Source organism: Streptomyces sp. NPDC093018 (assembly GCF_040684035.1).
GTDB lineage: Bacteria > Actinomycetota > Actinomycetes > Streptomycetales > Streptomycetaceae > Streptomyces > Streptomyces murinus.
The window spans coordinates 1-57671 of record NZ_JBFBFF010000010.1; the positions used below are offsets into that span (position 1 = coordinate 1).

The following is a 57671-nucleotide window of genomic DNA, read 5'->3' on the forward strand; positions in this document are numbered from 1 at the left end:
TCCGCACGCCGGGGCCCCCCCCCCGCCGGCGCCCCGGCCCCCTGCCCCCCCCCCCCCCCCCCAATACGCCGGCCCGCGTCCCCCCCTGCCCCCGACCGACCGGGGAACTCGGGCACGGCGCCCACTCGTTGACACGGCACCAGACTCCCGGAACACCGGCACCCCCTCGCGGGCCCACCACCACCGGGAATCCCGACCCCGCCGTTCCCACGCCCTGTGACGTGTGGCACCATGCAGGCCACACCCCCCGGCACAGCCCTCACAGGAGACACTTCCTCGTGCAGCAATCCGCCGTTCCGGAGCTCGCTCACACCCACACCCGCCCCATCCACTGGCTCGCCACAGCCACCGCCGTGGCCGGCGTCGTGGCGCTCTCCTCCCTGGTCCATCCCGGACCGGCCACCGCCGCCCAGCCCGCCAAGGGCACCCAAGCGGCCCCCGCGCCCAGCACCGCCGCCGCACCCCCCGCCACCACCGGCGTCACCTTCCCGCTCGACTGCGGACCCGAGAAAGCCATCGTCGTCAAAAAAGCCACCGGCGACCTCGACGGCGACGGCCGGCCCGAAACCGCCGCCGTCGTCCACTGCGACAGCGCCATGGGCACCCCGCCCGACGGCGTCTACGTCCTCACCCGCGCCGCCGACGGCCACACCCCCCGCGTCGTCGCCACCCTCGTCGACCCCAAGGACCGGCTCACCGTCACCGACTTGGCCCTGCACACCGGCACCGTCAGCGCCACCCTGCTCGGCTACTCCTCCGACGCCGTACCGCGCTGCTGCCCGGACACGAAAACCCCGGCCGCATGGCACTGGAACGGCAAAGCCTTCCTGCGCACCACCCCGGCCGGGGCCCACAGCGTCTGAACGACGCCACATCCGGAAAACGCGGCTCAATCCGCGTCCGGACCATAAACCTCCACCCTGTCCAAAACCCTGCGCACATGGATGCACTCACCAGGACACTCCCTGGCCGAATCCACCACATCCGTGAGCAACGGCAACGGCACCGGCGTCACCGCCCCCGCCTCCTGGAGCAGCTCGTCGTCCGCGCCCTTCACATAGGCCAGACCGTCGATGTCCAGCTCGAACACCTCCGGGGCGTACTGGACACAGATCCCATCGCCGGTACACAGGTCCTGGTCGATCCACACCTCCAGCGCCTCACCGGCCGGAGCCTCCTGCTGCACGGTCACCTCTCCTGACATCGGTACGCCGCACCCCCGGCACAGCACACACCGACCGGGACCACACCAGCGGCAGTCGAACACGCCCGACCCTACCCCCGCGCCCGGAACCGGCCACCTCCGCCCACCAACGGGTTTCCACCCCCACCGGCTCGGGTACGAGCGCTCGACCAGCAACAGGACGCCCCACCCCCCGGACACACACTTCCAGCCACGCCCACCATGACACCGCCAGACCACACCGTCGCTCTACGTGATGACCGTACGAGCGGCCCCCGGCCTGCCCAAGAACCCGCCCACCCGGCCCGGAGCCGACAACTCCGGCCACTCCCGAAGGGATTCGACCACGCCAACCAAGGAACAAGCCGCTTCCCCATCACGTTGAGTGGGTATCCCCTCCGTGCGAGGGAGTGCGCACCGGGTGACCGACGACACACCTTGACAGTCATTGTGATCTAGGGGTTTCAATCGACACCCACCCAGGTAGGGTCTGGAAGCGTCCAGCTCCCCTTGGAGGAGGTGAGGACCGTGGCAGCCCACGACGACGACATGAACCGCGGCATCCGCCCGGGACGCGGGTCCGACGACCCGGCCGGGCAGATCGCCTACCTTGAGCAGGAGATCGCCGTCCTGCGACGCAAGCTCGCCGACTCTCCGCGACACACGAGGATTCTCGAAGAGCGGATCGTCGAGCTGCAGACAAACCTGGCCGGCGTGTCCGCCCAGAACGAACGACTGGCCAACACCCTCCGCGAGGCCCGCGACCAGATCGTGGCCCTCAAGGAAGAAGTCGACCGGCTCGCCCAGCCGCCGGCCGGCTTCGGAGTCTTCCTGCAAGCCAACGAGGACGGCACCGCCGACATCTTCACCGGCGGCCGCAAACTCCGCGTGAACGTCAGCCCCAGCGTCGACCTCGACGACATGCGGCGCGGCCAGGAAGTCATGCTCAACGAAGCGCTCAACGTGGTCGAGGCCATGGCCTACGAGCGCGTCGGCGACATCGTCACCCTCAAGGAGATCCTCGAGGACGGCGAACGCGCCCTCGTCCTCGGACACACCGACGAAGAACGAGTGGTCCGCCTCGCCGAACCCCTCCTCGACGTCACCATCCGACCCGGCGACGCCCTGCTGCTCGAACCCCGCTCCGGATACGTCTACGAAGTCGTCCCCAAGAGCGAGGTCGAGGAACTCGTCCTCGAAGAAGTCCCCGACATCGGCTACGAAGCCATCGGCGGCCTCGGCAACCAGATCGAAGCCATCCGCGACGCCGTCGAACTTCCCTACCTCTACCCCGACCTCTTCAAGGAGCACGAGCTGCGCCCGCCCAAGGGCGTCCTGCTCTACGGCCCCCCCGGCTGCGGCAAGACACTCATCGCCAAGGCCGTCGCCAACTCCCTCGCCAAGAAGGTCGCCGAAGTCACCGGCCAAGCCTCCGGCAAGAGCTTCTTCCTCAACATCAAGGGCCCCGAGCTCCTCAACAAGTACGTCGGCGAAACCGAACGCCAGATCCGCCTCGTCTTCCAGCGAGCCCGCGAGAAGGCCAGCGAAGGAACCCCCGTCATCGTCTTCTTCGACGAGATGGAATCCCTCTTCCGCACCCGCGGCTCCGGCGTCAGCTCCGACGTCGAGAACACCATCGTCCCCCAGCTCCTCGCCGAGATCGACGGCGTCGAAGGCCTCCAGAACGTGGTCGTCATCGGCGCGTCCAACCGCGAGGACATGATCGACCCCGCCATCCTGCGCCCCGGCCGCCTCGACGTGAAGATCAAGATCGAGCGTCCCGACGCCGAGGCCGCCAAGGACATCTTCGGCAAGTACCTCACCGAGCGACTCCCGCTCCACACGGACGACCTCGGCGAGCACAGCGGCGACAAGAACGCCACGGTCCAAGCCATGATCCAGACCGCGGTCGAGCAGATGTACGCCGAATCCGAGGAAAACCGCTTCCTGGAAGTCACCTATGCCAACGGAGACAAGGAAGTCCTCTACTTCAAGGACTTCAACTCCGGCGCCATGATCGAGAACATCGTCGGCCGCGCCAAGAAAATGGCGATCAAGGACTTCCTCGAAAAGACCCAGAAGGGCCTCCGCGTCTCCCATCTCCTCCAAGCCTGCGTGGACGAGTTCAAGGAGAACGAAGACCTGCCCAACACCACCAATCCCGACGACTGGGCCCGCATCTCCGGAAAGAAGGGCGAACGGATCGTCTACATCCGCACCCTCATCACCGGAAAGCAGGGCGCGGACACCGGACGCTCCATCGACACGGTGGCCAACACCGGTCAGTACCTGTAAAAGCGGGGCGGCTGCGGGTGCCCACGACGGGTACCCGCAGCCGACTGTTTTTCTGGCCACGACCGGAGCAGGCAATGACGCAAATGATCTCCCCACCAGCGCAAAGGCGTTCTAGGCTCTTTCCTACCGCCGAGTCGCGCAGTGCGGGCACGGGCACCGCACACGCACCGGAGCGCCAGCGGTACGTGAGCGGCACCCATCACCGAGGGCGCCGCCGGGCAAGGAGGGCCGCATGACCGTACGGCGAGTAATGGGCATCGAGACGGAGTACGGCATCTCCGTACCCGGCCATCCCAACGCCAATGCCATGCTCACCTCGTCCCAGATCGTCAACGCCTACGCGGCGGCGATGCACCGGGCCCGCCGGGCCCGCTGGGACTTCGAGGAGGAGAACCCGCTGCGCGACGCGCGAGGCTTCGACCTCGCCCGGGAGACCGCCGACTCCAGCCAGCTCACCGACGAGGACATCGGCCTCGCCAACGTGATCCTCACCAACGGCGCGCGGCTCTACGTCGACCACGCCCACCCCGAATACAGCGCCCCCGAGGTCACCAACCCCCGCGACGCCGTCCTGTGGGACAAGGCCGGCGAACGCATCATGGCCGAGGCCGCCGAACGAGCCGCCCAGCTCCCCGGCGCCCAGCCCATCCACCTCTACAAGAACAACACCGACAACAAGGGCGCCTCCTACGGCACCCACGAGAACTACCTCATGCGGCGCGAGACCCCGTTCTCGGACATCGTGCGCCATCTGACGCCCTTCTTCGTCTCCCGCCAGGTCTTCGCCGGCGCCGGCCGCGTCGGGATCGGCCAGGACGGCCACGAACACGGCTTCCAGCTCAGCCAGCGCGCCGACTACTTCGAGGTCGAGGTCGGCCTGGAGACCACCCTCAAGCGCCCCATCATCAACACCCGCGACGAACCGCACGCGGACGCCGAGAAGTACCGCCGCCTGCATGTGATCATCGGCGACGCCAACCTCTCGGAGATCTCCACCTACCTCAAACTCGGCACCACCTCCCTCGTCCTCGCCATGATCGAGGACGGCTTCATCGCGGTCGACCTGGCCGTGGACCAGCCGGTCCGCACCCTCCACCAGGTCTCCCACGACCCCGGCCTCAAGCGCCTGGTCACCCTCCGCAGCGGCCGCACGCTCACCGCCGTACAGCTCCAGATGGAGTACTACGAGCTGGCCCGCAAATACGTCGAGGAACGCCACGGAGCCGACGCCGACGACCAGACCAAGGACATCCTCAGCCGCTGGGAGGACACTCTCACCCGGCTGGAGAACGACCCCATGAGCCTCGCCGGCGAACTGGACTGGGTCGCCAAGCGCGAACTCATGGAGGGCTACCGCAACCGCGACGGCCTCGACTGGGACGCCGCCCGGCTCCACCTGGTCGACCTCCAGTACGCCGACGTACGGGCCGAGAAGGGCCTGTACAACCGCCTGGTGGCCCGCGGCCGGATGAAGCGCCTGCTGGACGAGTCCGAGGTCGAGCGGGCGCGCACCAAGCCGCCGGAGGACACCCGGGCGTACTTCCGCGGCCGCTGCCTGGAGCAGTACGCCGACGACGTCGCCGCGGCCAGCTGGGACTCGGTCATCTTCGATCTCCCCGGGCGGGACTCCCTCCAGCGCGTTCCAACCCTGGAACCGCTACGCGGAACGCGAAATCACGTCAAGGAGCTGCTGGACCGCTGCCGTACCGCGGAAGACCTGGTCAGGGTGCTTTCGGGCGGGTGAGCGGGGCCAGGGGGGTACTCGGTGCGGTCCGTGACGGCGGGTGGAAATCCCGCCGCCCGGGAATCATCGAGATGGCCCCCGTACGTTGCACCAACTGCGGGGCCGATGTCGGACCCGGCTTGTAGGGTCTGATCATCACCGATCGGCAGGCTAACTGAGCGGGGTGAGGGTTATGGCAACCAAGGACACCGGCGGCGGCCAGCAGAAGGCCACACGGTCCACCGAAGAGGTCGAGGAGCAGGCGCAGGACGCCCAGTCCTCCGAGGACCTCAAGGAACGACAGGAGAAGCTGTCGGACGACGTGGACTCCGTCCTGGACGAAATCGATGATGTGCTCGAGGAGAATGCCGAGGACTTCGTGCGCTCCTTCGTTCAGAAGGGTGGAGAGTAGGTTTCACCTTTGAATCGAAGGGTCTTCGGGGGATGGGGTTGGAAAGCGAAAATGGCGTGAAGCGTTGCCCGCGGTGCGAGCAGTACCGGCCGCGGGCAGCGTTCGCGCGGAACAAGGCGCTGCAGGACGGGCTTCAGTGCTACTGCCGAGAATGCGCTTCTGAGTACCATCAGGCCCGCCAGCTGGCCAAGGGGAAGAACGTCCGTCCTCGGGTGGTGGCGCCTGAAGGGCACAAGTTCTGTCGTAGCTGCGAAGAAATCAAGCCGCACACTGAGTGGCATCGCAACGCAAGCGCGTCCGACGGTCTCTCGACGAGCTGCAAGGCCTGTCGGGCGGTGAAGGGGCGCGCGGATCATCTGAGGCGTCAGTACGGCCTCACCGAAGCCGAGCGTGACGCGATGGTCGCCTCCCAGCGGGGCTTGTGCGTGATCTGTTTGAGGGCTCCGGCCGCGCATGTGGATCACTGTCACAAGACGGGTAGGGTCCGTGGCGTACTGTGCTTCAACTGCAATTCGGCCATCGGCAAGTTGGGAGACGATCCCGACGCCGTACGCCGGGCCGCCGCCTATCTGGAAGGAAACTCGTGGAAGCCAATACTCGTGGCACCGGGCGTCTACCAGCTGCCTTCCTGACGCCCGGGTCCTCCTCCTTCATGGACTTCCTCGCCGGGCACCAGCCGGAGATGCTCCCCGGGAACCGGCAGCTGCCCCCGACGCAGGGGGTGATCGAGGCTCCGCACGGCACCACCATCGTGGCGGTGACCTTCCCCGGTGGCGTGGTGCTCGCCGGTGACCGCAGGGCGACCATGGGCAATGTGATCGCGCAGCGGGACATCGAGAAGGTGTTCCCGGCGGACGAGTACTCCGCGGTCGGCATCGCCGGCACCGCCGGTCTCGCCGTGGAGATGGTGAAGCTCTTCCAGCTGGAGCTGGAGCACTTCGAGAAGGTCGAGGGTGCCCAGCTGTCCCTGGAGGGCAAGGCCAACCGGCTGTCGACGATGATCCGTTCCAACCTCGGCATGGCCATGCAGGGCCTGGCCGTGGTGCCCCTGTTCGCCGGGTACGACGTGGACCGGGTCAAGGGCCGGATCTTCTCGTACGACGTGACGGGCGGCCGTTCCGAGGAGCACCACTTCGCGGCGACGGGTTCCGGCTCGGTCTTCGCCCGGGGCGCGATGAAGAAGCTGTTCCGTGACGACCTGACGGAGGAGCAGGCCACCACGCTGGTGGTGCAGGCCCTCTATGACGCGGCTGACGACGACTCGGCGACCGGTGGTCCCGATGTCGCCCGCCGGATCTACCCGATCATCACCGTGATCACCGAGGACGGTTTCCGCCGGCTCACCGGGGAAGAGGCCTCCGAGATCTCCCGTTCGGTGCTCCAGCGGCGCCTGGAGGAGCCGGACGGTCCCAAGGCCGCGCTGCTCTGAGCGCGCCCGGTTCTTGACAAGGTGATCACAGTGACCATGACAGAAAGGGACGGATAACCGGTGTCGACGCCGTTCTATGTCTCACCTCAGCAGGCGATGGCCGACCGGGCGGAGTACGCCCGCAAGGGCATCGCTCGTGGCCGCAGCCTGGTGGTCATGCAGTACGCCGACGGCATCGTGTTCGTCGGTGAGAACCCGTCCCGCGCGCTGCACAAGTTCAGCGAGATCTACGACCGGATCGGCTTCGCGGCGGCCGGTAAGTACAACGAGTACGAGAATCTGCGCATCGGTGGTGTCCGTTACGCCGATCTGCGTGGTTACACCTATGACCGGGACGATGTGACGGCCCGCGGTCTGGCCAATGTGTACGCCCAGACGCTGGGCACCATCTTCTCCTCGGCGGCCGAGAAGCCGTACGAGGTGGAGCTGGTGGTGGCCGAGGTGGGGGAGACCCCGGAGGGCGACCAGATCTACCGGCTGCCGCATGACGGTTCCATCGTGGACGAGCACGGTTCGGTCGCGGTGGGTGGCAATGCGGAGCAGATCAGCAACTTCCTGGACCAGCGGCACCGGGACGGGATGAGTCTGGCCGAGGCGCTGAAGCTGGCGGTGCAGGCGCTGTCGCGGGACACGAACGGCGGCGAGCGGGAGATTCCGGCGGAGCGTCTCGAGGTCGCGGTGCTGGACCGTACGCGTCCGCAGAAGCGGAAGTTCAAGCGGATCGTGGGCCGGCAGCTGGCGCGGCTGCTGGAGGCGGACGGCGCGGCCGCGGTCGCGGACGGCTCGGAGGAGTCCGACGACGCGGAGTAGTGCGCCGCCTTCCTGGTCCTGAAGTGCCCCGGCCGTCTCGGCCGGGGCACTTCGCGTTCAGTCCTGGGGGGCCCGTGGGGGCGCGGTGGAGCCGCGTACGACGAGGTGGACGGGGATGTCGCCGCCGTGGGGTTCCTGGCCTTCCAGGACGGCGAGGAGGGCGTGCATGCCGCGTTCGCCGAAGAGTTCGGCGTCGAGGTGGACGGTGGTGAGTTCGGGGTCGAGGGCGGTGGCGAGGGCGAGGTCGTCGAGGCCGGTGACGGAGAGGTCGTCGGGGATGCGCAGGCCGAGGCGGCGGGCGGCCTTGTAGGCGCCGGCGGCGAGTTTGTCGTCGTCGCAGACGATGGCGGTGGGGCGGGGTCCGGGGGTGGTGAGGGCGGCTTCGGTGGCGGTGCGGGCGCCTTCGATGGAGATGGGTGCGCGGGCGGTGCTCAGTTCGGTGCCGGGGGTGGTGGCGAGGCGGGTGGTGAGTTCGCGGGCGCGGGCCTCGAAGGTCCAGGAGGGTACGTCGGCGGCGAGGTGCAGGATGCGGCGGTGGCCGAGGCCGAGGAGGTGGTCGGCGACCTGGCGGATGCCGTCGGCGATGTCGAGGTTGACGGTGGCGGCGCCGGGGCTTGCGGTGGGGTCGCTGTCGAGCATGACGAGGGGGAGGCGGTCGCCGCGGATGGCGGTGAGGGCGTCGGCGGCCATGGAGGAGGCGAGGACGCCGTCGAGGGCGGCCTGGGCGGAGGCGAAGGGGTCGCGGGCCGGGCCGATGCCTTCGGGGGAGGGGTAGAGGACGACGCCGAAGCCGTGCTGGGCGGCGACGCGGGCGGCGCCGGTGTAGACGCCGGCGAAGAACTCGGTGGTGAGGGCGGGGACGACGAGCAGGACGGTGCGGGTGCGGCCGAGGCGGAGGTTGCGGGCGGCGAGGTTGGGCCGGTAGTCGAGGGCGCGGGCGGCCTCGCGGACGCGTTCGGCGGTGGCCTCGGAGACGCGGCCGCGCCATTTGTCGCCGAGGACGAGGGAGACGGCGGCCTGGGAGACGCCGGCCGCGTGGGCCACGTCGCGGCTGGTGGGTCGCGTGCTGCTGCGTGCCACGGGTGGGCCTGCTCCTTCGCCTGGACGCCTGAACAGCGCACATGGTACGTATGAGAGCGGAAGTTATACGTAACACTTGGGGCGTCGAGGCGCCCGGTGCGAGCCACGGGAGGCGCCGCGAGATGGCCACGGGTTATCTGGAGATACTCCGGGCGCGGCATGCGCTGCGGCTGCTGACGGGCACGTTGGTGGGCCGGTTGCCCAATGCGACGGCGGCGATCGCCCTGGTGCTGTTCGTGCGGGCGTCGGGCGGTACGTACAGCCTGGCGGGCGCGCTGGCGGCGGTGTACGGCGTCGCGAACGCGGTGGGGCAGCCGGTGCTGGGCCGGCTGGTGGATCTGTACGGGCAGCCGCGGGTGCAGTTGCCCGCGGCGGTGCTGGCGGCGCTGTCGATGACGGTGTTCGCGTTCGTGGGCACCGATCCGCTGCCGCTGGCGTATGCGGCGGTGGCGGCCTCGGGGCTGTGCGCGCCGCCGCTGGAGGGCGGGCTGCGGGCGCTGTGGCCGTCGGTGCTGCGGGGTGAGGAGCAGGTGCACTCGGCGTATGCGATGGACGCGGTGGCGCAGGAGGTCATGTTCACGGTGGGGCCGCTGCTGGTGACGGTGTGCGCGGCGGTGTGGGACGCGCGGGCGGCGCTGCTGGTGCTGAATGTGCTGGGGGTGCTGGGCGCGCTGTCGGTGGTGGTGTCGGCGCCGTCTCGGGCGTGGCGCTCGGCGCCGCGGGAGGCGCACTGGCTGGGGGCGTTGCGTTCGCCGGGGCTGCTGGTGCTGCTGGGGGCGTTCCTGTTCGTGGGGATGGCGCTGGGTTCGATCACGGTGGCGTCGGTGTCGTACGCGGACGGTCATGGTGGGGACGCGGTGTACGGCTGGTTGATGGCGGGTCTCGGGCTGGGTGCCCTGGCGGGTGGTTCGGTGTACGGGGCGCGGCAGTGGGCGGGGGTGCCGGAGCGGCGACTGCGGGTGCTGGTGGCGCTTTTGGCGGTGTGTTATCTGCCGTTGATGCTGATGCCGGGTGCGGTGGCGATGGTGTTGCTGTCGGTGGTGTCGGGGGTGTTCCTGGCGCCGTGCATCGCGTGTGCGTTCATCCTGGTGGACCGGCATGCGCCGCGGGGCACGGTCACGGAGGCGTTCTCGTGGCTGGTGACGACGTTCACGGTGGGTGCGTCGGTGGGTACGGGCCTTGCGGGGCCGGTGGTCCAGGCCGGTGGCACGGTGTGGGGATTCGCGGTGCCGGGTGCGGCGGGGGCGGTGTCGTTGCTGGTGTTGCTGGCGACGGGGCGGGTCCTCGCAGCTCCTGTGCGGGGGGCGGTGGTTGCGGCTTCATCGGAAAATGATCCAAATCGTGCTGTCGAACCCCGTTTCAGCTCAACGGATCGGGCGTAATGTTCCCTCATGGACCGCCGCATTTTCGGGCTGGAGAACGAGTACGGCGTCACGTGCACGTTCAGGGGACAGCGCCGCCTGTCGCCTGACGAGGTGGCGCGGTACCTCTTCCGCCGTGTCGTGTCATGGGGCCGCAGTAGCAATGTCTTTCTGCGGAACGGCGCCCGGCTGTATCTCGACGTGGGCTCACATCCGGAATACGCGACACCCGAGTGTGACAATGTGATCGAACTGGTCACCCACGACAAGGCCGGCGAGCGCATTCTCGAAGGACTCCTGGTGGACGCGGAACGACGCCTGCACGAGGAGGGAATCGCGGGCGACGTCTACCTGTTCAAGAACAACACCGATTCGGCGGGTAACTCGTACGGCTGCCATGAGAACTATCTGGTGGCGCGGCACGGCGAGTTCTCCCGGCTCGCGGACATTCTGATCCCGTTCCTGGTCACACGGCAGTTGCTGTGCGGCGCGGGCAAGGTGCTGCAGACTCCGCGGGGTGCCGTGTACTGCGTGAGTCAGCGTGCCGAGCACATCTGGGAGGGCGTGTCGTCGGCGACGACGCGTTCCAGGCCGATCATCAACACCCGTGACGAGCCGCACGCGGACGCGGAGCGCTACCGCCGGCTGCATGTCATCGTGGGCGACTCGAACATGTCGGAGACGACGATGCTGCTGAAGGTCGGGGCGACCGACCTGGTGCTGCGGATGATCGAGGCGGGCACGGTGATGCGGGATCTGACCCTGGAGAACCCGATCCGGGCGATCCGTGAGGTCAGTCATGACATCACGGGGCGGCGCAAGGTGCGTCTGGCCAGTGGCCGGGAGGCGTCGGCGCTGGAGGTGCAGCGCGAGTACTTCGACAAGGCGGTGGACTTCTGCGACCGCCGCGGGATCCGTACGGGCACGGTCGAGCGGGTCCTGGAGCTGTGGGGCCGCACGCTGGACGCGATCGAGTCGGAGGAGCTGGACCGGATCGAGACCGAGATCGACTGGGTGATGAAGTACAAGCTCATCGAGCGGTACCGGGCCAAGCACAATATGACGATGTCGCATCCGCGGGTCGCGCAGATAGACCTCGCGTATCACGACATCCACCGTCGGCGCGGGTTGTACTACCTGCTGGAGAAGAAGGGTCAGGCGGCGCGGATCTGCGATGACGTGCGGATCTTCGAGGGCAAGTCGGTTCCGCCGCAGACGACTCGGGCGCGGCTGCGTGGTGACTTCATCCGGCGGGCGCAGGAGCAGCGCAGGGACTTCACGGTGGACTGGGTGCATCTGAAGCTCAATGACCAGGCGCAGCGCACCGTGTTGTGCAAGGACCCGTTCCGTTCGGTGGACGACCGGGTGGAGAAGCTGATCGCCGGAATGTAGCGATCGGGCTGGTTGTGGTGGGTGTGGCGTTGCGGTGGTGGTGTGCCGCAATGCCACACGCGCGTCGTGCGTTTCGTGTGCGGCGCCCGTGTCGGTCGTAGAGTTGCGCGCACGCCATCCGCAAGACCGACCGATTACGAGGCTCTTCCGTGCGCCGACGTTCGCTTCTTCTCGCCACCGTTCCCGCTGGACTGGTCACGCTCGCCGGGTGTGGCGGCAAGTCCGGTTCGAGTCAGGCCGGTGCGTCTCCGTCGCCCTCGGCGCCGAGTGCGCCGCCGCCCAAGATCGTGGACGGTCCGCTGCCGGCGATCACGGCGGGGACGCGGTTCGGTGAGAAGCCGACGGTGGCGAAGGGCTCGGGTGCGCCGTCGAAGAATCTGGCGGTGCGTACGGCGATCCCGGGTACGGGTCGTACGGTCGCGGAGAACGACTTCGTCCAGGCGAACTACCTGGGTCAGATCTGGGACACCGGCAAGGTGTTCGACAATTCGTACGACCGGCATGCGCCGCTGGTGATGCAGTTGGCGCAGGGCAGTCTGATCGACGGCTGGCGGTACGGTCTGGTCGGGAAGAAGACGGGCAGCCGGGTGGAGATCGCGGTGCCGCCGACCTGGGGTTATGGCAAGGCGGGCAATCCGCAGGCGGGGATCAAGGGGACGGACACGCTGGTGTTCGTCGTCGATGTGATCGATTCGTTCAACTCGAAGAGTTCGGCGCGTGGCAGGGTCGTTCCGCAGAACGATCCGGCGCTGCCGAAGGTCGCCACGGTCACCAATGGCACGGTTCCGGTGGTGAAGGTCCCGCACACGGACGCGCCGGACAAGCTGGTGTCCACGTATGTGCTGGAGGGTGATGGTCCGGAGCTGAAGGCGGATCAGACGGTGCTGTGCCAGTTCCAGGGGCTGGTGTGGGAGGGCGGCAAGACGTTCCAGCGGACGTACGGTTCGGGGCGGTTGAGCCAGTTCTCGCTGTCGCAGATGCAGGAGACGGTCAAGGGTCTGGCGCAGGGGCTGGTCGGCAAGAAGGTGGGCAGCCGGGTGCTGGTGGTGGTGCCGCCGCAGCTGGGGTACGGCGACACTCCGCCGAGCGGCAGCCCGGTCGGCAAGGGGGCGACGCTGGTGTTCACGGTGGACATCCTGGCCGCGATGTAGGGGGTGTCCGTGTAGGGCGGTGGGGGTGCGGGGATGAAAGACTGTCCGTGTTTCGTGTCGTACCTACGCAGGAGCTTTTGACGTGAACATCGAGAAGCCCGAGATCGACTTCCCCGAGGGCGAGGCCCCGAAGGACCTTGAGATCAAGGACATCTGGGAGGGTGACGGGCCGGTCGCGCAGGCGGGTCAGAATGTGACCGTGCACTACGTCGGTGTCGCCTTCAGCACCGGTGAGGAGTTCGACGCCAGCTGGAACCGTGGCACCCCGTTCCGCTTCCCGCTGGGTGGCGGCCGCGTCATCGCGGGCTGGGACCGCGGTGTGCAGGGCATGAAGGTCGGCGGCCGTCGTCGGCTGACCATTCCGGCCCACCTCGCCTACGGTGACCAGAGCCCGACCCCGGCGATCAAGCCGGGCGAGACGCTGATCTTCGTGGTGGACCTGCTCGCGGTCTGAGCCGTACCCGAGCCATCGGCCGTTTCCGACCGGATCCGACCGTCTGGGGCCCATGCCTGTCCGGGCATGGGCCCTCGGCTTTTGTCCCCGCGCCCGGGAGCGGTACGGTCGACGGTCGGAAGCACAAAACAGAAGGCGAAGGGCGTCGATGGCCATTGCCAAGGCCGAGCGGCTGATGAACCTCGCGCTGTGTCTGCTCGGCGCACGGCGGCCGCTGAGCAAGCGCGAGCTGCGCGACTCGATCGAGGCATACGTCGAGGCCGCGAGGCCGGACAGGGGTGTGGCCGCGCGGTCCGAAAAGGGTGCCGCCGGCAGCGACGACTCCTTCAACCGGATGTTCGAGCGGGACAAGGACGATCTGCGCGAGCTGGGTCTGGTGATCGAGACCGTCGAGAACCTCGACGGCGAGGTCGGCTATCTCGCCCGCCGTGACAGCAACCGGCTGCCGCCCATCACCCTGGATGCCGAGGAGGCCGCCGCCCTGGGCCTGGCCGCCAAGGTCTGGCAGCAGGCCCGGCTCGCCGGTGCCGCCAGTGGCGCCCTGCAGAAGCTGCGCGCCGCCGGGCTGCCCGAGGAGGTCGACCCGTACGAGGGGCATGCCGCGCTGGAGCCGCGCATTCCGGTGCACGAGGCCGCCTTCGAGCCGCTGATGCTGGCCTGCCGCGACCGCCGCCCGGTCCTGTTCGACTACCGCAAGGCCTCCGCCGCCCACCCCGAGCCCCGGCATGTCGAGCCGTGGGCGCTGGAGTGCTGGCGCGGCCACTGGTATCTGGCCGGCTTCGACCGGGGCCGGGGCGCGGAGCGTGTCTTCCGGCTGTCCCGGATCACCGGCAAGGTCCGCTCGCGCGGTACGGGCTTCACCGCGCCGGTGCCCGATGTGGTGACCGTGCGGGAGACGGTGGCGGGCTGGGCCGGTGAGACGGCGGATCGTTCGGCGCTGATCCGGCTGCGGTCCGGCGCCGGGTACCCGCTGCGGGCGAAGGCCGCGAAGGTGCGGGAACTCGGGGACGGCTGGGACGAGTTGGAGATTCCGTACGGCCATGGTCTGGATGCCTGGCTGGTGGAGTTCGGGCCCGATGTGGTGGTCGTGGAGCCGGCCGAGCTGCGGGCCGATGTGGTGGACCGGCTGCGCGCCGTGGCCAAGGGCTGAGGGGGAGCAGGACTGTGGCAGGCAAACCGGCCAGGGCCGTCAGCGCCATCGACCAGACCCGGCGGATGCTCTCCCTGGTGACGTATCTGCGGGAGCGGCCCGGCGCCCGGATCGCGGATGTGGCCCGCGCCTTCGGGATCACCGAGGACGAGCTGGTCGCCGATCTCGATCTGCTGCCGATGTGCGGGACCAGTTTCCGTGGCGGCGATCTGCTGGACATCGACACCGACGGCGAGCGCATCTGGTGGCACAACCCGGCCGCGCTCGGTGAGGAGGCCGCGGAGCCGCTGCGGCTGGCCGCCGACGAGGCCACCGCGTTGCTGGTGGCCGCCCGTGCCGTCGCCACCCTGCCGGGGCTGCGCGAGGGCGACCGGCAGGCGCTGCTGCGGGCCACCGCCAAGGTGGAGACCGCGGCCGGGGAGGCCGCGGGCGCCAGTTCCCGGCTGTCGGTGACCTTCGAATCGGAGGGCGGTGTCTTCGCGGACGTGGACCGCGCCATCTCCGAGCGGCGCCGGCTGTGGATCCGCTACTACTCTCCGGCCCGCGACGAGGTCACCGAGCGGGAGATCGACCCGATCCGCCTGGTCAGCGTCGGTCACACCTATGTCGAGGCGTGGTGCCGCCGCTCCGAGGCCCGGCGCACGTTCCGGCTCGACCGGGTCGCCGAGATCCGCATCCTGGACGAGCCGTCCGCGCCGCCCGAGGTGGAGCTGCGCGATCTGTCCGAGGCGCTGGTCCAGCCGGCCGCGGAGGACCCCGAGGTGGTCGTCGAGGTCGGGCCCGGTGGCCGCTGGGTCGCCGAGTACTACCCGCACGACAGCGCCGAGGAGCTCTCCGACGGCGGGCTGCGCATCACCCTGCGCACTCCCGAGCCGGCCTCCCTGCGCCGCCTGGCGCTGCGCCTGGGCCGGGACGGCCGGATCGTCTCCCCGCCCGAGCTGGCGGACAGCGCCCGCCGTGCGGCCGCGGAGGCGCTGGCGGCGTACGACGTCCCGCACGGACCGGCGCCGGAAGCCGCCGGGGCGCGCGGATGAGCCGCCGGGCGGCGGGTCCCGTCCGCTCCTTAGGGCCTGTCCGCTGTGCGCGGCCGGGGCGGTCGGCAGGCGGGCGCCCGGCGGATCGGCTCCTGGGCCGGCTGATGGGCCGGTCGACGGCTCGGCCGGTGGGCCGGGCGGCGGTTCGATCGGCGGGCTGGGCGGCGGTTCGATCGGTGGGTCGACCGGCTGTTCGGCCAGTGGTTCGACCGGCGGAAGAGGAGTGACGGCTGTGAACGAGTCCGCGGTGTCCGAGGTGTCCGAGGCGAGCGGGATGACGGTGGCGACCGCGTTCGCGGGGATGCGGGGCGTGGCCCCCGTGGTGTTCCGGGCCGGCTGCCCGGACTGCCGGGGCCGCTTCGAGCTGTCCGCGAGCGAGCTGCGCCTGGCCATCGGCGCCAGCGACCGGACCACGTTCTACTCCTTCACCTGCCCCGACTGCGGCGCAGCGGTCCGCAAGCCGGCCGGGGAGCGCATCGTGGAACTGCTCACGGACGGCGGGGTGCGGACCCTGCGGCTCCACTCGGCGGTGTAGCCGGCCGCCGCCCTGGGTGCGGCCGGGTGCGGGGCGGGCCGCCGGACGGTCTAGGCTCGGCGTCATGTTCTGGCCGATGTTCGCGGTAGCCATGGGGTTCCTGGGCCTCGCCGTCCTGGGAGTCCTCGCCGTCCGGGTGTTCGTGGAGGCGCGGCGCCTGGGGCGACAGGTCGCGGACTCAGCGCAGCGCATCAACCGGGCGGCCGAGGACCTGGAACGGTCGGCGGTGAGCGCGGTCCGGGCGGTGGACGCCCTGTGATGTCGTCTTGTGATGCGCTTTGGGTCACTTCGCCCTGTCACCCTGGCGCTTCGGCCAGGTACGCTGCTGGTCGCGGCCCGGAGATCGAGGCGCGGTCCGCAGAGCTGGAGTACGCACGGGGTGTGTCCCACGTTCACCCCCGGGCGATACGATCGCTGCCGGCACGATGGTCGGACACCTGTCCGATCAGTCGGACAAGCCGTCGCCCCGCCTCAGTGAGAAGGTGAAGACTTATGTTCCGCAACGCACTTGAGCCGTGGCACCTGGTGCTTCTGGTGCTGGTCATCGTCCTCGTGTTCGGTTCCAAGAAGCTCCCGGACATGGCTCGTTCCCTCGGCAAGTCCGCTCGCATTCTGAAGAGCGAGGCCAAGGCGATGAAGGACGACGGCGGCAAGCAGAACGCCACCGCGGCCCAGTCCGCCGAGGAGCCGGCTCCCGCGCAGCGCACGATCCAGGCCGCGCCCGGCGATGTGACCAGCTCCCGCCCGGTCAACGAGCCGACCGACTCCACCCAGCGCTGACGCGAGGACCGGGGGTCCCGGTCCGCTGCACGAGATGAGGATGTGGGTTGCCCAAGTCCGCCCGCACGGAGAGGGACCCCGAGGGGCGCATGCCGCTCGGGGATCACTTGCGTGAGCTGCGCAACCGGCTCACCAAGGGTGTCCTGGCGATCGTCGTCGTCACGATCGTCTCCGCCTTCTTCTACAAGGACATCATCGACATCATCACCGCGCCGCTGCTGCGTTCGGTGGGTTGCCACCAGTCCTTCGGTGAGCTGTCGCAGGCCAGCAAGGACACCCACTGCGCGCACATCACGATCGGTGACCTGCTGGGCCCGTTCACGCTGGCCCTGAAGGCGTCGCTGACCGCCGGTGTGGTGCTGGCCTCCCCGGTCTGGCTCTACCAGCTGTGGGCGTTCGTCGCGCCCGGTCTGCACCGCCACGAGAAGAAGTACGCGTACGCGTTCGTCGGCTTCGGCGTGCCGCTGTTCCTCAGCGGCGGCTTCCTCGCGTACCACGTGCTGCCCATCACGGCGAAGGTGATGATCGACCTCACCCCGTCCGGGGTGGAGAACCTGCTGTCGCTGGACAAGCTGCTCGACCTGGTCACGCGCATGGTGGTGGTCTTCGGTCTCGCCTTCGAGATGCCGCTGCTGCTGGTCATGCTCAACCTGACGGGCATCCTGTCGGGGAAGCGCATGCTCGGCTGGTGGCGTGCCATGGTCGTCGGTATCGCCGCCTTCGCGGCGGTGGCCACGCCCGGCGCGGACCCGATGTCGATGCTGGCGCTGGCGGCGCCGATCTGGGCGCTGTTCTTCATCGCGGTGGCCTTCTCGCTGGTCAACGACCGGCGCCGGGCCCGCCGCGCGGACGACGGACTGTCGGACGACGAGGCCTCGGAGCTGGACCTCACGCCCGAGGCGGTCGGCGAGGTGGAGTCCGTGAGCGCGAGCTCCGCCCCCGAGCTGCCGGGCAAGGACCACGTCAACGGCTACGACGATGTGACCTGACCCACATAGTGGACGAGGCGTACCGCCCCCGGCCCGGGTTCTCCCGGGCCGGGGGCGTTTCTCTGCTCAGCGCACGTTCGGGATAATGATCGTCCGGTTGTCGGTGGGGCCCGGTACGCTCGAAAGCACGATGACAGAGGATCTCTCACCGGCCGAGCGGTACGCTGCGTCCCGCAAGAGGGCAGCCGAGCAGGCCACCGCGCTCGCGTCCTTCCGCGAGATGTACGACTTCGGCCTCGACCCCTTCCAGATCGAGGCCTGCCAGGCACTCGAAGCCGGCAAGGGCGTGCTGGTCGCCGCCCCCACCGGCTCGGGCAAGACGATCGTGGGCGAGTTCGCCGTCCACCTCGCCCTGCTCCAGGGCAAGAAGTGCTTCTACACGACACCCATCAAGGCGCTGTCGAACCAGAAGTACGCCGACCTGTGCCGCCGCTACGGCGCCGACAAGGTCGGCCTGCTCACCGGCGACAACAGCGTGAACTCCGAGGCGCCGGTGGTCGTGATGACCACCGAGGTGCTTCGGAACATGCTGTACGCGGGCTCCCAGACCCTGCTGGGCCTCGGCCATGTGGTCATGGACGAGGTGCACTACCTCTCCGACCGCTTCCGCGGCGCCGTGTGGGAGGAGGTGATCATCCATCTGCCCGCCTCCGTGACCCTGGTCTCGCTGTCGGCGACCGTGTCGAACGCGGAGGAGTTCGGCGACTGGCTGGACACCGTCCGCGGCGACACCGAGGTGATCGTCTCCGAGCACCGGCCCGTGCCGCTGTTCCAGCATGTGCTGGCCGGGCGGCGGATGTACGACCTGTTCGAGGAGGGCGAGGGCCACAAGAAGGCCGTCAACCCCGACCTGGTGCGCCTCGCGCGCATGGAGGCGACCCGGCCGTCGTACCAGGACCGCCGCCGGGGACGGTCGATGCGGGAGGCCGACCGGGAGCGGGAGCGCCGGCAGCGGTCACGGGTGTGGACGCCGGGCCGGCCCGAGGTCATCGAGCGCCTGGACGCCGAGGGCCTGCTGCCGGCCATCACCTTCATCTTCAGCCGCGCCGGCTGCGAGGCCGCCGTACAGCAGTGCCTGTACGCGGGGCTTCGGCTGAACGACGAGGAGGCGCGGGAGCAGGTCCGGGCCCTGGTCGAGGAGCGCACCGCCCATATCGTCCCGGAGGATCTGCACGTCCTCGGGTACTACGAGTGGCTGGAGGGCCTGGAGCGGGGCATCGCCGCCCACCATGCGGGCATGCTGCCGACCTTCAAGGAGGTCGTGGAGGAACTGTTCGTGCGCGGCCTGGTCAAGGCCGTGTTCGCGACCGAGACCCTCGCGCTCGGCATCAACATGCCCGCCCGCTCGGTGGTGCTGGAGAAGCTCGTCAAGTGGAACGGCGAGCAGCACGCCGACATCACGCCGGGCGAGTACACCCAGCTGACGGGCCGTGCGGGCCGGCGCGGCATCGATGTCGAGGGCCATGCGGTGGTGCTCTGGCAGCGCGCCATGAGCCCCGAGCACCTGGCCGGTCTCGCGGGCACCCGTACGTATCCGCTGCGCTCCAGCTTCCGGCCGTCGTACAACATGGCGGTCAATCTGGTCGAGCAGTTCGGGCGGCACCGCTCGCGCGAGCTGCTGGAGACGTCGTTCGCGCAGTTCCAGGCGGACCGTTCGGTGGTCGGGATCTCCCGGCAGGTGCAGCGCAACGAGGAGGGTCTGGCCGGTTACCAGGCCTCCATGACCTGCCATCTCGGCGACTTCGAGGAGTACGCGCGGCTGCGGCGCGAGCTGAAGGACCGGGAGACGGAGCTGGCCCGGCAGGGCGCCCATCAGCGGCGGGCCGAGGCGGCCACGTCGCTGGAGAAGCTCAGGCCGGGCGATGTCATCCATGTGCCCACCGGCAAGTACGCGGGGCTCGCCCTGGTGCTGGACCCGGGTCTGCCCGCCGGCCGTTCGAACGGACATCGCGGCTTCGACCACCAGGACGGCCCGCGCCCGCTGGTGCTGACGGCCGAGCGGCAGGTCAAGCGGCTGGCGTCGATGGACTTCCCGGTGCCGGTGGAGCCGCTGGACCGGATGCGGATCCCGAAGACGTTCAACCCGCGCTCTCCGCAGTCCCGCCGGGACCTGGCGTCCGCGCTGCGCTCCAAGGCCGGGCACATCCCGCCCGAGCGGGCCCGCAAGAAGCGCTCCCAGGCCGCCGACGACCGGGAGATCGCCCGGCTGCGCACCGCCCTGCGCGCGCACCCCTGCCATGGCTGCGACGACCGGGAGGACCACGCCCGCTGGGCCGAGCGCTACCACCGGCTGCTGCGCGACACCTCGCAGCTGGAGCGCCGGATCGAGGGCCGTACGAACACCATCGCGCGGACCTTCGACCGGATCGTCGCCCTGCTGACCGAGCTGGACTATCTGCGGGGCAATGAGGTCACCGAGCACGGGCGGCGGCTCGCCCGGCTCTACGGCGAACTGGACCTGCTGGCCAGCGAATGCCTGCGCGAGGGCGTCTGGGAGGGCCTCGCGCCCGCCGAACTCGCCGCCTGCGTCTCGGCGTTGGTGTACGAGGCACGGCTCAGCGACGACGCCATGGCGCCCAAGGTGCCCTCCGGCAAGGCGAAGGCCGCGCTGGGGGAGATGGTGCGGATCTGGGGCCGGCTGGACGGTCTGGAGGAGGACTTCCGGATCAGCCAGACCGAGGGCGTGGGCCAGCGCGAGCCCGATCTCGGTTTCGCCTGGGCCGCCTATATGTGGGCGTCGGGCAAGGGCCTGGACGAAGTGCTGCGCGAGGCGGAGATGCCCGCGGGCGACTTCGTGCGCTGGTGCAAGCAGGTGATCGATGTGCTGGGGCAGATCTCCGCGGCGGCGCCCCGCGAGGACTCGACCGTGGCCAAGGCCGCGCGCAAGGCCGTCGACCAGCTGCTGCGGGGCGTGGTGGCCTACTCGTCGGTGGGCTGACCGGCATCTCGGCGACGACCGGCTCATCCTTCGGGGTGGGCCGGTTTTCGTATGCCCGTACGCACTGACCGAACGTGTTCGAACAGAAGCTCAGCGTGCAAATGGAGCCGAGCGTACTCCTGGTGCCGGGGGGATTTCAGGCGGTCGCTGAATATGACACGGCGATGATCCGGTCGGACTAAGCTCGCCCGCGGCGCACCAAGTTGAGGTAATTCGCGCGCCTGTTCCCAAACATGCCGAAGATCCGGTCTGTGCCATGAATCTTCCCCCCGAAAACTCTCCCGACACCCAGCCGATCCGTCCCAGAAGGCATCCATGGTGAGTGTTCCGAAGCCGCCCGGTCGCCGGGAACGTCCCTACGCCCGCGTCCTGTTGCCGCCCGCCATAGTGATGGCCGTGGCGAGCGCGGTCGCCGTCGTCCTGGTGCCGCAGCCGGCGCGGGTCGCCGTCGGCCTGTGCGGGGCCCTCGCCGTGCTGCTCGTCCTGGTCACCGGCGCCGAGGCCGCCCGGCGCGGCCGGCTGCTCCGCGAGGAGCAGGCCGCGCACGCCCACGACACGGCCTCCCTGGAGGAGCGGCTCGCCGAGCACGAGGCGCTGATCCACCGGTTCGCCAATGACATCCTGCCGTGGGGCTTCGCCCGGCTCTCACGCGGCGAGATGCTCCGCGACGTCCTCGCGAACGTCTACGACGCCGACCCCGACCTGCGCGTCCTGCCCGACGTCTACCGCGAGATGACCCGGGTCGCGCTGCGCGGCGCCGACCACGAGATCACCATGCGGATCGCCACCGAGCGCTCCTTCGTCAGCATCGCCCGCCGCGTCCAGGCCATCGTGCACCAACAGGCCGTGGAACTGCGGGAGATGGAGGAGGACCACGGCCGCAACCCCGAGGTCTTCGACGATCTGCTGCGCCTTGACCACGGCAGCTCGCTGATCGGCCGGCTCGCCGACACCATCGGTGTCCTCGGCGGCGGCCGCCCCGGCCGCCAGTGGCCCCTGCCGGTGTCCCTCTACAGCACCCTGCGCGGCGCCATGTCCCGGATCCTGGACTACCACCGCATCCACCTGGCGTCGATCTGCAACATCAACATCAAGGGCACCGCGGTCGAACCGGTCATCCACGCCGCGGCCGAACTCTTCGACAACGCCACCCGCTACTCGCCACCCACCACCAAGGTGCATGTCACCGCCGTGGAGGTGCAGACGGGCATCGTCATCGAGATCGAGGACGCCGGGGTCAGCCTCAACGAGGAGTCCCGGATCCGCATCGAGAAGATGATCGAGGACGCCAAGAACGGCGACGACGCGCACAACCTCGGCGACAACCCGCGCCTCGGCCTCGCCGTCGTCGGACGGCTGTGCAAGCAGTTCGACATGGAGGTCTCGCTGCGCACCTCCGCGTACGGCGGGCTGCGCGCGATCCTCATCGTGCCGCGCGTGATGACCACCACCGAGCCCGGTGTCGGCGTCGCCCACGGCATCGGCGCGACCGGCATCCCGATGCCCGAACTCGGTGCCGTCGAGGGCCCCAAGCGCCGGCCCAAGAAGCGCCGCCCCACCAGCCCCAAGATCCCCGCCGGGATCTCCATGGAGGACGACGTCCCCGAGGTCACCGAGTGGACGGCGGGCGGGCTGCCGCAGCGCCGCAGCCGGGTGAAGGTCCCGCTGAGCCAGCGCTGGGCCGAGGAGGCCGCCATCGAGCGGGCCGAACGCGAGGGCCGTCCCACCATCTGGTCCCAGACCCGCCAGGAACCCGAACCCGAGCCGGAAGTGGACCCCGAGCGCCAGAAGCTCATCGAACGCCCGCCGGGCATGTGGATCGACGACTTCTTCGACGGACTGCGCAAGGGCATGCCCGAGGGGGCCACCGCCCCCGAGCTGACCGACTTCACGCTCAACCCCACCAAGTACCTGCACCTGATCGATGACTCGGCCGCCCCCACCGAGGCCGACGACGAGGGGACCGTCCAGTGATCCAGCAGCGAGGCAACTTCGACTGGATGCTCAAGCAGCTCAACGACGGAGTGCCGGGCATCGAGATGATCGTGGTGCTCTCCTCCGACGGCCTGCGCATCGCCCGCTACGGCGGCGATCCCGACGCCGCCGACCGGGTGGCCGCCGCCTGCGCGGGGGTGCAGAGCCTGGCCGGCGCCATCATCCAGGAGATCCCCGGCGCCGGTGAGATGAAGGTCGTCGTCGTGGAGATCGAGGGCGGCTACTTCTATCTGATGAACGCGGGCGCCAACGCCTACCTCGCCGTGCTCGCCGACGTCACCTGCGAACCGGGCCGGATGAGCGGCATGATGCGCGACCTCGTCGTGCGGATCGGCGCCCACCTCACCAGTCCGCCCCGGCGGGACGGGCAGACCGTATGACCCCTCCACGACGACAACGGCGCCAGCCGAACCCGCCGAGCCCGCCGTCACCCTCCCCGTCCTCACCGCGGTTACGGCCGCCCCCGTACGCCGATGCACCGGACGGCCGTACCCCGCACGCCGATACGACGGACCGCCGTACCCCGCACCACGCGACGGACGGCCGGGCCCCGCACGGCACCGCGGACGGGCCGCACGCGCACGGCACCCCGGACGGCCAGCCCCCGCCCCGCAACCCCGAGCGGCTCTACGCCGTCACCGGGACCGCCGACGGAGGCCGCGCCGAACTCGACCTGGTGACCCTGATCGTGGCCCGCCGGACCCCGCCGCCCGGCGCCTCGCCGGAGCACACGGCGGTGCTCGACCTGTGCGCCGCCCCGCTGTCCCTGGCCGAGCTTTCGGCCTATCTCGCCCTGCCGTTCAGCGCGATGACCGTACTGATCACGGAGATGATCACGGCCGAACTGGTGCAGGCGCGCGCCCCGGCCACCCGCCGCACGGCCCCCGACCGTTCCCTCCTCGAAGCGGTGATGCATGGACTTCAAAGGCTCTGACACGATCCCCGGACCGCGCACCGCGGACCAATTGCCGCACACGGCCCAGGCCGCGGTGAAGATCGTGATCGTGGGCGGCTTCGGCGTCGGCAAGACCACCATGGTCGGCTCCGTCAGCGAGATCAAACCGCTGACCACCGAGGAGACCATGACCCAGGCCGGCATCGGGATCGACGACAACTACGGGTCCGAGTCCAAGACCGCCACCACCGTCGCCATGGACTTCGGCCGGATCAGCATCACCGACAAACTGGTGCTCTATCTGTTCGGCACCCCCGGCCAGGAGCGCTTCTGGTTCCTGTGGAACGGCCTGTTCGAGGGCGCGCTCGGCGCGGTCGTACTCGTCGACACCCGGCGCCTGGAGGTCAGCTTCGACGTCATGGGCCGCCTGGAGGAACGCGGCGTGCCCTTCGTGGTCGCCGTCAACTCCTTCCCGGACGCGCCCCGTTACCCCGTCGAGGAACTGCGCACCGCGCTCGATCTGACCCCCGAGATCCCGATCATCGACTGCGATGTGCGCCGCCGGGCCTCCAGCAAGGACGTGCTGCTCACCCTGATGCGGTTCCTGCACTCGCTCGCCCTCTCCGGCGCCCTCACCTGACCCACCCGCACTCCTTCTCCGTTCCGGAGCGATCACTGTGACGCCTGAACACCAGCCGCCGACCGGCACCTCGGCCACCGATACCCACGACCCCCTGTTCGGCCCGCCGCCCGGCTGCCCCGCGCATGGGCTCGGCCCCGGGGGACTGCACCGCCTCTACGGCGCGGGCGCGGAGGACCTCGACGACCTCTACGAACGGCTGCGCGAGCAGTACGGCCCGGTCGCCCCCGTACTGCTGCACGACGACGTACCGATGTGGGTGGTGCTCGGGCACGCCGAGAACCTCCAGGTGGTGCGCAGCCCCTCGCAGTACACCCGCGACAGCCGCATCTGGGCCCCGCTCCTGGACGGCCGGGTCAAACAGGACCACCCGCTGATGCCGCACATCGCATGGCAGCCCATCTGCTCCCATGTCGAGGGCGACGAACATCTGCGGCTGCGCAACGCGGTCACCTCCGCCATGGCCACCATCGACCACCGCAGCGTCCGCCGGCACATCGGCGGCCACACCCAGCACCTGGTCAACAGCTTCTGCGAGCGCGGCCGCGCCGACCTCGTCGCCCAGTTCGCCGAGCATCTGCCGATGGCGGTGCTGTGCGAGATCCTCGGCATGCCCGAGGAGTACAACGACCGGATGGTGCAGGCCGCCCGGGACGCCCTCAAGGGCACCGAGACCGCCATCCAGAGCCACGCCTACGTCATGGACGCGCTGAACCGGCTCACCCTGCGCCGCCGCGCCCGGCCCGAGGACGACTTCACCAGCCACCTCGTCATGCACGAGGCGAAGCTCAGCGACGACGAGGTCCGCGAACACCTGCGGCTCGTCCTGTTCGCCGCCTACGAGGCCACCGCCAACCTGCTCGCCAACGCGCTGCGCATGGTCCTGACCGAACCCGGGTTCCGGGCCCGGCTCAACGGCGGGCAGATGACCGTACCGGAGGCGATCGAGCAGTCCCTGTGGGACGAGCCGCCCTTCAGCACCGTCTTCGGCTACTACGCCAAGCAGGACACCGAGCTGGGCGGGCAGCGCATCACCAAGGGCGACGGGATCCTGTTCGCGCCCGCGCCGGGCAACATCGATCCGCGGGTACGGCCCGACCTGGCCGCGAGCATGCAGGGCAACCGCTCCCACCTCGCCTTCGGCGGCGGCCCGCACGAGTGCCCGGGGCAGGACATCGGGCGCGCCATCGCCGACGTCGGCGTCGACGCCCTGCTGACCCGGCTGCCGGACGTCCAACTGGCCTGTGCCGAGGACGATCTGCGCTGGCGCTCCTCCATCGCCTCCCGGCATCTGGTGTCGCTGCCGGTGCGGTTCGAACCCAAGCCGCAGCAGGACGCCGACATGCCGCCCCGCGCCTACGCGGGCCCCGGCCTGCCCGCCGATCTGCGGCTGCCCGCCCAGCGCCGGGAGTCGCAAGGCGCGGCGCTCCCCGCGGCCGTACCGCCGCCCCGGCCCGCGCCGGTGCCGCCGGTCCCGGTCGGCGCCCCGGCGCGGGGGCCCTGGCAGCGGCTGCTGCGCTGGTGGCGCGGCGAGTGACCGGGCCGGTTCAGTCCGCCGCCCAGCGGGGGTAGGAGGACCAGGCCAGCAGGGTGCGCCCGCTGGTGAAGGCGTGCTCGGCGCCGGTGACCGGGTCGGTGAACTCCAGCCTCCGTGCGAGCAGTTGCAGGGGGCGGCGGAAGTCACCGGCCGGCACCGGCGGGAGCACCTCCGGGTAGAGCGGGTCGCCGAGGATGGGAACGCCGAGCGCGTTCAGATGCACCCGCAGCTGGTGGGTCTGCCCGGTGCGCGGGAGCAGCCGGTAGCGGCCGAGGGCGCCCCGCCGCTCCGCCAGCTCCACCCGGGTCTCGGCGTTGGGCTCGCCCTCGATCTCCCGGGCCGCCTGCACCCCGCGTTCCTTCAGGATCCGGCTGCGCACGGTCCTCGGCAGGGCGAGCTCCGCGTCGTACGGTGCGACGGCCTCGTACTCCTTGGTCACCCGGCGGGCCCCGAACAGCGTCTGGTAGGCGCCGCGTTCCTCGGGCCGCACCGTGAACAGCACCAGGCCGGCGGTGAGCCGGTCCAGGCGGTGGGCGGCCGAGAGCGCCGGGATGCCCAGTTCGTGCCGCAGCCGGGCGAGCGCGGTCTGGGTGACATGGCTTCCACGCGGGGTGGTGGCGAGGAAGTGCGGCTTGTCGGCCACGACGATGTGCTCGTCCCGGTAGACCACCGGCAGCGGGAACGGCACGGGCACCTCGGCGGGCAGCTCGCGGTGGAACCACACGAACATCCCCGGCCGGTACGGCGCGTCCGCCGGGACCGCCCGCCCGTCGGCGCCCACGATCCGCCCGGCCGCGAACATCGCCTCGATCACGCCGGGCCCGGCACCGGACAGCCGCGCCACCAGATGCTCGCCGACGGTGGCCCACTCTTCTCCCGCGGGCAGCCGCACCCGTACGGGATCGACCCCGGCGCGCTGGGGGAGCGGGGCGGGCGGGGGCGGCGTACGGCGTCTCACCTGGTCAAGGGTACGAGCCGAGGGGTGACGGGTGCAGTATGTCGGTCATGCCCAATCTCACCAGCCCGGTGCTGACCGCCGGCGCCCTCGCCCGTACCGACCAGCCCGTCATCCCGACCGGTGACGGCCTGGTGCTGCGCCCCTGGCGGGCGGGGGACGCACCCGCCGTGCACGCGGCGTTCCAGGATCCGCTGATGCACCGCTTCCACGGCAGGTCCTGCGAGTCCGAGGCGGAGGCCGCCGGGTGGATCACGCAGTGGCAGAAGGCGTGGGCAGGGGAGCGGGAGCCGCAGTGGGCGGTCGTGGCGGAGGGCACCGAGCTGCTGCTGGGCCGGGTCGCGCTACGGCAGATCGAGCTGGCCGACGGTTCGGCCGAACTCGCCTACTGGACCGTGGCGGAGGCCCGTGGCCGCAATGTGGCGACCCGGTCGGCGGCCGCGCTGACGCACTGGGCGTTCGAGGAGATCGGCTTCCACCGGCTGGAGTTGATGCACTCCACCGCCAACGAGGCGTCCTGCCGGGTCGCCGCCAAGGCCGGGTTCGCCCCGGAGGGCACCCGGCGCAAGGCGTATCTGCACCTCGACGGCTGGCACGACATGCATCTGCACGCCCGGGTGCGCGAGGACTGAACCCGCGCGGACGGCCGTGGGATCCGGCAGGCCGTTCCGGTGTGAGGATAAGACGCATGCCTGCCTATGACCTCGCGAGCCGGCTCGTCGTCGGTGTCGCCTCCAGTGCCCTGTTCGATCTGCGCGAGTCCGACGCGGTGTTCAGGGAACAGGGCGAGGAGGCCTACCGGGCCTACCAGGAGGAGAACCGGGACGACACGCTGCGCCCCGGGGTGGCGTTCGCGTTCATCCGCAGGCTGCTCTCGCTCAACGACCTCGGGGAGCCGGGCGATCCGCTGGTCGAGGTCATCATCCTGTCCCGCAACGACCCCGACACCGGGCTGCGCGTGATGCGTTCGATACAGGCCCATCACCTGCCCATCAGCCGGGCCGTGTTCATGCAGGGCCGGTCCCCGTACAAGTTCATGCCGGCGCTGAACATGTCGCTGTTCCTGTCCGCGAACGGCGACGACGTACGGGAGGCCGTCGCGGCGGGGCTGCCCGCCGGGCATGTGCTGGGGGCGGCGTACCCGGACGACGCGACGGACCGGGAGCTGCGGATCGCGTTCGACTTCGACGGGGTGCTCGCCACCGACGCGGCCGAACAGGTCTACCAGGCCGAGGGGCTGGAGGAGTTCCGGGCGCACGAGATGCGCAACGCGGCGACTCCGCACGACGCGGGGCCGCTGCGCGACTTCCTCGCCGGGGTGAACCGGATCCAGAACCGGGAGGAGGAACGGCGCAGGACACACCCGGAGTACGAGGTGCGGGTGCACGTCTCCATCGTGACCGCGCGCAACGCCCCGGCGCACGAGCGTGCCGTGAACAGCCTCAAGCAGTGGGGCGTGCGGGTCAACGACGCGTTCTTCCTCGGCGGCATAGACAAGGGCGCCGTGATGAAGGTGCTGGACCCGCACATCTTCTTCGACGACCAGGTGACACACCTGGAGAGCACGGCACGGACGACCCCGAGCGTGCATGTGCCGTTCGGCGAGATCAACGCACGCTGAGGCCCGGGGTGCGCGCCGCGGGGCTCAGGCGGCCCGCGCGCCGTCCTCCTGCTCCGCCTCGATACGGGCGTTCCACTCGCGCTTGGAGGCCTGCCAGCCGTCCTCGTTGTGACCGAGGCGCCAGTAGCCGGAGATCGAGAGGTCCTCGCGGGGGATGCGCAGGTCGACCCGGAGCATCCGGCGCAGCTCCTTCACGAAGCCGGCCTCGCCGTGCACGAAGGCGTGCAGACGGCCCTCGGGGAACTCCAGAGCGCGTACGGCCTCCAGCAGGGCGGTGCCGACCGGGCGGTCCCCGCGGTGCAGCCAGACGATCTCCGCGGTGGAGTCGATCTTCTGCTCCTCCTCGGGCCCGGCGACCTCCACGAAGGCATGGGCCCGCGCGTCGGCGGGCAGCGCCTCCAGGGCGCGGGCGATGGCGGGCAGCGCGCTCTCGTCACCGACGAGCAGATGCCAGTCGGCGTCCGGGTCGGGGGCATAGGCGCCGCCGGGGCCCATGAAGCGCAGGCTCTCGCCGGGCCGGGCGCGCAGGGCCCAGGGGCCGGCCAGGCCCTCGTCGCCGTGGATCACGAAGTCCAGGGTCAGCTCCTGGTGCTCGGCGTCCCAGCCGCGCACGGTGTAGGTCCGGGTCACCGGCCACTGCTCGCGCGGGAACTCGGCGCGGATCCGCTCCAGGTCGAAGGGCTCGGGGTAGCTGACGCCCGGTGGGCCGAACAGGAGCTTCACATAGTGGTCGGTGCAGGTGTCCGCCGCGAAGCCGGCGAGTTCGTCGCCGCCGAGCACCACGCGCTGCATGTGCGGGGTCAGCCGCTCGGTGCGCACCACCCGGGCGGTGTGGACCTTGCGCGGCTTTCGTTCCGGACGCTCTGCCATCACGGCCTCCTGCGAACTGGGTTAGGTATACCTAAGTTAACATCTCTCCTCGCGGCCCGATCTTCCTTTGTGATTCAACCGTCGCGCTTTGCTCGAAAATTGCCGATCTGACGGCCGCGTTTACGAGGTTGACGTGCGGTTCCTACGCGCTCAGCGTGGTCAGCAGCCGCTGGAGCGAGCCGCCCAGGCCCCATCGGGCCGCCAGCTCGTCCAGGCCCGCCGGATCGCGCGGGGCGCCCGGCAGTGCGGTGTCCACGTCCGGCAGCGGCACGTCACCGGCCACCCGCACCACCTCCGGCGCCACCGCGACATACGGCCGTGCCTCGGTCAGCCGCTTGCGCTGCGAGGGCGTGAGCCTCGCCTTCGGGTCGTCCACGGCCGCCATGATCCCGGCCAGGTCGCCGAACTCCGCGAGCAGCTTGGCGGCCGTCTTCTCGCCGATCCCGGGCACGCCCGGCAGCCCGTCGCTCGGGTCGCCGCGCAGCAGCGCCAGGTCCGCGTACCCCCGTCCGTCGACACCGTACTTCTCGCGCAGCACCGCCTCGTCGGTCACCTGGAGGGTGCCCACGCCCTTGAGCGGGTACAGGACCCGCACGCCGCGTCCGTCGTCCACCAGCTGGTACAGATCGCGGTCGCCGGTGACGATGTCGACCGGGCCCGCGGCGCGGGCGGTGAAGGTGCCGATCACGTCGTCCGCCTCGTAGTCGGCGACCCCGACGCGGGCGATGCCGATCGCGTCCAGCACGGACTCGATGACGGGCACCTGCGGGGCGAGGGTGTCCGGCACCTCCTCCGCGTCCGGGGCGCCGGTGTGCTCCTCGGCGACCCGGTGCGCCTTGTACGTGGGGATCAGCTCGACCCGCCACTTCGGCCGCCAGTCGGCGTCCATGCAGGCCACCAGGTGGGTGGGCCGGTGGTCCTTGACCAGGCGGTCGATGAAGTCCAGCAGTCCGCGCACGGCGTTCACCGGGGTGCCGTCCGGTGCCCGCACGGAGTCCGGGACGCCGAAATAGGCGCGGAAGTACAGCGAGGCGGTGTCGAGGAGCATCAGTCGTCCGGTCACGCTTCAGATCATGCCGTACACCACTGACAGTCACCCGTGGATCACCCTCGCGCACCTTTCGTCCTGGAACGCGTTGCGCGATACGCATCGCGGTGAGCCCGGCCACGTATCAGTTTGCCTTTGTTTGACCTGGGCAGGCGCGCCCTCAGGAGCGAAGTAGTGCGCTTTTCAACTGTCGGGGCCTCTCGGGCCCCGGCTTTCTGACCGCCGTACGGCTTCGCCTCCTGTCCCCTGTTCCCGAGACAAGAGGTTCGCGTGCAAGCCAGGCTTGAGGCGGAGCACCTGTTCAAGGTGTTCGGCAGACGACCGGACGAAGCGGTGGAGCGCCTGAAGAAGGGCACCGACCGGGAGGAGCTGCGCGCCGACGGCACCATGGCCGCCGTGATCGACGCGTCCTTCCGCGTCGAGGCCGGCGAGATCTTCGTCGTCATGGGCCTGTCGGGCTCCGGCAAGTCCACCCTGCTGCGGATGCTCAACGGCCTGCTGGAGCCGACCGCGGGCAGCGTGCGCTTCGACGGCGAGGAGCTCACCGCGCTCGGCGACCGCGGCCTGCGCGAACTGCGCTCCCGGAAGATCAGCATGGTCTTCCAGCACTTCGCGCTGTTCCCGCACCGCAGCGTCCGCGAGAACGCCGCCTACGGCCTGGAAGTGCAGGGCGTGCCCCGCGCCGAGCGCGAACGCCGCGCCGACGAGGCGCTCGCCCTGTGCGGCCTGGCCGGCTGGGAGAAGTCCTGGCCCGACGAGCTGTCCGGCGGCATGCAGCAGCGCGTCGGCCTCGCCCGCGCCCTGGCCACCGACGCCGACCTGCTGCTGATGGACGAGTCCTTCAGCGCCCTGGACCCGCTGATCCGCCGCGACATGCAGGACCAGCTCCTGGAGCTCCAGAAGACGCTGAAGAAGACCATCGTCTTCATCACCCACGACCTCAACGAGGCCATGCGCCTGGGCGACCGCATCGCCGTCATGCGCGACGGCCGCATCGTGCAGACCGGCTCCGCCGAGGACATCCTGCTGCGCCCCGAGAACGACTACGTGGCCTCCTTCATCCAGGACGTCGACCGCTCCCGGGTGCTCACCGCGGGCGCCGTCATGGACACCGCGCTGCGCGGCGACGAGGCCGACTGCGCCTGCGAGACGGCGACGCCCGACACGCCGTTCACCGAGCTGTGCGCGATCAGCGCCCGGCTGCCGCACCCGGTCGCCGTCCTCGACGCCGGCCGCACCCTCGTCGGCGTGGTGCCCCGGCAGCGCCTGGTGGGCTTCCTCGGCGACGAACAGGGCGAGCCCGCCGCCTGCGACGGCTCCGGCGACGACGGGAAGAAGGTGATCGGCCGTGCCTAGGCTGCCCCTCGGCGACTGGGTCGACTCCGGTGTGAACTGGCTGGTCGGCCACCTCTCCTGGCTCTTCGACGCCATCAAGGCCGTCATGGAGGGCATGTACAACGGCATCGACGCCGTCCTCGGCGCGCCCACGCCGCTGCTGATGGCCGGCATCCTCGCCGTCCTCGCCTGGTGGCTGCGCGGACTGCTCGCCGGTGTCCTCGCCCTCGCCGGATTCGCCCTGGTCGACTCGCTCCAGCTGTGGGACCAGGCGATGTCCACGCTCGCCCTGGTCCTGGTGGCCACCGTGATCGCCCTGGTGATCTCGATCCCGCTGGGCATCTGGGCGGCCCGCTCCAAGGCGGTCGGCGCCGCCGTACGGCCCGTCCTGGACCTGCTCCAGACGATGCCCTCCATGGTCCTGCTGATCCCGGCCATGCTCTTCTTCGGACTCGGCACCGCGGCCGGTGTCGTGGCCACCCTGATCTTCGCCCTCGCCCCCGGCGTCCGCATGACCGAACTGGGCATCCGCCAGGTCGACGCCGAACTGGTCGAGGCCGCCGAGGCGTTCGGCACCACCCCGCGGAACATCCTGTGGCGCGTCCAGCTGCCGCTCGCCCTGCCCACCATCATGGCCGGCGTCAACCAGGTGATCATGCTGGGCCTGTCCATGGTCGTCATCGCCGGCATGGTCGGCACCGGCGGCCTCGGCGGCGCCGTGAACGAGGCCATCGGCCAGCTCGACATCGGCTACGGCTTCGAGGCCGGCGTCGGCATCGTCGTCCTCGCCATCTACCTGGACCGCATCACCGGCGCCCTGGGCACCCAGCTGTCCCCGTCCGGGCGCCGCGCCGCCGCCAAGGCGCCCGCGCGCGTGTGGTCGTACCGGCCGCGCCCGGTCGTCGCCGTCGTCGGGATCGTCGTCCTCGCGCTCGCCGCGGGCGGCATCGGCGTCTTCGGCCCCAACGGCACCACCTCCGAGGCCTCCGGCACCGATGTCGGCAAGGGCAAGGAGATCAAGATCGGCTACATCCCCTGGGACGAGGGCATCGCCTCCACCTTCCTGTGGAAGGAGATCCTCCAGGAGCGCGGCTTCAAGGTCACCACCACCCAGTACGCGGCCGGCCCCCTCTACACCGGCCTCGCCACCGGGCAGATCGACTTCGAGACCGACTCCTGGCTGCCCACCACGCACGCCGAGTACTGGAAGAAGTACGGCAAGCAGCTCGACGACCTCGGCAAGTGGTACGGCCCCACCTCCCTGGAGCTGTCCGTCCCCTCCTACGTGAAGGACGTCAACTCGCTGGCCGACCTCAAGGCGCACGCCTCCGAGTTCGGCGGGAAGATCGTCGGCATCGAGCCCAGCGCCGGCGAGATGAGCCTGCTCAAGACGAAGGTCCTCAAGGAGTACGGCCTCAGCGGCAGCTACCAGGTGATCGACGGCTCGACCCCGGCCATGCTCGCCGAGCTCAAGCGCGCCTACGCCCGCAAGCAGCCGGTCCTCGTCACCCTGTGGTCCCCGCACTGGGCCTACAGCAGCTACGACCTGAAGAAGCTCCAGGACCCCAAGGGCGCCTGGGGCAAGGGCGACGGCGTGCACACCCTGTCCCGCAAGGGATTCGCCGGGGACAATCCGCGGGTCGCCGACTGGCTGAAGAACTTCTCCATGACCGAGAAGCAGCTCACCGGCCTGGAGGCGAAGATCCAGGGGGCGGGCAAGGGCAAGGAGCAGGACGCGGTCCGCTCCTGGCTGCGCGCGAACCCCGGCCTGGTCGACAAGTGGGCGCCGGTCTCCGGCGAGCAGGCCAAGGGCTGACCCACGACCGGGCGGCCGGGTGACCTGACCGGCCCGGACCGCCACCCGAGGGGCGGACGGCACCGTACGACGATGGGGTACGGAGCCGTCCGCCCCTCGGGGTGTTCTCGGGGTGTTCCCGGGGCAGGTGGCCCGCTTCCCCTACGGGAAGAATCCGGCCAATCACCCAGCGTGATGACTCTGGCTGGTGGGCATGTTCATCCCCAGGGAGGAAGCCGCGGGGGACCCCTTCGAGGCCGCCGACGCCTGGCGCGAACGTGAGGGTAGGGGGTATTCGGTGAGACGGGGATGTGACACGCGCATGAAACCGTTTGCCGAACATGCGTAGGGTGCAGTGAAGCCGTTCGAGGAACGCACGACGAGCGAGGGAGGGAGCCGGAGCGATGGGCGACCACAAAGAACAGCAGCCCGTACGGGTGGGCGCGGCGGTCCGGCGGCGCCGGCGCGCCCTGGAGTTGACCCTCGCGGTCGTCGCCGAGCGCACCGGCCTGTCCGTGCCCTTCCTCAGCCAGGTGGAGAACGACCGGGCGCGGCCCAGCAGCACCTCCCTGGAGAAGCTGGCCGACGCGCTGCGCACCACGGCCGTCGAACTCCTCGCCGCGGCGGACCCGGCGGCCACCGTCGACCTGGTGCGCGCCGAACCGCTCGCCGAGGACGACTTCGCCCCCCGCACCCGCAATCTGGTCCGCGGCCACCATCAGCTGCACGCCTCCGAGTTCACCGGCGACCATGACGCGGGACGCGAGTTCCAGCATCGCAATGACGAGTTGATGTACGTCGCCGACGGCGCCGTCGAGATCGAGGCCGAGGGCCGCGCGTACCGCCTCGGCCGCGGCGACACGCTGTATCTCACCGGCGGGGTCAGACACCGCTGGCGGGCGACCGTGCCGGACACCCGGATCATCGTGGTGGCGGTGGCCGAGCACATCGAGGCCGTGCGGGACCGGTCCCGGTGAAACGCGTCGTCTCCCTGGTCCCCTCGCTCACCGAGGCCGTGGCCGAGACGCTGCCCGGGGCGCTCGTCGGGGCCACGGACTGGTGCAGTCATCCGGGGGAGCTGGACGTCGTCCGGATCGGCGGGACCAAGAACCCCAAGGTGGAGCGCATCATCGAGCTCGCGCCCGAGGTGGTGATCGCCAACGAGGAGGAGAACCGCGTCCCGGACCTGGACGCGCTGCGCGCGGCGGGCCTCGATGTCCTGGTCACCGAGGTGCGGACCGTGCCGGACGCCTTCGGGGAGCTGGCGCGGGTGCTGGCGGCCTGCGGGGCGGAGGAGCGGCCGGGCTGGCTGCGGGAGGCCGAGAGGGCGTGGCGCGCGCTGCCGGAGCCTGCCGAGCGCCGGACGGCGGTCGTACCGATCTGGCGCAGGCCCTGGATGGTCGTCGGCCGGGACACCTTCGCGGGCGATGTGCTCGCCCGTCTCGGCGTCGACCATCTGTACGCCGACCATCCCGAGCGCTACCCCCGCATCCCGCTCGACGAGCTGGTGGCGGCGGCCCCGGACCTGGTCGTCCTCCCCGACGAGCCCTATCGCTTCACCGCCGAGGACGGCCCGGAGGCCTTCCCCGGCCTTGCCTGCGCGCTGGTCAGCGGGCGTGATCTGACGTGGTACGGCCCGTCGCTGGCGTGGGCGCCCCGGGTGCTGGGCGAGGCGCTGCGAGCAGCTCGCCGCTGAGCAGTCCGCGGACCGTGCCGGAGGCCGCCGCGAGCCAGGCCGCGACGAGCAGCACGTACAGCGCGACGGACAGCGCCTGGAACGCGGTGAGGGAGGTGTGCCGGGTGAGGGCGGCCGCGCCGGTGACACAGGTGCCCACCGGGAAGGTGGCGCCCCACCAGGTCATCGCGAACCCCATGCCCTGGCGGCGGGCCCGCACCAGATGGGCGACGGACAGCGCCAGCCACATCAGCGCGAAGCCCATCACGGGCACGCCGTACAGCACGGAGAACACGGCGAGACCGTGCGCGTAGGCGGCCGGTACGACGCCGGGCGCGGCGTTCGCGATCGAGCCGAGCGCGGTGGTGGACTGCCCGAGCGGGCCGAGGACCAGGAACAGGGTCGGGGTGAGCGCGAGCGGCAGCGGGCCCGAGGTGATCAGCCGGCCGAGGACCAGCGGCAGCATCAGCAGGGTGGCGAACAGGCTCAGCCCGAACATCGCGAGACAGGCCAGCAGCAGGGTCTCGCGGGGCTGGCCCGCCGGCAGATGCGGCACGAGCAGCGGGCCGAGCGCGGCCGACACCATCGGCGCGACCAGCGGCAGCAGCCACACCGGGGACGCCTGGGAGGGCTCGATGCGGTGCCGTACGGACATCAGGTACGGCACCGCCACGGCCGCCCACAGCCCGATCGCCGTGCCCGCCGTGTACAGCACGGTGTCCAGGGCGACGGCCGCCGGGGTGCCGAGCCAGTCGTGTCCCGCGGTCAGCGCGCCGCCGCCGACGGCCAGCAGGGCCATGGAGAGGCAGCCGTAGAACGGGGCCATCGCCGGGTCGAGGAGATGGGCGCGGGCCTGGTCGCGGTGGTGGATCCAGTGCAGGGTGCGGGCCGCCAGCAGGGTCACCAGCATCAGCAGCGACAGCGCCCAGACCGCCGCGAGGAGGGTGTGCAGGGCGCCCGGCAGGTCCACCGGCAGCGCGGTGCCCGCGGTGCCGACGGCGGCGGTGCCCATGACGGAGGCGTACCAGTTCGGGCCGAGATGGCGGACCCGGGCGGCACGGGGCGCGCGGGTGGCGGGGAGGGGTTGGGCAACGGTGACCATGGCATCAACCGTGCCCGGGGGAGTCGTCCCTGACCAGGGAGTTCCCTTCTATGAGGGCATAAGCTGGTCTTATGAGCGAGGTGGAGGGGCCCGGAGGGCAGCGCGAGGGTACGGGGTCGTTGGCGCACCGGGTGCCGGATCTGGCGGCGCTGGAACTGCTGCTCGCGGTGGCACGGCTCGGCAGCCTCGGCGCGGCGGCGCGGGAGGTCGGGATCACCCAGCCGGCGGCGAGCAGCCGGGTCCGGTCGATGGAACGGCAGCTGGGGGTCGCCCTGGTGGACCGCTCCCCTCGGGGGTCCCGGCTCACCGACGCGGGCGTGCTGGTGACGGACTGGGCGCGGCGGGTGGTGGAGGCGGCGGCGGCGTTCGACGCGGGGGCGCGGGCGCTGCGGGACCGGCGGGACTCGCGGCTGCGGGTGGCCGCGAGCATGACCATCGCCGAGTATCTGCTGCCGGGCTGGCTGCTGGCGCTGCACGCCGAGCGTCCGGACACGGCGGTGTCGCTGCTGGCCGGGAACTCGGCGAGGGTGGCGGAGCTGCTGCTGTCGGGGGAGGCGGACCTGGGGTTCGTGGAGGGGCTTTCGGTGCCCGCGGGGCTCGACGCGGTGGTGATCGGGCACGACCGGCTGATCGTGGTGACGGCGCCGGGGCATCCCTGGGCCCGGCGCCGCCGGCCGCTCTCGCCCCAGGAGCTGGGGGAGACCCCGCTGATCCTGCGGGAGCGGGGATCGGGGACACGGCAGGTGCTGGACGCGGCGCTCGGGGGGCTGGCGCGTCCGTTGATCGAGCTGTCGTCCACCACGGCGGTGAAGGCGTCGGCGGTGAGCGGCGCCGGTCCGTCGGTGCTCAGCGAACTGGCGGTACGGGAGGAGCTGGCCCTGCGGCGGCTGGTCGCGGTGCCGGTGGAGGGGGTGTCGCTACGACGTGATCTGCGGGCGGTGTGGCCGAAGGGACACCGGCCGACGGGACCGGCACGGGATCTGCTGGCTCTGACGCGGGCGTGAGCTGGGGCGTGGCGGGGGCGGGGACGCTTGCCCGCGCCGACGGGGCGGTGCCGCTGGGGCGATGGGTGCGGCGCCCCGTAAGCCGAGGCGCTGCGGTCCCCAGAGGCGCGGGGAACCGCGCGAGCGGCCACCTGCGGCCCGCAGCCGCCCACCGGCCCCGGCTTTCGGCGGCGGCTTCAGTCGGCCCTGCGGTTGAGGCGCCTTGAAGGGGCGCGGGGAATCGCGGGAGCGGTCACCTGCGGCCCGCAGTCGCCCGCCGGGCGCGGCTTTCGGCGGCGGCTTCAGTCGGCCCTGCGGTTGAGGCGCCTTGAAGGGGCGCGGGGAATCGCGGGAGCGGTCACCTGCGGCCCGCAGCCGCCCACCGGCCCCGGCTTTCGGCGGCGGCTTCAGTCGGCCCTGCGGTTGAGGCGCCTTGAAGGGGCGCGGGGAATCGCGGGAGCGGTCACCTGCGGCCCGCAGTCGCCCGCCGGGCGCGGCTTTCGGCGGCGGCTTCAGTCGGCCCTGCGGTTGAGGCGCCTTGAAGGGGCGCGGGGAATCGCGCGAGTGGTCACCTGCGGCCCGCAGTCGCCCGCCGGGCGCGGCTTTCGGCGGCGGCTTCAGTCGGCCCTGCGGCTGAGGTGCCCTGAAGGGGCGCGGGGAACTGCGCGCATGGCCACGGCGGGCCCGCGGTCGGCCGCCGGCCCCGGCCCCTGCGGCGCGGACGAATCAGCCCGCCGCCCGCACCAACCCCTCCATCACCCGCAGATCCTCCCCCATCTCCGGATGCCACTGCACTCCCAGCACCCACCCCCGCCCGGCCGGTAGTTCCACCGCCTCCACCGTGCCGTCCTCCGCATGCGCCGACGGCACGAGATCGCGGCCGAGGCGGGACACCGACTGGTGGTGGTACGTCGGGACCGAGACCCCCTCCGGGGCGAGAGAGGCGTACAACGTGCCCGGTACCGGCGTCACCGGGTGCGTGCCGAAGGTGCCCACCGCCTCCACGTGCCCCTCCAGGTGCTGGACCAGCGTCCCGCCGAGCGCCACGTTCAGCAGCTGCATGCCCCGGCAGATACCCAGCAGCGGCGTGCCGGAGGCCAACGCGGCGTGGATCAGGGCGAGTTCCCAGGCGTCGCGGGCCGGGGCCGGCGGCCCGGTGCGGGGGTCGCGGTCGGCGCCGTAGCGCACCGGGTCCACGTCCGGGCCGCCCGCGACGACCAGAGCGTCCAGCCGGGCGACCGCCGCCGCGGCGAGCGAGGGGTCGTCCGGCGGCAGCATGCAGGCGAGGCCCCCGGCCCGCTGGACCAGTCGCGGATACGCGGCCGGCAGCAGCGCGGCCTCCAGCTCCCAGACCCCCCAGCGCGTCCCGGCCTCCAGATACGTGCTCACACCGATCAGCGGTCGTCCGTCCACGCCAGCCTCCCAAAAGGTATATGAGAATACCTTTGCAGAATCCGCTTACGTCAGGAAGCCCCGCAGCAGCGCCGCCGTGCCCGCGCAGTGCTCCCGCATCATCTCCCGCGCGCCGTCGGCGTCCCCGTCGAGCACCGCCTCCACCAGCGCGGTGTGCTGCCGCTGGGAGTGCTCCAGATTGCGCACCAGCAGCGGGATGCAGTCCAGCAGCTCATTGACCTGCGCCCGCACCGCCGCGTACTGGGCGGTCAGCGAGGGGGAGCCGCACAGCTCGGCCAGGGTCAGATGCAGCAGGGTGTCCAGGCGCCGGTAGTCGGCCAGCGGCGCCTCGTGCGTCTCGGCCAGCGCCTCCCGCAGCAGCCCGGCCTGCTCGCCGGTCAGCCCGTGCGCCGCGCACAGCCCCGCCGCGCCCACCTCCAGCACCTCCCGGAACCGCAGCACGTCCTCGACGTCGACCGCCGCGATCCGCCGCCGCAGCTCGTCCTCGCCACCGGCGTCCGCGCGGGGCAGCACGAACGTGCCGCCGTACCGTCCGCGCCGCGCCTCCACCAGGCCCTGGTCCTGGAGCACCTTCAGCACCTCGCGCAGCGTCACCCGGCTGATCCCCAGCCGCTCCGCCAGCTCCCGCTCCGCCGGCAGCCGTTCGCCGCCCGGCACCAGGCCGAGCCGTACCACCTGGAGGATCTGCTCCAGGGCCTCCTCGAAGCCGTTGCCCGCCCGCACCGGTCGCAGCACCGGGGCGAGCCGGTCGCCCACCCCGTGCCACTCCGTATGAGACGACATCCGCCGTACCCCCTTCCCAAGCAATGGTTCTGAGCAATACCTTATGGCTCCCGGCCCGGCCGAAGAAGCGCGAAGGCGCCCAAGGAGGCTTTTCCGTGGCAGACCGCACAGCCCCGCTCCCCGTCGAGGAACTCCGTGCCCTCGTGGAAAGCGGTGAGATCGACACTGTCGTCCTGGCGTTCCCCGATATGCAAGGGCGCCTCCAGGGCAAGCGGTTCGCCGCCCGGTTCTTCCTCGACGAGGTACTGGAACACGGCACCGAGGGCTGCAACTACCTGCTCGCCGTCGACACCGAGATGAACACGGTCGACGGCTACGCGATGTCCTCCTGGGAACGCGGCTACGGCGACTTCGCCATGCGCCCCGACCCCGTCACCCTGCGCCGCATCCCCTGGCACCCCGGCACCGCCCTGCTCGTCGCCGACCTCGCCTGGAGCGACGGCGCCCCGGTCGTCGCCGCCCCCCGGCAGATCCTGCGCCGCCAGCTCGACCGGCTCGCCGAACTCGGCTACACCGCCCAGGTCGGCACCGAGCTGGAGTTCATCGTCTTCAAGGACAGCTACGAACAGGCGTGGGACGCGGGATACCGGGGGCTGACCCCGGCCAACCAGTACAACATCGACTACTCGATCCTCGGTACCGGCCGCATCGAGCCCCTGTTGCGCCGGCTGCGCAACGACATGGCGGGCGCCGGGCTCACCGTCGAGTCGGCCAAGGGCGAGTGCAATCCCGGGCAGCACGAGATCGTCTTCCGCTACGACGAGGCGCTCACCACCTGCGACCAGCACGCCCTGTACAAGACCGGCGCCAAGGAGATCGCCGCCCAGGAGGGCGTCTCGATCACCTTCATGGCCAAGTACAACGAGCGTGAGGGCAACTCCTGCCACATCCACCTCTCGCTCACCGACGCCGACGGCGCCAACGTGATGGCGGGCCCCGACGGGATGTCCGAGGTGATGCGGCACTTCCTCGCCGGACAGCTCGCCGCCCTGCGCGACTTCTCCCTGCTCTACGCCCCCAACATCAACTCCTACAAGCGGTTCCAGCCCGGCTCCTTCGCCCCCACCGCCGTCGCCTGGGGCCACGACAACCGCACCTGCGCCCTGCGCGTGGTCGGCCACGGCCGCGCCACCCGCTTCGAGAACCGCCTGCCGGGCGGTGACGTCAACCCCTACCTCGCCGTCGCCGGACTGGTCGCCGCGGGCCTGTACGGCATCGAGCAGAAGCTCGAACTCCCCGAGCCCTGCCCCGGCAACGCCTACACCGCGGGCTTCGCCCACGTCCCCACCTCCCTGCGCGAGGCCGCCGAACTGTGGGAGAACAGCCCGATCGCCAAGGCCGCCTTCGGCGACGAGGTGGTGGCCCACTACAGCAACATGGCCCGCGTCGAACTGGACGCCTTCGACGCCGCCGTCACCGACTGGGAGCTGCGCCGCTCCTTCGAACGCCTGTGAGCTTGCCCGCCGCCCCCTGGTCCGCCCGCCTGTGAAAGGTCGATCCGTGTCCGACTCCGACGAGTTGAAGGTCCTCAACCCCGCCACGGAAGAGGTCCTCGCCACCGTCCCCGCCGCCACCGCCGAGGACGTCGACGCCGCCGTCGTACGGGCCGTCCGCGCCCAGCGCGGATGGGCCGCGCTCGCCCCCGCCGACCGGGCCCGGCTGCTGCGCCGCTTCGCCGACACCGTCGACGCCCACCTGGAGGAACTCGCCCGTCTGGAGGTGAGCCAGGCCGGGCACACCCTCGGCAACGCCCGCTGGGAGGCGGGCAACGCCCGGGACCTGCTGGAGTACGCGGCCGGCGGCATCGAACGCCTGCTCGGCAAGCAGATCCCGGTGCCCGGCGGCTGGAACATCACCTTCCAGGAACCCCTCGGGGTGGTCGGGGTGATCGCTCCCTGGAACTTCCCCATGCCGATCGCCGCCTGGGGCTCCTTCCCGGCGCTCGCCGCGGGCAACGCCGTCGTCCTCAAACCCGCCGAGACCACCCCGCTCACCGCCCTGCGCCTTTCCGAACTCGCCCTGGCGGCGGGCCTGCCCGAGCACCTCTTCCAGGTGCTGCCGGGCCACGGCCACATCGCCGGGCGCGCCCTGGTGGACCACCCGGACGTGGCCAAGATCGTGTTCACCGGGTCCACCCGCACCGGCCGCGAGATCATGGAGCGCTGCGCCCGCCTGGTCAAACCGGTCACCTTGGAACTCGGCGGCAAGAGCCCCAACATCGTCTTCGCCGACGCCGACCTGCGCACCGCCCTCGACCCGTTCTCCTTCCTGGACAACTCCGGGCAGGACTGCTGCGCCCGCACCCGGATCCTCGTCCAGGAGACGGCCCTGGACGAGGCCCGCGACTTCCTCGCCGACGCGCTCGCCACCGTCGTCGTGGGCGACCCGGCCGACGAGAAGACCCAGATGGGCCCGCTGATCTCGGCGGCACAGCGGGAGCGCGTGCGGTCGTACGTCCCCGACGGCGCCCCCGCCCTGCGCGGCAGCGCGCCCGACGGACCCGGCTTCTGGTTCCCGCCGACCGTCCTGGTGGGGGAGCGGCACGACAGCCCGGCCGCCCGCGAGGAGATCTTCGGGCCCGTCGCCGTCCTGCTCCCCTTCACCGACGAGCGGGACGCGATCCGCCTCGCCAACGACACCCCCTACGGGCTGGCCGGCTCCGTCTGGACCCGCGACCTCGGCCGCGCCCTGCGCGTCTCCGGGGGCGTGCGCGCGGGCAACCTGTCCGTCAACTCCCACTCCAGCGTCCGCTACTGGACCCCGTTCGGCGGCTACAAGCAGTCCGGCCTCGGCCGTGAACTCGGCCCCGACGCCCTGACCGCCTTCACCGAAACCAAGAACGTCTTCATCAGCACGGAGGGCCCCGCACAGTGACCGACAACAGTGTTTGCCGCCGCCTGGTCGGCCGTACCGCCGTCGTGACCGGAGCCGGCAGCGGCATCGGCCTCGCCACCGCCCGCCGCCTCGCCGCCGAGGGCGCCCATGTCGTCTGCGCGGATGTGGACGAGGTCCGCGGCAAGGCCGCCGCCGAGGAGGTGGGCGGGCTCTTCGTCAAGGTCGACGTCACCGACCCCGAGCAGGTCGAGGCGCTGTTCAAGACGGCGTACGACACCTACGGCAGCGTGGACGTGGCCTTCAACAACGCCGGTATCTCCCCGCCCGACGACGACTCCATCCTGGAGACCGGCCTGGAGGCGTGGAAGCGCGTCCAGGAGGTCAACCTCACCTCCGTGTACCTGTGCTGCAAGGCCGCGATCCCCTACATGCGCCGCCAGGGCAAGGGCTCCATCATCAACACCGCGTCCTTCGTGGCCCGGATGGGCGCGGCCACCTCCCAGATCTCGTACACGGCCTCCAAGGGCGGCGTCCTCGCCATGTCCCGTGAACTGGGCGTGCAGTTCGCGCGCGAGGGCATCCGGGTCAACGCGCTGTGCCCCGGGCCCGTCAACACCCCGCTCCTCCAGGAGCTGTTCGCCAAGGACCCGGAGCGGGCCGCCCGCCGGCTCGTGCACATCCCGGTCGGCCGGTTCGCCGAGGCCGAGGAGATCGCCGCCGCAGTCGCCTTCCTCGCCAGCGACGACTCCTCCTTCGTCAACGCCACCGACTTCCTGGTGGACGGGGGCATCGCGGGCGCGTACGTCACGCCCCTGTAGGCCCTCCTTCTCAGGGGCTCAGAGGAAGGTGTGCCCCTCGCCCCGGTACGTGGGCACGGTCGCCGTCACCTCGTCGCCCTCGACGAGGTGCAGCGACGCGAACCGCTCGCACAGCTCGCCCGCCTTGGCGTGCCGGAACCACACCCGGTCGCCGATCAGCAGATCGTCGGCGGGCGAGCCGAGCAGCGGGGTCTGCACCTCGCCGGCCCCCTCCTGCGGGTCGTACTTCAGCCCTTCCGGCAGATACGGCACCGGCGAGCGGTCGGGGCCCGCCGCGCCGGAGGCCGGGTAGCCGCCGCCGAGCACGGTGACGACGCCCACGCCCGGCCGCCGTACCACCGGCAGCGCGAAGAGCGCCGCCGGACGGCCGCTGAAGGACGTGTAGTTGTCGAACAGCCGCGGCACGTACAGCCCGGAGCCGGCCGCGACCTCGGTGACGGCGGACTCGGCGGCGGTGTGCTGCACACTGCCGGTGCCGCCGCCGTTGACGAACTCCAGGTCCGGCGCGACGGCCCGCACCGCGCGCACGGCCGCGCCGCGCCGCTCGGCCAGCTCCCGGCGGGCGGCGGCCTGCATCAGCCGGATCGCCCGCGACCGCAGCGGCCGCCCGGCGACCGCGTCACCGACCCCCGCGATATGACCCTCGTACGCCATCAGCCCGACCAACCGGAACCCGGGGCGTTCGGCCACCACCCGTGCGACCTCGGCGAGTTGGGCGGGGGAGTGCAGCGGGGAGCGGCGGGCGCCGACCCGTACCCGGCCGCCGAACAGCTTCAGCGAGGTGTCCAACTCCAGGCATATCCGGACCACTTCGCGCCCGTCGCCGCGGGCCGCGTCGATCAGGTCGAGCTGGGCGGGGTCGTCCACCATCACGGTGACGGCGGCGGCGAGCTTGGGATCGGCGGTCAGTTCGGCGAATCCGGAGCGGTCGGCGCAGGGGTAGGCGAGCAGGATGTCGTCGAAGCCCGAGCGCGCCAGCCACAGCGACTCGGCGAGGGTGAACGACATGATGCCCTGGAAGCCGTCCTTGGCCAGCACCCGCTCCAGCAGGGCACGGCAGCGCACGGACTTGCTCGCGACCCGTAGCGGCTTGCCGCCGGAGCGGCGGACCAGATCGGCCGCGTTGGCGTCGAAGGCCTCCAGGTCCACGAGCGCCAGCGGCGCTTCGAGATGGGCGGTGGCCCGGTCGTACCGGGCCCGGTCGGCGGCACGCGCAGTCATGCCGGAAGCCTGCCAGAAGGGATTACCGCAGGGTAGAGGGACGTTCCGGGCAAGTGCCCCGGCTTCCCGTACTGGTTCCGCCCAGGCCCCCGGCAACCCGTAGAGTGACGCGCACGTACGACGGACCCGCCCGGGACGGGGGCCCGGTCGTACGGGTACGAGGAGACGGCCCGGGTCGCGAGGAAACGGGGAACGCATGACCACGGAAGCACGCCACTCCTCCCTGCCACCGGGCCCGCGGCCCTCCTCCGGCCCCCGCGCGGGCGCCAGTTGGAACCCGGGTGGCGTTCCCGGCGCGGGAAGCGCGGACGGTGTACGGGGCTTTGCCGCCGCGCCCCTGGGGGACGACCCCGGTGACGAGCCGTCCGTCTTCACCCCGCGCGGCCCGGCGAACGGGACGCACGGGAGCCGTACCGTCCCCGAGGCCGCCGATCCCGTGAGCCCTCCGCCACCCCCCGCCTCGGCCCGCTTCCCCGACACCCCGCCCCGCGCGGCACGCCCGCGCACGGAGACCGACGTCCCGCGCCCCGCGCACGCCGGCGCGAGCGGGGGCGGCGCCGGTGCCGGTGCCGGGGGCTCCGGGCAGCCCGGTGTCACCGGTGCGGAGGGTCCCGCGCCGGTGGACGGCGGCCGTGGGGAAGGTTCCGTACGGCCCGACAGCGGCGGTTCCGCCGGATCCGTGCCCCCGGATCGCCGGGCCGGGCGGGCGGGGCACGCGGAGGTGCCCGCGCGGACCGCGCCCGAGACGGCGACCCCGTCGACCACGGAGGACGCGGCGGAGCCGACCGCCCGGCTGCGGCCGATCCCGCCCGGCCCCCCTGCCGCCGCGAACCCTCCCGGCCCCGGGGCCCTTTCCGGCACTCCCGCGGGCGCACCCGCGAGCACTCCCGCGGGTGCGCCCGCGCACGCGACCCGGCCCACCACCCGGTGGCACCCCCCACCGCCCGCCCCGCACGCCCCCGAGCCCGCCCGGGCCCGGGGGAGCGCCGCCCGGCCCCATGTCACCTTCGCGGAACCCGACCTGTTCCGGGCGCGCGGACGGGGGCGGGCCGTCGTCGCCGGGGTCTGCCTCGTGCTGGGGCTCGGGCTCATCGGCGGTGCCGTGGCCGGGAGCTGGATCGCGGAGGACCACGAGGACAGCGCCGCACAGGGCTTCGCCGCGGCCGTGCCCGTGTGGCACAGCGTGCCCGTCGACACCCTGTTCCCGCCCGTCGTGCAGGGGACGGGGGACGGCCCCGGCGGGGCGGACCGGACCTGGACGCGGATCGCCGTCGCCCCGGACGGCGGCTGCGCCGACGCGTTCGACCCGCTGCTGTGGAAGGTCCTCGCCGACGCGGGCTGCCGTCGGCTGCTGCGCGCCACCTACACGGACGCCACCCAGAGCTATGTGACCACCGTCGGCCTGCTGTTCACCAGGGCCGACCCCGCGGGCATGTCCGCGCTCGCCACCCGCTTCCGCACCCAGCACCTCGCCGAACGCCCCGATCTGATGCCCCGCCCGTACGCCGCGCGGAACACCCCCGCGGCCGGTTTCGGCGACGACCAGCGCGCCACCTGGACCATCTCCGTGCGCACCGACGCCCCCGTCGTCGTCTACGCCGTCTCCGGCTGGGCGGACGGCCGGAGCGTGGACACCCCCCAGCCCGCCGCCGACGCCGTACGGGCCGGTGCCACCACCGCGCAGGCCCAGTCCGGCCTCGGCGACGAGGCACAAGGGCTGTCCGGACAGATAGCACGGCGGCTGCGCCAGGCCATCGGCTCCGACGCCACGAACACCCCGAACACCCCGAACACCCCGAACACCCCGAACACCCCGAACACCCCGAACACCCCGAACACCCCGAACGCCACGAAGAGTTCCTCATGAAGCGCGCCTGCGGGGCCGCGGTGAGCGCCCTGCTCGCCGGTGCCCTCACCCTGCTGCCCACCGCCGCCGCCCACGCCGACGGCATCCGCGCCCAGCAGTGGGGCCTGTCCGCCCTCCATCTCGACCAGGCCTGGCACACCACCAGGGGCCAGGGCGTCACCGTCGCCGTCCTCGACACCGGCGTCCAGGAGGACCACCCCGACCTCGTCGGCAATGTGCTGCCCGCCAAGGACATGATCGGCTTCGGCGCCCGGCCCGGCGACCGCACCTGGGGACGGCACGGCACCGCCATGGCCGGCATCATCGCCGGACACGGCCATGGACCCGGCGGCTCCGACGGCGTCATGGGCGTCGCCCCCGAGGCGAAGATCCTTCCCGTACGGGTGATCCTGGAGGACAGCGACCCCGCCCGCGCCAAGGCCCGCACCACCCGCGGCACCGCCCTCGCCGACGGCATCCGCTGGGCCGCCGACCACGGCGCCGACGTCATCAACCTCTCCCTCGGCGACGACTCCGCCTCCGCCCACCCCGAACCCGGCGAGGACGAGGCCGTGCAGTACGCCCTGAAGAAGGGCGTGGTCGTCGTCGCCTCCGCGGGCAACGGCGGCGACAAGGGCGACCACGTCTCCTATCCGGCCGCCTACCCCGGCGTCCTCGTGGCCACCGCCGTCGACCGCTACGGCACCCGCGCCGCCTTCTCCACCCGCCGCTGGTACGCCGCGGTCAGCGCGCCCGGCGTCGACGTCGTCATCGCCGACCCCGACCACAAGTACTACGAGGGCTGGGGCACCTCGGCCGCCTCCGCCTACGTCTCGGGCGTCGCCGCCCTGATCAAGTCGGCCCACCCGGGGCTGAGCCCGGCCCAGATCAAGACGCTCCTGGAGGACACCGCCGACGCCCCGCCGGCCGGTGGCCGCGACGACTCCCGGGGCTACGGCACGATCGACCCGGTGGCCGCCCTGGCCGCGGCCGACCGCCTCAGACCCGAGAAGCTGAGCCCGGCGTCGTACCCCCGTCGGTACTTCGGCCCCGGCCCCGACGCGCCCCGGGCAACCGGATCGGCCGCCGACTGGGCGGCGCCCCTGGCGGGCAGTGTCGGCGGGGTGCTGCTGGTCGTGGGCGTGATCCTGTGGCGCGGCCGCCGACAGCCCTTCTGAGGCGGGCACCGGGCCGCCGCCGAGCCGGACCGTTTCCCCCGATAGGGTCGGTGACCGTGGCGAACAAGAACATCCCCGACTCCGGCTACTCCGACGACGACGGCTCCGCCGACCCCCGGCTCGGTGCCGCGCTCGCCGCGTGGGCCGAGGACCGCACCGCCGTCGGACCGGTCCTCCAGGCGCTGAAGGGCGCCCGGCTGCTGGTCCCCGTCGTCGCCGTCCTCGGTGAGGTCGAGGAGGACGAGAACGGGCTGCGCCGCGAGAAGACCAGCGACATGGCGGTACCCACGCTCAAGGCCGGGGGCCGTACCGCGCTGCCCGCCTTCACCTCCACCGACTCCCTCGCCCGCTGGGACCCCGAGGCCCGCCCGGTCGCCGTACCCCTGCACCAGGCGCTCCAGGCCGCCGCGCACGAGAAGGCCGACACGGTGGTGCTGGACCTCGCGGGGCCGGTGCCGTTCGAGCTGACCGGGCCCGCGCTGCTCGCCCTCGCCGAGGGCCGCACCAGCACCGACCCGCTCACCGACCCGGCCGTGGCCGAGGCCGTGCGTACGGCGGTGGCGGCCGAGCCCGCCGTACGGCGCGCCCACCTGGTGCCCGGCCCGGCCGACGGCACCCTCGCCCTCGTCCTCGACCCGGCCGCGCCGCCCGCCGAGACCGCCCGGGCGATCGCCGGCCGGCTCGCCGCCGACGAAACACTGAGGGCCCGCCTGGTGCGCGGCCTCGACCTGGCACTGCTGCCGGCCGGGACGACGCCTCCGGGCGAGCCCCTGTACGTGAAGGAATAGCTCAGCTGTAGATCGGGCCGGTGTACTTCTCACCCGGTCCCTGGCCCGGCTCGTCCGGGACGATCGAGGCCTCGCGGAAGGCCAGCTGGAGCGACTTCAGACCGTCGCGCAGCGGGGCCGCGTGGAAGGAGCTGATCTCGGTCGCGCCGCCGTCCAGCAGACCGGCGAGGGCGGTGATCAGCTTGCGGGCCTCGTCCAGGTCCTTGAACGTGTCGCCCTCCTCGCTGAGCCCGAGCTTCACGGCGGCGGCGCTCATCAGGTTGACGGCGACCGTCACGATCACCTCGACGGCGGGGACCTCGGCGATATCGCGGGTCATCGCGTCGAAGTCGGGGTTCTCGGCAGGGGTCTCACTCATGCCCCACACCCTAAGCGGCCCGTCACCCTCCGCGTGACGCCCGCCCGATTAGCCCTTGTCAAGCCATCCTGCTAATCTGGTGGGCGACCGGCCGGACGTAGGTATGTACTTATCGCTCGGCCCACAAGTGGAGGCTCCGATCTCCCACCCGATCCGTCCCCCGGGACGGCGGGTCTCCGGTCAGGCGGCCGCCATCGTTCCGTACGGACGATGGAGTCGCCCGATTCGCGCCCCGCGTTCATCGCGGCGGTGCTCCGGTAGTCAGGAGCCCCGCCTGTGATCGTCCGGGGCATTTTTTGTGCTTCGGCGCGGTTGGTCTGACGAACACAGACGTTACGCGGCAGTCCGCCAGGCCGTCGCGTGGTGCTATCGAGGAGGATCCATCAGCGCCGAGCCCCGCATCAACGACCGGATTCGCGTTCCCGAGGTGCGACTTGTCGGTCCCAGTGGCGAGCAGGTCGGCATCGTGCCGCTCGCGAAGGCACTGGAGCTTGCGCAGGAGTACGACCTGGACCTGGTCGAGGTGGCGGCGACCGCCCGTCCGCCCGTGTGCAAGCTCATGGACTACGGGAAGTTCAAGTACGAGTCGGCCATGAAGGCCCGTGAGGCGCGCAAGAACCAGGCGCACACGGTCATCAAGGAGATGAAGCTCCGGCCGAAGATCGACCCGCACGACTATGACACCAAGAAGGGTCACGTCGTCCGGTTCCTCAAGCAGGGCGACAAGGTCAAGATCACGATCATGTTCCGTGGTCGCGAGCAGTCCCGGCCCGAGCTGGGCTACCGACTGCTGCAGCGTCTCGCGGAGGACGTCCAGGACCTCGGGTTCGTCGAGTCGAACCCGAAGCAGGACGGCCGAAACATGATCATGGTTCTCGGTCCGCACAAGAAGAAGACCGAGGCGATGGCCGAGGCCCGTCAGGCGCAGGAGGCCCGCAAGGCCGACGCGAAGGCGAACCCCGGCAAGTCGCAGAACCCGGCCGAGGCGTCGTCCGAGGAACCCGTCGAGGCTGTCGAGGCCGAGGCGTCGTCCGAGGAACCTGCCGAGGCGTGATCCCGGGGAGCCCCACGGCTCCCAAGGATGTAACCGAAACAAGAGCGACGCTCCACCGTGCCCGGTTTTCGCGACCGGGCACCGGAGCGCCACCGACGAGGAGAGAACGGCGCTATGCCGAAGAACAAGTCGCACAGCGGTGCCAGCAAGCGCTTCAAGGTCACCGGCTCCGGCAAGGTGCTCCGCGAGCGCGCCGGCAAGCGCCACCTGCTTGAGCACAAGTCGTCCCGCGTGACGCGCCGCCTCACCGGCAACGCCGAGATGGCCCCGGGCGACGCCGCGAAGATCAAGAAGCTTCTCGGCAAGTGACGCCGCGGCGCTCGACGAGCGCCGTGCGTCTGGACCGGGACCCAATCGTTTCCGGGTCGTGTGAGGACACCCACGACCCCGCTACAAGGAGTTAACAAGTGGCACGCGTCAAGCGGGCAGTCAACGCCCACAAGAAGCGCCGGGCGATCCTGGAGCAGGCCTCCGGCTACCGTGGTCAGCGTTCGCGCCTGTACCGCAAGGCCAAGGAGCAGGTCACCCACTCGCTGGTCTACAACTACAACGACCGCAAGAAGCGCAAGGGCGACTTCCGTCAGCTGTGGATCCAGCGCATCAACGCCGCTGCCCGCGCCAACGGCATGACCTACAACCGCTTCATCCAGGGTCTGAAGGCCGCGAACGTCGAGGTCGACCGCAAGATCCTGGCCGAGCTGGCCGTCAACGACGTGAACGCGTTCGCCGCGCTCGTCGAGGTCGCGCAGAAGGCGCTGCCGTCGGACGTCAACGCGCCCAAGGCCGCGTGACGCTGCGCTGAGCTTCAGCCGAAACAACACCGGGACCCGCAGGCTGTTGGCTTGCGGGTCTCGCTGTTGAGGTTCCCTGGTGCGTTTTCGGCTGCGGGTGCGTCGTGGTCGCTCGCGCAGTTCCCCGCGCCCCTTCGGGGCGCGACACCAACAAGACTCTCCGGAAAGTGAAGAAGAGCATGGTCCCCGTCAGCCCCGAGCTGATCTCTTCCCGGTCCGCCCGTGTCGCCGCCGCGCGGCGCCTCGCCAAGCGGAACTTCCGGGGGAAGGACCGGCTGTTCCTCGCGGAGGGGCCGCAGGCCGTGCGGGAGGCGGCGGCGCATCGGGACGGCGGGCAGGCGACGCTGGTCGAGCTGTTCGCCACGGTCGAGGCCGCGGAGCGGTACGCCGACATCGTCGGTGAGGCCCGCGCCGTCGGCGCCCGGGTGCATCTCGCCGCCGAAAACGTCATCGCCGACATCTCCACCACGGTCACCCCGCAGGGGCTCGTCGGCGTCTGCCGGTTCCTGGACACCCCGTTCGAGGACGTCCTCGCCGCCCGCCCGCAACTGGTCGCCGTGCTCGCACACGTCCGCGACCCCGGCAACGCGGGCACCGTGCTGCGCTGCGCGGACGCCGCGGGCGCCGAGGCCGTCGTCCTCACCGACGCCTCCGTGGACCTGTACAACCCCAAGGCCGTACGCGCCTCCGTCGGCTCCCTCTTCCACCTCCCGGTCGCCGTCGGCGTGCCCGTGGAGCAGGCCATCGAGCGGCTCAAGGGCGCCGGGGTGCGCATCCTCGCCGCCGACGGCGCCGGCGACCGCGACCTGGACGAGGAGCTGGACAAGGGCACCATGGGCGGGCCCACCGCCTGGGTGTTCGGCAACGAGGCCTGGGGGCTGCCGGAGGAGACCCGGGAGCTCGCCGACGCCGTCGTACGGGTGCCCATCCACGGCAAGGCCGAGAGCCTGAACCTGGCCACGGCCGCCGCCGTCTGCCTGTACGCCTCGGCTCGTGCGCAGCGCGCCCGCGGAGGGTGCCGTTCCGTCACCCAGAGCTAGTAGGGTGGCCAGCTCGGGGCCCTGCGCCGTATGAGAGGTGGGGTACGGGGATGAGTGTGGCCGGCACGAGCACCGGGCCGGAGGGACGGGACACGCGGGGCGCACCCGCGTCCTCGTGCGGTGCGGGCGGACTCGATCCGGACCAGCTCCCCGACGGACTGGTGGTCGCCGACGAACGGGGACGCGTCGTCGGGTTCAACGCGGCCGCGGAGCGCATCACCGCCGTACCCGCCGCCGAGGCCCTCGGGCAGCCGCTGGAGAAGGCGCTGCCGTTAGAGGACCTGGAGGGGCGCCGCTGGTGGCAGCTCACCGACCCCTACGGGGGCCTCTCCACCCGGACCCGGCAGCCCGAGCGCAATCTGCTGCTGCCCGGCGGCCGGGAGGTGCTCGTCACCGCCCGGTACGTCCGCACCGCGCCCCTCGGCCCCGTGCACCGTCTGATCATCTGCCTGCGGGACACCGAGGCCCGCCGCCGCACCGAGCGCAGCCACGCCGAGCTGATCGCCACCGTCGCCCATGAGCTGCGCTCCCCGCTGACCTCCGTCAAGGGCTTCACCGCCACGCTGCTCGCCAAGTGGGAGCGGTTCACCGACGACCAGAAGCGGCTGATGCTGGAGACCGTCGACGCGGACGCCGACCGGGTCACCCGGCTCATCGCCGAGCTGCTGGACATCTCCCGGATCGACTCGGGGCGCCTGGAGGTGCGCAGGCAGCCCGTCGACATAGGGGCCGCCGTCTCCCGCCACATCCAGGCGTACGTCGCCGCCGGGCAGAGCGCCGGGCGTTTCCTGCTGCGCATCGAGCAGCCGCTGCCCGATCTGTGGGCCGACCCCGACAAGATCGACCAGGTGCTCAGCAATCTGCTGGAAAATGCCGTGCGGCACGGCGAGGGAACCGTCACCATCGACATCACGCCCACGGCGTCCCCCCGCGAGGGCGAGGAGGTCGGCACATCGGTCACGGTGAGCGACGAAGGGCCCGGCATCCCGGAGGAGTCCATGAACCGCGTCTTCACCCGCTTCTGGCGGGGCAGCAAGCGCGGTGGCACCGGACTGGGGCTGTATATCGTCAAGGGCATCGTCGAGGCCCACGGCGGCACCATCACGGTCGGCCGCGCCCGCGGCGGCGGCGCCGAGTTCCGATTTACGTTGCCCGTGAGCGCCCCGGCGTATCTCGCCTAGCGGCCCACGGGCTCTTCGTACAGCTCCACCCCGTTAGACTCGGCCTTTGGCACCTTTGTGTCCTTCACGCGGCCCTCGCGAGTCGAGACGAGTCGGTGACGGGGACCATCCGCCAGCCAAACGGAAGCACGGGAAGAGATGTCGGCACCCAATAAGTCGTACGACCCTGTCGAGGTCGAGGCGTTGAAACCGGAAGAGATCGAGCGCATGCGGGACGAGGCGCTCGCCGCCTTCGCCGCCGCGGACTCCCTCGACGCGCTGCACGAGGCCAAGGTCGCCCACACCGGCCCCGCGTCCGCGCTCTCGCTCGCCAACCGCGAGATCGGCGCCCTGCCCCCGCACGCCAAGGCCGAGGCCGGCAAGCGCGTCGGCATGGCCCGCGGCGCCGTCAACAAGGGGCTCGCCGCCCGCCAGACCGAGCTGGAGGCCGAGCGCGACGCCCGGGTGCTCGTCGAGGAGGACGTCGACGTCACGCTGCCGTACGACCGCGTCCCGGCCGGCGCCCGGCACCCGCTGACCACGCTGTCGGAGCGCATCGAGGACATCTTCGTGGCCATGGGCTACGAGGTCGCCGAGGGCCCGCAGGCCGAGGCCGAGTGGTTCAACTTCGACGCCCTGAACATCGGCCCGGACCACCCGGCCCGCGGTGAGGCCGACACGTTCTTCGTGCAGGGCCCGGACGGCGGCGCCGAGTCGGGTGTGGTCATGCGCACCCACACCTCGCCCGTGCAGATCCGCTCGCTGCTCGGCCGTGACCTGCCGGTCTATGTGATCTGCCCCGGCCGCGTCTACCGCACCGACGAGCTGGACGCCACGCACACGCCCGTCTTCCACCAGGTCGAGCTGCTCGCCGTGGACGAGGGCCTGACCATGGCCGACCTCAAGGGCACCCTGGACCACATGGTCCAGTCCCTGTTCGGTGCGGGCATGAAGACCCGGCTGCGCCCGAACTTCTTCCCCTTCACCGAGCCGAGCGCCGAGATGGACATGCTCTGCTACGTGTGCAAGGGCGAGTCCGTCGGCAACCCCGACCGGCCCTGCCGCACCTGCTCCAGCGAGGGCTGGATCGAGCTGGGCGGCTGCGGCATGGTCAACCCGCGGGTGCTCACCGCCTGCGGTGTCGACCCGGAGAAGTACAGCGGCTTCGCCTTCGGGTTCGGCATCGAGCGGATGCTGATGTTCCGCCACAACGTCGAAGACATGCGAGACATGGTCGAGGGTGACGTCCGGTTCACCCGGCCCTTCGGGATGGAGATCTGATGCGGGTCCCGCTTTCTTGGCTGCGGGAGTACGTCGACCTGCCGGCCACCGAGACCGGTCGTGACGTCCAGGCCAAGCTCATCTCCGCCGGTCTTGAGGTCGAGACCGTCGAGCAGCTCGGCGCCGACCTCAAGGGCCCCCTGGTCGTCGGCCAGGTCCTGACCATCGAGGAGCTGGAGGGCTTCAAGAAGCCGATCCGCTTCTGCACGGTCGACGTCGGCCAGGCCAACGGCACCGGTGAGCCCCAGGAGATCGTCTGCGGCGCCCGCAACTTCGCGGTCGGCGACAAGGTCGTCGTGGTGCTGCCCGGCGCCACCCTGCCCGGTGACTTCGCCATCGCCGCCCGCAAGACCTACGGCAGGGTCTCGCACGGCATGATCTGCTCCAGCGACGAGCTGGGCATGGGCGAGGACAGCACCCACGGCATCATCGTGCTGCCGCCGGAGACCGAGGCCGGCAAGGACGCCATCGAGCTCCTGGAGCTGGTGGACGAGGTCCTGGACATCGCCGTCACCGCCAACCGCGGCGACTGCCTGTCCATCCGCGGTGTCGCCCGCGAGACCGCCATCGCCTACGGCCTGCCGCTGCGCGACCCCGCCCTGATCGACGTGCCCGCGCCCAACGCGTACGGCTACCCGGTCCAGGTCTCCGACCCGTTCGGCTGCGACCGCTTCACCGCGCGCACCGTCACCGGTCTGCGCCCCGAGGCCCGCTCCCCGCTCTGGCTCCAGCGCCGGCTCCAGAAGGTCGGCATGCGCCCGATCTCGCTGGCCGTCGACATCACCAACTACGTGATGATGGAACTGGGCCAGCCGCTGCACGCCTACGACCGCACCTCGGTCCAGGGCGCCATCGGCGTGCGCCGCGCCCAGGAGGGCGAGAAGCTCGTCACCCTGGACGGCGTCGAGCGCAAGCTGCACGCCGATGACCTGGTCATCACCGACGAGCGGGGCCCCATCGGCCTCGCCGGTGTGATGGGCGGCGCCAACACCGAGATCGCCGACCACGGCGAGGACGCGGCGAACGCGACCACCGAGGTCGTCATCGAGGCGGCCCACTTCGACGCGATCTCCATCGCGCGCACGGCCCGCCGCCACAAGCTGCTGTCCGAGGCCTCCCGCCGCTTCGAGCGCGGGGTGGACCCGGCCGCCGCGGCCGCCGCCGCACAGCGCACCGTGGACCTGCTGGTGCTGCTCGCGGGCGGCGCCGCCGAGGCGGGCGTCACCGAGGTCATCGCGCCCTCCGCGCCGCACACCATCACTGTCCCGGCGGACCACCCGGACAAGGTCGCGGGCGTCGCCTACGGCCGCGAGACCGTCGTACGCCGCCTCCAGGAGGTCGGCTGCGACGTCTACGGTCAGGACGAGCTGATCGTCACCGTGCCGTCCTGGCGGCCCGACCTGACGGACCCGAACGACCTCGCCGAAGAGGTCATCCGGCTGGAGGGCTACGAGAACCTGCCCGCCACGCTGCCGGGGCCCCCGGCGGGCCGCGGTCTGACCGCCCGCCAGCGGCTGCACCGCCGCATCGGCCGCGCGCTGGCCGGTGCCGGCTATGTCGAGGCGCTGAACTACCCGTTCCTCGGCGAGCAGGTCTTCGACCAGCTCGGCCTGGACGCGGGCGACCCGGTCCGCCGGGTCGTCAAGCTGGTCAACCCGCTCAGCGACGAGGAGCCCGCGCTCCGTACGACGCTGCTGCCGGGCCTGCTGGGCGCGCTCCGGCGCAACACCGGCCGCGGCGGGCACGACCTGGCCCTGTTCGAGACCGGTCTGGTCTTCCACCCGCGCGAGGAGCGCCGCGCCGCCGGGCATCTGCCGGTGGACCGGCGTCCCACCGACGAGGAGATCGCGCGGCTGGACGCCGCGCTGCCCGCGCAGCCCCGGCACGCCGCCGTCGTCCTCACGGGCGCCCGTGAGCAGGCCGGCTGGTGGGGCAAGGGCCGTCCGGCCGACTGGGCCGACGCCGTCGAGGCCGCGCGCACCGTGGCCCACGAGGCCGGTGCCGAACTCGTCGTGCGCAAGGGCCGGTACGGCCCCTGGCACCCGGGCCGCTGCGCCGAGCTGCTCGTCGTCGTGAACGGCGCCGAGCGGGTCGTGGGGCATGCGGGCGAGCTGCACCCGCGCGTCGTCAAGGCGCTGGCCCTGCCGGAGCGCACCTGCGCGATGGAGCTGGACCTGGACGTCCTGGAGGAGGCCGGCGACGGCATCCCGATGGCGCCGAGCATCTCCTCCTTCCCGGTCGCCACGCAGGATGTCGCCCTCGTGGTCGACAAGCCGGTGCCGGCGGCCGAGGTCGAGGAGGCGCTGCGCGCCGGTGCCGGTGAACTGCTGGAGTCCATCCGGCTGTTCGACGTCTACGAGAACGCCGAGCAGCTGGGCGAGGGCCGTAAGTCGCTGGCGTACGCGCTGCGCTTCCGCGCCCCCGACCGGACGCTGACCGTGGACGAGGCGTCGGCGGCCCGGGACGCGGCCGTCGCCCTGGCGGGCGAGCGCACCGGAGCCGTGCTGCGCGGCTGACCGCCGTAGCGCGAGGGGCGCGCCCGGTCACGGATTTCCGTGGCCGGGCGCGCTTGCGTTACGGCCGAAGGAACGTTTCCGACGTGCCGTCACCTCGTGCATAAATGCACTCCCACCTGCGCTTTCTCACTCGTTCGAGTGGACATGCGAGGTGATCCAGTCCTCCCGGGCCGAGCCGTCGACAGAATCGGACCGGCCTTTCGGGGTCGGTCCGTCCGCTCTGTCAGGGACTCTCCATGGGGGACAGAGGCATGATCCGCATCAAGGCACGGGCACCCACCGCGCGAGGCGCCGTGCTTCCCACCCTCTGGGGCGCGCTCGCGGTCGCCTACAAGTTCGGCTGCCCGCTCGCCACCCAGGAGCGGCTCGGCGCCCGTATCGCCGCCAGCGTCGTGTTCTTCGGGGTGGGCATCGGGCTGCTGGTCCATGTACGGCGCGCCCTGCTGCGGGAGTTGCGGCTCGCCCGGCGGGCGGCGCGGGTCGCGCAGGGCGTCGTGCTGCGGCCGCCGCCCCCGCGGCTCGACGGACTCGGTGTCGCCGCGGCCCAGTTGTCCGCCGACCGGGGCGCGAGCGTCGGCGGCGATCTGTACGAGGCCATCGCCACCGAGCACGGGGTGCGGGTGGTGATGGGGGACGTACGCGGGCACGGTCTGGACGCCCTCGGCACCGTCGCCGCCGTCCTCGGCAGCTTCCGCGAGGCCGCCCATGACGAGGCCCGGCTCGACGGTGTGCTGCGCAGGCTGGAGCGGGCGCTGGCCCGGCATCTGCGGGAACGGGCCCGCGCCGAACACCCCTCGACCGGGTGCGCCGCCGACCTCGACCACCCCGTCGCCGAGGAGTTCGTCACCGTCCTGCTCCTGGAGATCGGCCGGGACGGCGCGCTCGGCGTCCTCAACTGCGGGCACCCCTGGCCGTACCGGCTCACCGGCACCGCCGTCGAGCCCCTGACCCGCGCCGAACCGCTGCCCCCGCTCGGCCCGTTCCCGCTCCCGGCGGACCTCGTCCCGCACCGCTGTGAGCCGTTGCGGCCCGCCGAGTCGCTGGTGCTGTTCACCGACGGCGCCGAGGACGTCCGGGACGCCCGGGGCCGGTTCTTCGCCCTGCCCGACGCGCTGCGCACCGCCGTACGGGATCAACCGGCCTCGCCCCAGCGGGTGTTGCGGGCCCTCTTCACCGCGCTGCTGCGGCACACCGGCGGCACTCCCACCGACGACGTGGCCCTGCTGGTGCTGCGCAATGAGCGGGGACCGGCGCCGAGGGCGCGGGAGCCGGCCCGGCCGGCCACCACCACGCACGGCTGATGGTTCCCGCCAGGCCACCGCTGTAGGAGGGGGAGCCGGTGACCTGGCGGGCCTCTTGAGGAGGACCACCAGTGAACCGGCACGGCCACGCTCCGCGACAGCGCGCGCACGCCCCGGATGC

General features: G+C 71.5%; 53 protein-coding genes and 1 pseudogene. 44 read left to right on the plus strand and 10 right to left on the minus strand.

From position 1 onward, the window contains the following. The first annotated feature begins 278 nt into the window (after positions 1–278). Positions 279–863, plus strand: a complete 585-nt coding sequence (locus tag AB0N90_RS22215) for a hypothetical protein (RefSeq protein ID WP_365199155.1) — start codon at positions 279–281, stop codon at positions 861–863. A 26-nt stretch (positions 864–889) separates the two neighbouring features. Here AB0N90_RS22215 and AB0N90_RS22220 read toward each other — a convergent pair whose 3' ends face one another. After that, positions 890–1192, minus strand: a complete 303-nt coding sequence (locus AB0N90_RS22220; protein WP_037651279.1) for a ferredoxin — start codon at positions 1190–1192, stop codon at positions 890–892. A 519-nt stretch (positions 1193–1711) separates the two neighbouring features. On the opposite strand from AB0N90_RS22220, the gene arc reads away from it, so the two are divergent. The 6 genes from arc to prcA all read left to right on the plus strand — a co-directional run bounded on the left by arc (position 1712) and on the right by prcA (position 7852). Beyond that, positions 1712–3478 carry a proteasome ATPase gene (gene arc / locus AB0N90_RS22225; RefSeq protein WP_085562424.1) on the plus strand — a complete coding sequence of 589 codons (1767 nt, stop codon included), beginning with the start codon at positions 1712–1714 and terminating at the stop codon, positions 3476–3478. A gap of 232 nt (positions 3479–3710) precedes the next feature. Further along, the gene (gene dop, locus AB0N90_RS22230; protein ID WP_365199159.1) at positions 3711–5222 is read left to right on the plus strand and encodes a depupylase/deamidase Dop; all 1512 of its coding nucleotides are present in this window, start codon (positions 3711–3713) and stop codon (positions 5220–5222) included. A 172-nt stretch (positions 5223–5394) separates the two neighbouring features. Continuing rightward, positions 5395–5613 carry a ubiquitin-like protein Pup gene (locus AB0N90_RS22235; protein ID WP_037651273.1) on the plus strand — a complete coding sequence of 73 codons (219 nt, stop codon included), beginning with the start codon at positions 5395–5397 and terminating at the stop codon, positions 5611–5613. 32 nt (positions 5614–5645) lie between these two features. Continuing rightward, on the plus strand, positions 5646–6245 hold the full coding sequence (locus tag AB0N90_RS22240) for an endonuclease VII domain-containing protein (RefSeq protein WP_365199162.1): 600 nt from the start codon (positions 5646–5648) through the stop codon (positions 6243–6245). Further along, complete coding sequence (prcB, locus tag AB0N90_RS22245; RefSeq protein WP_361680300.1) at positions 6197–7042, plus strand: proteasome subunit beta; 846 nt, start codon at positions 6197–6199, stop codon at positions 7040–7042. The genes AB0N90_RS22240 and prcB overlap by 49 nt, the downstream gene beginning before the upstream one ends. A gap of 60 nt (positions 7043–7102) precedes the next feature. Then, entirely contained in the window at positions 7103–7852 is a 750-nt protein-coding gene (prcA, locus tag AB0N90_RS22250; protein WP_361680297.1) for a proteasome subunit alpha, read from the plus strand. Between the two features lie 57 nt (positions 7853–7909). Here prcA and AB0N90_RS22255 read toward each other — a convergent pair whose 3' ends face one another. Then, positions 7910–8932 carry a LacI family DNA-binding transcriptional regulator gene (locus tag AB0N90_RS22255; RefSeq protein WP_361680294.1) on the minus strand — a complete coding sequence of 341 codons (1023 nt, stop codon included), beginning with the start codon at positions 8930–8932 and terminating at the stop codon, positions 7910–7912. Between the two features lie 122 nt (positions 8933–9054). Between AB0N90_RS22255 and AB0N90_RS22260 the strand changes: the two genes are divergently transcribed. The 16 genes and pseudogenes from AB0N90_RS22260 (at position 9055) to AB0N90_RS22335 (ending at position 25783) form a co-directional block, all read left to right on the plus strand. Next, on the plus strand, positions 9055–10314 hold the full coding sequence (locus AB0N90_RS22260; protein ID WP_365199166.1) for an MFS transporter: 1260 nt from the start codon (positions 9055–9057) through the stop codon (positions 10312–10314). Positions 10315–10323: 9 nt separating this feature from the next. Continuing rightward, positions 10324–11685 (plus strand): Pup--protein ligase, encoded by a 1362-nt coding sequence (gene pafA / locus AB0N90_RS22265; RefSeq protein ID WP_361680288.1) that lies wholly within the window; start codon positions 10324–10326, stop codon positions 11683–11685. Positions 11686–11834: 149 nt separating this feature from the next. Next, positions 11835–12836 carry an FKBP-type peptidyl-prolyl cis-trans isomerase gene (locus AB0N90_RS22270; protein ID WP_365199169.1) on the plus strand — a complete coding sequence of 334 codons (1002 nt, stop codon included), beginning with the start codon at positions 11835–11837 and terminating at the stop codon, positions 12834–12836. An 82-nt stretch (positions 12837–12918) separates the two neighbouring features. Next, the gene (locus AB0N90_RS22275; RefSeq protein WP_361680281.1) at positions 12919–13290 is read left to right on the plus strand and encodes an FKBP-type peptidyl-prolyl cis-trans isomerase; all 372 of its coding nucleotides are present in this window, start codon (positions 12919–12921) and stop codon (positions 13288–13290) included. A gap of 148 nt (positions 13291–13438) precedes the next feature. Next, positions 13439–14440, plus strand: a complete 1002-nt coding sequence (locus AB0N90_RS22280; RefSeq protein ID WP_365199173.1) for a WYL domain-containing protein — start codon at positions 13439–13441, stop codon at positions 14438–14440. A 14-nt stretch (positions 14441–14454) separates the two neighbouring features. Beyond that, the gene (locus tag AB0N90_RS22285) at positions 14455–15474 is read left to right on the plus strand and encodes a WYL domain-containing protein (protein ID WP_365199176.1); all 1020 of its coding nucleotides are present in this window, start codon (positions 14455–14457) and stop codon (positions 15472–15474) included. A 232-nt stretch (positions 15475–15706) separates the two neighbouring features. Then, positions 15707–16009, plus strand: coding sequence for a hypothetical protein (locus tag AB0N90_RS22290; RefSeq protein WP_172427345.1), 303 nt, complete (start codon positions 15707–15709; stop codon positions 16007–16009). A 64-nt stretch (positions 16010–16073) separates the two neighbouring features. Continuing rightward, positions 16074–16268 carry a hypothetical protein gene (locus tag AB0N90_RS22295; RefSeq protein ID WP_085562433.1) on the plus strand — a complete coding sequence of 65 codons (195 nt, stop codon included), beginning with the start codon at positions 16074–16076 and terminating at the stop codon, positions 16266–16268. Positions 16269–16501: 233 nt separating this feature from the next. Continuing rightward, entirely contained in the window at positions 16502–16789 is a 288-nt protein-coding gene (gene tatA, locus AB0N90_RS22300; RefSeq protein WP_086810885.1) for a Sec-independent protein translocase subunit TatA, read from the plus strand. 47 nt (positions 16790–16836) lie between these two features. Next, positions 16837–17778, plus strand: a complete 942-nt coding sequence (tatC, locus tag AB0N90_RS22305; RefSeq protein WP_361680269.1) for a twin-arginine translocase subunit TatC — start codon at positions 16837–16839, stop codon at positions 17776–17778. An 85-nt stretch (positions 17779–17863) separates the two neighbouring features. Beyond that, positions 17864–20716, plus strand: a complete 2853-nt coding sequence (locus tag AB0N90_RS22310) for a DEAD/DEAH box helicase (RefSeq protein WP_365199181.1) — start codon at positions 17864–17866, stop codon at positions 20714–20716. 315 nt (positions 20717–21031) lie between these two features. Next, the gene (locus AB0N90_RS22315) at positions 21032–22690 is read left to right on the plus strand and encodes an ATP-binding protein (RefSeq protein WP_365199182.1); all 1659 of its coding nucleotides are present in this window, start codon (positions 21032–21034) and stop codon (positions 22688–22690) included. Then, positions 22687–23091, plus strand: a complete 405-nt coding sequence (locus AB0N90_RS22320; RefSeq protein ID WP_037651243.1) for a roadblock/LC7 domain-containing protein — start codon at positions 22687–22689, stop codon at positions 23089–23091. Before AB0N90_RS22315 ends, AB0N90_RS22320 begins: the two co-directional genes overlap by 4 nt. Before the next feature lie 230 nt (positions 23092–23321). Beyond that, positions 23322–23645 (plus strand): annotated as a pseudogene (locus AB0N90_RS22325) (DUF742 domain-containing protein); the annotation flags it as partial. Further along, entirely contained in the window at positions 23626–24246 is a 621-nt protein-coding gene (locus AB0N90_RS22330; protein ID WP_365199185.1) for an ATP/GTP-binding protein, read from the plus strand. The pseudogene AB0N90_RS22325 and the gene AB0N90_RS22330, both read left to right, overlap by 20 nt. 37 nt (positions 24247–24283) lie before the next feature. Beyond that, positions 24284–25783 (plus strand): cytochrome P450, encoded by a 1500-nt coding sequence (locus AB0N90_RS22335; protein WP_361680254.1) that lies wholly within the window; start codon positions 24284–24286, stop codon positions 25781–25783. Positions 25784–25793: 10 nt separating this feature from the next. On the opposite strand, the gene AB0N90_RS22340 is transcribed toward AB0N90_RS22335, so the two are convergent. After that, positions 25794–26741, minus strand: a complete 948-nt coding sequence (locus tag AB0N90_RS22340; protein WP_365199187.1) for an RluA family pseudouridine synthase — start codon at positions 26739–26741, stop codon at positions 25794–25796. Between the two features lie 47 nt (positions 26742–26788). On the opposite strand from AB0N90_RS22340, the gene AB0N90_RS22345 reads away from it, so the two are divergent. Next, positions 26789–27370: a GNAT family N-acetyltransferase gene (locus AB0N90_RS22345; protein ID WP_365199188.1), complete on the plus strand. Its 582-nt coding sequence runs from the start codon at positions 26789–26791 to the stop codon at positions 27368–27370. 56 nt (positions 27371–27426) lie between these two features. Then, positions 27427–28359: a 5'-nucleotidase gene (locus tag AB0N90_RS22350; protein WP_365199191.1), complete on the plus strand. Its 933-nt coding sequence runs from the start codon at positions 27427–27429 to the stop codon at positions 28357–28359. Positions 28360–28383: 24 nt separating this feature from the next. Here the strand turns inward: AB0N90_RS22350 and AB0N90_RS22355 are convergent, their stop codons facing one another. Beyond that, a complete protein-coding gene (locus AB0N90_RS22355) occupies positions 28384–29229 on the minus strand; it encodes a siderophore-interacting protein (protein ID WP_365199193.1) in 846 nt (281 codons plus the stop codon). A 142-nt stretch (positions 29230–29371) separates the two neighbouring features. Next, positions 29372–30292 carry a 5'-3' exonuclease gene (locus AB0N90_RS22360; RefSeq protein ID WP_361680239.1) on the minus strand — a complete coding sequence of 307 codons (921 nt, stop codon included), beginning with the start codon at positions 30290–30292 and terminating at the stop codon, positions 29372–29374. 255 nt (positions 30293–30547) lie between these two features. On the opposite strand from AB0N90_RS22360, the gene AB0N90_RS22365 reads away from it, so the two are divergent. From AB0N90_RS22365 to AB0N90_RS22380, 4 genes are all read left to right on the plus strand, one after another. Beyond that, positions 30548–31633 carry a betaine/proline/choline family ABC transporter ATP-binding protein gene (locus tag AB0N90_RS22365; RefSeq protein WP_365199196.1) on the plus strand — a complete coding sequence of 362 codons (1086 nt, stop codon included), beginning with the start codon at positions 30548–30550 and terminating at the stop codon, positions 31631–31633. Beyond that, the gene (locus tag AB0N90_RS22370; RefSeq protein ID WP_365199198.1) at positions 31626–33428 is read left to right on the plus strand and encodes an ABC transporter permease/substrate binding protein; all 1803 of its coding nucleotides are present in this window, start codon (positions 31626–31628) and stop codon (positions 33426–33428) included. The genes AB0N90_RS22365 and AB0N90_RS22370 overlap by 8 nt, the downstream gene beginning before the upstream one ends. A 383-nt stretch (positions 33429–33811) precedes the next feature. Next, positions 33812–34384, plus strand: coding sequence for a helix-turn-helix domain-containing protein (locus AB0N90_RS22375; RefSeq protein WP_085562445.1), 573 nt, complete (start codon positions 33812–33814; stop codon positions 34382–34384). After that, entirely contained in the window at positions 34381–35103 is a 723-nt protein-coding gene (locus AB0N90_RS22380; RefSeq protein ID WP_365199200.1) for a helical backbone metal receptor, read from the plus strand. Before AB0N90_RS22375 ends, AB0N90_RS22380 begins: the two co-directional genes overlap by 4 nt. Here AB0N90_RS22380 and AB0N90_RS22385 read toward each other — a convergent pair. After that, positions 35015–36184: a TDT family transporter gene (locus AB0N90_RS22385; RefSeq protein ID WP_365199203.1), complete on the minus strand. Its 1170-nt coding sequence runs from the start codon at positions 36182–36184 to the stop codon at positions 35015–35017. The two genes, AB0N90_RS22380 and AB0N90_RS22385, sit on opposite strands and share 89 nt — an antisense overlap. 71 nt (positions 36185–36255) lie before the next feature. Between AB0N90_RS22385 and AB0N90_RS22390 the strand changes: the two genes are divergently transcribed. Next, positions 36256–37188 (plus strand): LysR family transcriptional regulator, encoded by a 933-nt coding sequence (locus AB0N90_RS22390; RefSeq protein WP_365199206.1) that lies wholly within the window; start codon positions 36256–36258, stop codon positions 37186–37188. Positions 37189–37893: 705 nt separating this feature from the next. Here AB0N90_RS22390 and AB0N90_RS22395 read toward each other — a convergent pair. Together AB0N90_RS22395 and AB0N90_RS22400 are read right to left on the minus strand one after the other, a co-directional pair. After that, positions 37894–38580 (minus strand): gamma-glutamyl-gamma-aminobutyrate hydrolase family protein, encoded by a 687-nt coding sequence (locus tag AB0N90_RS22395; protein WP_365199207.1) that lies wholly within the window; start codon positions 38578–38580, stop codon positions 37894–37896. Positions 38581–38625: 45 nt separating this feature from the next. Continuing rightward, positions 38626–39363 carry an FCD domain-containing protein gene (locus tag AB0N90_RS22400; RefSeq protein WP_037651220.1) on the minus strand — a complete coding sequence of 246 codons (738 nt, stop codon included), beginning with the start codon at positions 39361–39363 and terminating at the stop codon, positions 38626–38628. A 95-nt stretch (positions 39364–39458) separates the two neighbouring features. Here AB0N90_RS22400 and AB0N90_RS22405 point away from each other — a divergent pair, with 95 nt between their 5' ends. The 3 genes from AB0N90_RS22405 to AB0N90_RS22415 are packed head-to-tail and all read left to right on the plus strand — an operon-like array spanning position 39459 to position 43016. Further along, complete coding sequence (locus AB0N90_RS22405) at positions 39459–40817, plus strand: glutamine synthetase family protein (RefSeq protein WP_365199209.1); 1359 nt, start codon at positions 39459–39461, stop codon at positions 40815–40817. Positions 40818–40863: 46 nt separating this feature from the next. After that, positions 40864–42237 (plus strand): aldehyde dehydrogenase family protein, encoded by a 1374-nt coding sequence (locus tag AB0N90_RS22410; RefSeq protein ID WP_365199211.1) that lies wholly within the window; start codon positions 40864–40866, stop codon positions 42235–42237. Continuing rightward, a complete protein-coding gene (locus AB0N90_RS22415) occupies positions 42234–43016 on the plus strand; it encodes a 3-oxoacyl-ACP reductase (RefSeq protein WP_128789301.1) in 783 nt (260 codons plus the stop codon). The genes AB0N90_RS22410 and AB0N90_RS22415 overlap by 4 nt, the downstream gene beginning before the upstream one ends. A gap of 18 nt (positions 43017–43034) precedes the next feature. On the opposite strand, the gene AB0N90_RS22420 is transcribed toward AB0N90_RS22415, so the two are convergent. Next, positions 43035–44237, minus strand: coding sequence for an amino acid deaminase/aldolase (locus AB0N90_RS22420; RefSeq protein WP_361680207.1), 1203 nt, complete (start codon positions 44235–44237; stop codon positions 43035–43037). Positions 44238–44433: 196 nt separating this feature from the next. On the opposite strand from AB0N90_RS22420, the gene AB0N90_RS22425 reads away from it, so the two are divergent. From AB0N90_RS22425 to AB0N90_RS22435, 3 genes are read left to right on the plus strand one after another with little or no spacing between them, the layout of a single operon-like run. Continuing rightward, on the plus strand, positions 44434–46104 hold the full coding sequence (locus AB0N90_RS22425; RefSeq protein WP_365199213.1) for a hypothetical protein: 1671 nt from the start codon (positions 44434–44436) through the stop codon (positions 46102–46104). Beyond that, entirely contained in the window at positions 46101–47261 is a 1161-nt protein-coding gene (gene mycP, locus AB0N90_RS22430; RefSeq protein ID WP_361680201.1) for a type VII secretion-associated serine protease mycosin, read from the plus strand. Before AB0N90_RS22425 ends, mycP begins: the two co-directional genes overlap by 4 nt. Positions 47262–47317: 56 nt before the next feature. Further along, positions 47318–48049 (plus strand): SseB family protein, encoded by a 732-nt coding sequence (locus AB0N90_RS22435; protein WP_365199216.1) that lies wholly within the window; start codon positions 47318–47320, stop codon positions 48047–48049. A gap of 1 nt (position 48050) precedes the next feature. Here AB0N90_RS22435 and AB0N90_RS22440 read toward each other — a convergent pair whose 3' ends face one another. Next, positions 48051–48407 (minus strand): DUF1844 domain-containing protein, encoded by a 357-nt coding sequence (locus AB0N90_RS22440; protein ID WP_037651211.1) that lies wholly within the window; start codon positions 48405–48407, stop codon positions 48051–48053. 382 nt (positions 48408–48789) lie between these two features. Between AB0N90_RS22440 and infC the strand changes: the two genes are divergently transcribed. From infC to AB0N90_RS22480, 8 genes are all read left to right on the plus strand, one after another. Next, positions 48790–49461 (plus strand): translation initiation factor IF-3, encoded by a 672-nt coding sequence (gene infC, locus AB0N90_RS22445; protein ID WP_361680342.1) that lies wholly within the window; start codon positions 48790–48792, stop codon positions 49459–49461. 114 nt (positions 49462–49575) lie between these two features. Beyond that, positions 49576–49770, plus strand: coding sequence for a 50S ribosomal protein L35 (gene rpmI, locus AB0N90_RS22450; protein ID WP_004933563.1), 195 nt, complete (start codon positions 49576–49578; stop codon positions 49768–49770). A 98-nt stretch (positions 49771–49868) separates the two neighbouring features. Continuing rightward, on the plus strand, positions 49869–50252 hold the full coding sequence (rplT, locus tag AB0N90_RS22455) for a 50S ribosomal protein L20 (protein ID WP_037651207.1): 384 nt from the start codon (positions 49869–49871) through the stop codon (positions 50250–50252). A 179-nt stretch (positions 50253–50431) separates the two neighbouring features. Next, positions 50432–51292, plus strand: a complete 861-nt coding sequence (locus tag AB0N90_RS22460; protein WP_365199583.1) for an RNA methyltransferase — start codon at positions 50432–50434, stop codon at positions 51290–51292. 50 nt (positions 51293–51342) lie between these two features. Beyond that, on the plus strand, positions 51343–52473 hold the full coding sequence (locus AB0N90_RS22465; protein ID WP_365199218.1) for an ATP-binding protein: 1131 nt from the start codon (positions 51343–51345) through the stop codon (positions 52471–52473). Between the two features lie 138 nt (positions 52474–52611). Beyond that, on the plus strand, positions 52612–53733 hold the full coding sequence (gene pheS, locus AB0N90_RS22470; RefSeq protein WP_361680188.1) for a phenylalanine--tRNA ligase subunit alpha: 1122 nt from the start codon (positions 52612–52614) through the stop codon (positions 53731–53733). After that, positions 53733–56249 carry a phenylalanine--tRNA ligase subunit beta gene (gene pheT, locus AB0N90_RS22475; protein WP_365199221.1) on the plus strand — a complete coding sequence of 839 codons (2517 nt, stop codon included), beginning with the start codon at positions 53733–53735 and terminating at the stop codon, positions 56247–56249. The genes pheS and pheT overlap by 1 nt, the downstream gene beginning before the upstream one ends. 251 nt (positions 56250–56500) lie before the next feature. Next, positions 56501–57550, plus strand: coding sequence for a PP2C family protein-serine/threonine phosphatase (locus tag AB0N90_RS22480; RefSeq protein ID WP_365199224.1), 1050 nt, complete (start codon positions 56501–56503; stop codon positions 57548–57550). The last annotated feature ends 121 nt before the right edge of the window (positions 57551–57671 follow it).

Bases quoted from the DNA above. Each gene is read 5' to 3' on its own strand.
- dop (WP_365199159.1), top strand. From the start codon at position 3,711: ATGACCGTACGGCGAGTAATGGGCATCGAGACGGAGTACGGCATCTCC.
- AB0N90_RS22235 (WP_037651273.1), top strand. From the start codon at position 5,395: ATGGCAACCAAGGACACCGGCGGCGGCCAGCAGAAGGCCACACGGTCC.
- AB0N90_RS22240 (WP_365199162.1), top strand. From the start codon at position 5,646: ATGGGGTTGGAAAGCGAAAATGGCGTGAAGCGTTGCCCGCGGTGCGAG.
- AB0N90_RS22260 (WP_365199166.1), top strand. From the start codon at position 9,055: ATGGCCACGGGTTATCTGGAGATACTCCGGGCGCGGCATGCGCTGCGG.
- pafA (WP_361680288.1), top strand. From the start codon at position 10,324: ATGGACCGCCGCATTTTCGGGCTGGAGAACGAGTACGGCGTCACGTGC.
- AB0N90_RS22280 (WP_365199173.1), top strand. From the start codon at position 13,439: ATGGCCATTGCCAAGGCCGAGCGGCTGATGAACCTCGCGCTGTGTCTG.
- AB0N90_RS22295 (WP_085562433.1), top strand. From the start codon at position 16,074: ATGTTCTGGCCGATGTTCGCGGTAGCCATGGGGTTCCTGGGCCTCGCC.
- tatA (WP_086810885.1), top strand. From the start codon at position 16,502: ATGTTCCGCAACGCACTTGAGCCGTGGCACCTGGTGCTTCTGGTGCTG.
- AB0N90_RS22310 (WP_365199181.1), top strand. From the start codon at position 17,864: ATGATCGTCCGGTTGTCGGTGGGGCCCGGTACGCTCGAAAGCACGATG.
- AB0N90_RS22315 (WP_365199182.1), top strand. From the start codon at position 21,032: ATGGTGAGTGTTCCGAAGCCGCCCGGTCGCCGGGAACGTCCCTACGCC.
- AB0N90_RS22330 (WP_365199185.1), top strand. From the start codon at position 23,626: ATGGACTTCAAAGGCTCTGACACGATCCCCGGACCGCGCACCGCGGAC.
- AB0N90_RS22345 (WP_365199188.1), top strand. From the start codon at position 26,789: ATGCCCAATCTCACCAGCCCGGTGCTGACCGCCGGCGCCCTCGCCCGT.
- AB0N90_RS22350 (WP_365199191.1), top strand. From the start codon at position 27,427: ATGCCTGCCTATGACCTCGCGAGCCGGCTCGTCGTCGGTGTCGCCTCC.
- AB0N90_RS22355 (WP_365199193.1), bottom strand. From the start codon at position 29,229: ATGGCAGAGCGTCCGGAACGAAAGCCGCGCAAGGTCCACACCGCCCGG.
- AB0N90_RS22375 (WP_085562445.1), top strand. From the start codon at position 33,812: ATGGGCGACCACAAAGAACAGCAGCCCGTACGGGTGGGCGCGGCGGTC.
- AB0N90_RS22385 (WP_365199203.1), bottom strand. From the start codon at position 36,184: ATGGTCACCGTTGCCCAACCCCTCCCCGCCACCCGCGCGCCCCGTGCC.
- AB0N90_RS22390 (WP_365199206.1), top strand. From the start codon at position 36,256: ATGAGCGAGGTGGAGGGGCCCGGAGGGCAGCGCGAGGGTACGGGGTCG.
- AB0N90_RS22400 (WP_037651220.1), bottom strand. From the start codon at position 39,363: ATGTCGTCTCATACGGAGTGGCACGGGGTGGGCGACCGGCTCGCCCCG.
- AB0N90_RS22420 (WP_361680207.1), bottom strand. From the start codon at position 44,237: ATGACTGCGCGTGCCGCCGACCGGGCCCGGTACGACCGGGCCACCGCC.
- AB0N90_RS22425 (WP_365199213.1), top strand. From the start codon at position 44,434: ATGACCACGGAAGCACGCCACTCCTCCCTGCCACCGGGCCCGCGGCCC.
- mycP (WP_361680201.1), top strand. From the start codon at position 46,101: ATGAAGCGCGCCTGCGGGGCCGCGGTGAGCGCCCTGCTCGCCGGTGCC.
- AB0N90_RS22440 (WP_037651211.1), bottom strand. From the start codon at position 48,407: ATGAGTGAGACCCCTGCCGAGAACCCCGACTTCGACGCGATGACCCGC.
- rpmI (WP_004933563.1), top strand. From the start codon at position 49,576: ATGCCGAAGAACAAGTCGCACAGCGGTGCCAGCAAGCGCTTCAAGGTC.
- AB0N90_RS22460 (WP_365199583.1), top strand. From the start codon at position 50,432: ATGGTCCCCGTCAGCCCCGAGCTGATCTCTTCCCGGTCCGCCCGTGTC.
- AB0N90_RS22465 (WP_365199218.1), top strand. From the start codon at position 51,343: ATGAGTGTGGCCGGCACGAGCACCGGGCCGGAGGGACGGGACACGCGG.
- pheS (WP_361680188.1), top strand. From the start codon at position 52,612: ATGTCGGCACCCAATAAGTCGTACGACCCTGTCGAGGTCGAGGCGTTG.
- pheT (WP_365199221.1), top strand. From the start codon at position 53,733: ATGCGGGTCCCGCTTTCTTGGCTGCGGGAGTACGTCGACCTGCCGGCC.
- AB0N90_RS22480 (WP_365199224.1), top strand. From the start codon at position 56,501: ATGATCCGCATCAAGGCACGGGCACCCACCGCGCGAGGCGCCGTGCTT.